The sequence below is a fragment of the Propionivibrio pelophilus DSM 12018 genome (genome assembly GCF_059569095.1).
Window position 1 is genome coordinate 1 of record NZ_JCANUT010000022.1, and the last position, 50,974, is coordinate 50,974.

Here is a 50,974-nt window from a genome sequence, read left to right on the forward strand (position 1 = left end):
CGAGCGCCTTGAGCGCGGAGCCTTTGACGATGGGGATGTCGTCGCCCGGGAATTCGTACTTGGAGAGCAACTCGCGCACTTCCATTTCGACGAGTTCGAGCAGTTCGGCATCGTCAACCATGTCGCACTTGTTCATGTAAACGATGATGTACGGCACACCGACCTGACGGGCCAGCAGGATGTGCTCGCGGGTCTGGGGCATGGGACCGTCGGCCGCTGACACCACCAGAATCGCACCGTCCATCTGCGCTGCGCCGGTAATCATGTTCTTGACGTAGTCGGCGTGACCCGGGCAGTCAACGTGAGCGTAGTGGCGCGTCTCCGTTTCGTATTCAACGTGCGCCGTGTTGATCGTGATCCCGCGCGCCTTTTCTTCCGGCGCCGCGTCGATCTGGTCATAGGCCTTCGCCTCACCACCAAACTTCTTCGACAGGATCGTCGTGATCGCCGCCGTCAGCGTCGTCTTCCCATGGTCAACGTGACCAATCGTGCCAACGTTTACGTGCGGCTTCGTACGCTCAAATTTTGCCTTAGCCATTGCCGGTACCTCAAACGTTAAAGTTAAAAATCCTTGAAACAGTGCGGTGGTGCCCATGGGCAGGATTGAACTGCCGACCTCTCCCTTACCAAGGGAGTGCTCTACCACTGAGCTACATGGGCATCTAGCCTGCGACCCGAAATAATAGCCGAACAACAGACTGGAGCGGGTGAAGGGAATCGAACCCTCGTCTTAAGCTTGGAAGGCTTCAGCTCTACCATTGAGCTACACCCGCGAAACGATAACGCGCAGCACTACCAATCACGACCGCTACAGCAACTTCTTTTTTGGTGGAGGGAGAAGGATTCGAACCTTCGAAGGCAGAGCCGTCAGATTTACAGTCTGATCCCGTTGACCGCTTGGGTATCCCTCCAAGCCAGAACCGCGAATTCTGACACTGAAATTTCACAGCGTCAAGCCCTCACGGCTTGGAACGGGCAATAGTATAACCCAATCTCTCTGAAATTTCCTGCTTTTTTGACTTTTTTGTTGCACCCTGCGAAACTGAATCGCCCCCCTTTCCTTGGCCTGAGAATTTTAGACCCCGACGCATGGCCATCAACCTTACCGATGAAGAGGTCACTCCCTATTGGGTGCACTTCGGGGTGCAGGCGGTAGCTTTTTTAGCTTCAATCTGCTTGGTCTCGGCGTTCGGCGCGATGCTGCCGGCTGCATCGATTTGGGTCACGGCTCCGGTTGTCACCGGCGCAATCGCATTGATACTCTCTTCTGTGCTTGGCCTTCCCTGGTGGTGGAAGGTGATCCACTCGCTTTTCCTCCCTGCCGCACTCTTCGCGCGTTCGGCGACCATACCACCAGAATGGTATCTCTGGTCCTTCATTTTCCTGTTTCTCGTATTCCGCAGCGCGACGATAGGCCGAATTCCGCTCTACTTCTCGGGGAAACACGCAAACCGGGCGCTTCTTGATCTAATCAGAGACAAGCCAAACCTCAGGTTCATTGATCTCGGCGCGGGCATTGGAAGCGTTACGTCTCACCTGGCACGCACCTTACCTCGGTGTGATTTCACTGGGGTTGAGAATTCAGCCATTCCCTGGCTATTCGGACGCCTTAGATCCCTCCAGGTAACCAACCACCACTGGATTTTTGGCGATTTTTGGCGTGCACCATTGGAAAACTATGATGTGGTTTACGCCTTCCTGTCTCCAGCGCCAATGGCAAGACTTTGGGAAAAAGCACAAAAGGAAATGCGCCCCTCCAGTCTTTTCATTACCAATACTTTCAGGTGCCCCGGCACGGAACCGACATTCGTTATCGAAATTGGAGGCCAACGCAAAGCCAAGTTGTACTGTTACGCCATCCCGACCGCATCAACTCAGGCGAATCCCCCTGCGCGCAACAACGACCATCGCTTGGGTCCGACTTGAAACTCCGAGCACTTTGAAGATGGCGGTCAGGTGAATTTTGACCGTCCCTTCGGACAAGCCAAGAATCGTTGCGATATCCCGATTGGACTTCCCCTTGGCCATTAACCCGAGAACCTCAGCCTGACGGCCAGTCAGACCAAAATCGGACGGATCAACCTCCCCGCCCGTCATCGGGGGGTGCGGCTCAGCAGAAAACGAGTTGACCGGTGACAACTCGGGCACCATCACCTTTCCAGCAAGAGCGTCACGCAGCACGGAAAGAAGGCGCTCGCTTGAATACGCTTTGGAAACAAACCCGGAGGCGCCGCACGCCATCGCCTTGCCTACCGTCTGCGCATCGTCGTACGCCGAAAGAATAACCACCGGCATCTCCGGATATCGCTGGCGGAAGGACTTCAGACAGGTAATACCATCAACACCGGGCAGCCCCAAGTCAAGAAGCACCAGGTCGAACGAATGCTCCTTCTCGAGCAGCGCGTTTGCTCCGTCAAAGTCAGCCACATCAAAGACGTCCACCGCCGCCTCGAGTTGTCTCAAGGTCTGAACAAGCCCCTCCCGCACCAGTGCATGATCCTCGATTAATAGCAGCTTAGTCATACCAACGCACCACGATTCATGGTTTTCCAGAAAAGTCAGATTTTACGAACATATGCACAAAATCCAAGACAGTTTTTTTACATCGACTACTTTTATTGCCGTAACACCGTAACGGTCGTGGTGCGGTGAATTGATTTTCGCCCCTCATCCACCCTGACGACATCATTCATTATCGACAGGATTAATGAAAGATCCGCAGGCTTGAGTAATACGCGCCAACGCTCAGACTGAATCACCTTCCTGCGATCCGGTGAGGCCGCGCCCGTCATGAGAATCGCGCGTATCGGACTGGAGGAGCGACTCTGGATATGCTCCAGCAGACTAATGCCGTTATCTCCCGGGAGAACGTAATCCGAGATATAGAAATCCCCCCCCAGCAAGCGAGGCGACGCAACCGCTTGCTCGGCACTGCCAAATACGTCGACATCCATATTCAGCGCCTGCAACGAGAGTTCGATCGACTTCGCCACGACAGGATCATCCTCCACAACGACGACCCTCCAGCCGCTGAAAATCGAGTAATCCACCGGCAAGGCATCTTCCTGCGGCGAGCCAGCAGCAAGATCGATTGACTCGCCCGCCCAGTCCGCGACTTCACACAACGGCAGTGAGATTTCGAACACGGAGCCCCGTCCCTCGCGAGACCGAAAAGCGACATCTCCACCGAGCAGACGAGCCGTCCGGCGAGCAATGGACAATCCGATCCCGATTCCCTTCGCTCGATCGCGTGTGGGATTGCTCACCTGGTAACACTCTTCAAATATCGCCTCTCCAACGCCTTTCGGAATGCCAATGCCGGTGTCCCAGACCTGGATCAGGAACCGACCTTCACGCCGGCGGACTCCGACCAGCACCCCGCCCGTCTCCGTGTATTTGAACGCGTTATCTATCAGATTGCGCAGAATGCCAAGCAAAAGCCCTGGGTCGGTGAACACGACCAACCCCCTGAATGGATAAAAAAACTTGAAACGCAAGTTTCTCTGTTGCGCGATGGAAGAAAAAGCCTCATCAACCGAACGAAAGATTTCCTCGACATCCATCGGACGCTTTTGAGGCTGAACCATACCAGCATCAAGTTTCGAGAAATCGAGCAGCGAATACAGCAGTTCACTCAGAGAATTCACTGATAGGGACAAAAATCGCGCAATACTCTGCTGCTCGCCCGTCAGCCCTGCCCGAATTAACGCATCCTTGAACAAATTTATCGCCTGAATCGGCTGACGCAAGTCGTGGCTCGCGACGGCAAGAAACCGCGCCTTCGCCTTGTTCGCTTGCTCCGCCTCCAGTTTCGCTCTGGAGAGATCTGCTTCCGCCTGCTTCTGCCTTGTAATATCGGTCAGCGCGACGACATATCCATGCACCTCGCCATTGGCACCGCGCTCGACTCTGGATTCGCCAATTACGTGAAAGAGTTCCCCATTTACTCCGTACAGCTGGTACTCGCTCACTCCTGGTACGATGCTTTCACCGCCTGGTTGCCGTCCGTCCTGGCAAGCAAGGTCTGACCACTCGCGCCCAATCAGATCGCCCTTGGCATAGCCAAGGATGTTCAAAAGACAGTCATTGGCAAACACCATTCGCGCGGAAGAGTCGAGGCGACAAATCCCGACTGGAACCACTTTCGCCAGATCGTTGAATTGTGTCTCGCTCACCGCCAATTCGCCAAGAATGCTTGCCTCGCGCCTTCGCATGCGGCGCAACCTTCCGACAAGCACACGGACCAGCACCATGACAAAAAGAAAGACCCCGCAGGAAAAAGACAACCGAACGATCCATCCGCTCAACACGGCATCACGGCTCATTCCAGCCATGACGTAAATCGGATAAACAGATCCACCTTCACGGCTGACCATGCTTCCCTGCTTCACCTCAGCCACATACTCCACAAAGAGGCGCACCGAGTCGCTCGTTTCAGCCTTCGCCACCGTCATGCCCCGATCGGTTGCCCCGAGGACCGTTCCATCCTTTTGCTTCAATGCGATTACAGAGCGCTTCTCTGAATCAACATCCGCCATCTGGCGCTGCAAATCCCCAATATTGAGCGTGGCGAACACCGCCCCCATGAATGCCCCGCTCTCATCGCGCAAGCCACGTGCGATGACCATGACCTCCTCTCCCGAAAATCGGCTCGTCAGCACGCGAGAAAAAACAGGCTGCGACGAAGGGCCATCCCGTAGTTGCCGAAAATAGTTCCGCTCGGCAACACTGTCCGTAGCTTCACCCCCTCCGTACGACGAATACACAACGATTCCATCCGCGTTGCAGATGTGGTAGCTGCCGGCGCCATCGAAACTCAAGATACGCGCGGTGAGACTGTTTTCGGTGCGCCCCTGAATCTGCATCGTAGCGGTCCAGGTCAACGCATTTTTTGAAAGCTCGGACGATAGCGCCTGCAACTCGACATCCACCCGACTGATGCGCCCGCCAAATTGCGAGGCCAGCAGAGTCGCCAATTGCCGCGTGGAGCTTTCGGCCTTACGCAATTGCTCGTGGTAATCGAACCACAGCAAAGCCGCAACGAGAAAAAACAGCATTCCGGTTGCCACCAACAATAAAAGGACAGGTGTTCTGCTCCGCCTTTTCAGGAATTTGGCTGGATTCTCCATGGATCGCTATTGACGCCCTGGCAGCATCAGGATTGAGATTCCTGATCAAGGCCTATCGGCGACAGATCGAGATTCGACTGCCAGCCACTCCGTTCAGGGCTGGAGAAAGCGTATCTTCGCGCTTCCTCGGCAGTCTGTTCCGAAAAAGACTCGATGAGCCTGCGCAACAACCCGATTTGCGGCAACATGGTTCCATAGAATAGAACCAGCCCTCCCCGACGGATCAGAAGCGTCGGAAAATTCTCGATATCGAGATCACCAAGACTGTCGGCACGCTCTTCGATATCCCACCAGGAAAAGCGCACCTCCGGAAACACGTCAGCCAGTTTCCCGAACGCGCTTTCGTACTCTCGACAGGTTCCACACCATTCAGCGCACAAGCACACCACCGACAGCGCATCGTGCGACGGTTTCGATACAACGCATTCTGGTTGATGCATACGATTCAAACAAGCTATCTCAAGAGAACAGGAAAACGGCAAGACGACCACACGTGCTCTTTCCCAGACATCGAATATTTCCGCTTACCCAACGCTCGTCATATTAACGCAAGCAAGCAATGCCCAGAGCCGTTTGGGCGCTACTCAACGAGCATGTTCGTGAACTGCCACGGATCGTCATCGCCCCTGACATCGTCACCGAACAACTCACAGCGATCACGCACAGGCGTCCAGTCACCATAGACACCGACCATCTCCCCGAGATACGGCCTGGCGACAGCCATCAGTTCGCGGAACGGCAAATCATCCGGCTCGACGATTCCCGCGTCAGGATGCTCGATCGCCCAAACCGCGCCGGCAAGAATCCCGGCCGCCGTCTGCAGGCTGGTCGCGTTGTTGAAAGGACAGAGTTGGCGCGCCTTCTCGATCGTCAGGCGGGAACCATACCAATAGGCGTTTCTCGCGTGGCCGAGGAGCAGGACGCCCAGTTCATCCATGCCCGAGACAATGTCATCGGCACCCAGCAACCGCTTTCGCGCCTGTAGTTGCCAGTTCTGCCCGGCAGCTTCATGCAGAGAAAGCACCGTGTCGTCGCACGGGTAATACGCATAGTGCACCGTCGGGCGGTAGCGCACGGCATCGCCTTCGCGCAGCGTAAGATAGTCGGCAATCGACAGGGACTCGCTGTGCGTGATCAGGAAGCCGTGGTAATTCCCTTCGAGCGGCGTCCAGCTGCGAACCCGGGTCGCGCCGCCTGGACGATTCAGCCACACGGCGCCGTTCGCGCCATCAAGCAACCGCCCGCGGGCCGGCAGCCGTCGCTCGTGACTCCCCCACGCCAGCTCGGCTGGCTGGCAGGCCTCGCCATGGAGTCCTTCCACCGACCAGGTATTGACGAATTCACCGATCTGCTTGCGGCGGACAGGCACCTGCGTATCACGTTCGGCAATGTGGATGGCGCGAATGCCGAGGCTCTGCGCGAGCGTGGCCCAACCGCTCTGGTCACGTGGCTCGCCGGCGTCCGGCAAAAGATCCCGCCCGAGGTTGACGAGCGCCTGCTTGACGAAATGAGAGACGAGGCCCGGGTTCACGCCATGCGTGATGACCGCCGTCGGCAATCCGTGTTCTTCACTCCGTAAGCTCAGCGCCGCCTGGCGCAAGGCGTGGTTGGTTCGCGATTCCGGCGGCAGAGAGGCGTCGAGATAGCCGCCTGTCCAGGGCTCGGTACAGGCGTCCAGATACAACACGCCATGCGCCTGACACCAGGCCATGAGTTCGACGCAACTGACGTCAACAGAAAGGTTGAGCAGGAAATCTCCGACCCCGAGCCTTTCCGACAGAGCCAAGGACAAGTTCGAGCGCGTGACGGCGAGCTCTTCCACCAGTACGCCACAGGCCTCGGCAACCGAGAAATCGCATTCCGACGGGGCAAGGACGGTTATCTGCCGAGGATGCATGGCGATGTGGCGCAACAGCAAAGGCAATACGCCTTGAGCGACACAGCCGAAGCCGATCACCAACATACGCCCCTGAAAATGTGTCCACTGCCGTTCCAAACTCGCCGCCATCAGGCATCCCCCTCCCTTTCTGCCCGAAAAATCTAAAAGATCAAGACGCGCCGGGTCAAGGCATGCCCTGTCCGGCGATGAAAAACACGGCGGGACAGCGCCGGTCAGGTGCCGGGCGGAAAATGGCGTGCGGCTAGCTGGGCATAGCCACGGGACGAACCCTGCCGGCGGCCTCTTTGGCGCGCCCCCGAGCCTCGTCGGTGTCGGCGCCGGTGGCCACGACAACCCCCATCCGGCGCCTGGTGAAGCTCTCCGGCTTGCCGAACAGGCGCAGATCGGTTCCGGGAACGCGCAGCGCTTCGGCAACGCCTTCGAAGGCGATGCCCTTCGCGTCTACGCCACCGTAGATCACCGCGGAGGCACCGGGAGCACGCAGGGACACATCGACCGGCAAGCCGAGAATGGCACGGGCATGCAGCTCAAATTCCGAGAAACGTTGCGAAGCGAGCGTGACAAGCCCCGTATCGTGCGGGCGCGGACTGACTTCGGAGAACCACACCTGCTCGCCCTTGACGAAAAGCTCGACGCCGAACAGGCCACGCCCGCCCAAGCTGCCGGTAACGGCCCGGGCAATCGCCTGCGCCTTTTCCAGGGCGACTGTGCTCATCGCCTGCGGCTGCCAGGATTCGACGTAATCGCCGTTTTTCTGGATATGCCCGACCGGCGCGCAGAAGTGCGTTTCGACCTCACCGTCGGCGCCGAGCGCGCGCACGGTGAGCAGCGTGATCTCGTACTCGAAATCGACGAAGCCCTCGACGATCACGCGCGCCTGACTGACGCGACCACCTTGCATCGCGTACTCCCACGCCTTGGCGACATCGTCCGGTCCGCGCAGCAGCGACTGCCCCTTGCCCGACGACGACATGGTCGGCTTGACCAGGCACGGGTAGCCGATCCCCGCGTCGATGGCCGCCTGCAGTGCTTCCAGCGACTCGGCAAAGGCATACGGCGACGTCGGCAGCCCGAGTTCTTCCGCAGCCAGGCGGCGGATACCCTCGCGGTTCATCGTCAGGCGCGTGGCACGCGCGGTCGGTATGACCTCGGCAAGCCCCTCGCGCTCGATGTCGACCAGCATGTCGGTGGCGATGGCCTCGATCTCAGGCACAACGAGGTGCGGACGCTCCAGTTCGATCAGCGCGCGCAGCGCCGGCCCGTCGGTCATCGAAACGACATGCGCGCGATGCGCCACCTGCATCCCCGGCGCATCGGGATAGCGGTCGACGGCGACCGTTTCGACCCCGAGGCGCTGCAGGGCAATGATGACTTCCTTGCCGAGTTCGCCGGCGCCGAGCAGCATGACGCGTGTCGCCGACGGGCTGAGTGGCGTTCCGATGCGGGTCGGCATCGGAGCAAGGGGAGCGGAGGTCGTTCCGGTCATGGCAAGGGTCCTGTAGGCCGTTGAAAACATCGGAATTTTAGCAAGGACCCGGCGAGCGGTAATGAATCAGGTTGTGGAACACAGCCGGCACCGTCCCCCGATTGGCGTAACCGTGCGGCCGGTCGGCGGAAAAACGCACCGCGTCACCGACCGACAGGGGCGTCCAGGCGCCGTCGGTCAGCACCTCCATGATCCCGGCCAGGACGATGACCGTCTCGGTGACACCAGGCGCGTGCGCCTCGGATTCGCGCACATAGCCGGGCGACAGGGTCAGCTCGAACAATTCGTAGCCGTAGCGCGGCTCGTAGGGAAACAGCGGAGCGACCAGCATCCCGTCCGTGCCGGGCTGATGCCGCAGCGCCGCAGCCTGCCGGAAGACCGTCCCAGCCTCCCCTCCGTCGGGCACGGGGCCAAGGAAAGCGGAAAGCGAGACATGGAAGCCGCTGGCGATCTTCCACAAGGTGGCGATCGTCGGGCTCGACTCTCCGCGCTCGATCTGCCCGAGCATCGCCTTGCTCACCCCCGTTTCCTGCGCCGCACGATCGAGGCTCCAGCCCCGCGCCCGGCGCAGCGCGCGCAACGCAGCGGGAAGATAGTGATGTGGTTCTCCGGTGTTTTCGCTCATGGAAACCCGCCTTGTACGTTATAGCGCACAATGTTAGCATGCCGTCCGCCGTGCGCCATAACGCACACCGATCAATGACACCACACGACGCTCCCCGATGAAAGGTTTCTTCAGTCTTCCCTCGATTTCCGCCGGATTCATCGCCGTCCTGGTCGGCTACACTAGCTCGGCCGCGATCGTATTCCAGGCAGCCACGGCAGCCGGTGCCGGCCCGGCGCACCTCAGTTCCTGGCTCCTCGCCCTCGGCCTCGGCATGGGCGCCACCTGCATCGGCCTATCGCTGCGTTTCCGCAGTCCGGTGCTCACCGCCTGGTCAACCCCCGGCGCCGCCCTGCTGGGCACATCGCTCGTCGGACTGCCGATGAGCGAGGCCATCGGCGCCTTTCTCTTCGCTTCGGCACTGATCACCCTGTGCGGCGTCACCGGCTGGGTCGAAACACTGATGAAACACATTCCGAAGACGCTGGCGGCCGGAATGCTCGCGGGCGTCCTGCTGCGCTTCGGCCTCAACGTCTTCACTGCGTTCGGCAGCCAGCCGGCACTGGTCGGCCTGATGCTGGGCACCTACCTCGTCGGCCGCCGCCTGAATTCGCGCTACACCATCCCCCTGACCTTCCTCGCCGGCCTGTCGTGGGCAACGGTCGGCGGCATGATCGAGACGACGGCCCTGACATTGGATGTTGCAAGACCGCTGTTCACCGCGCCGGCCTTCAGCCTGCCCACATTGATCGGCGTCGGCATCCCGTTGTTCATCGTCACCATGTCGTCGCAGAACGTTCCCGGCATGGCCGTACTGCGCGCCAACGGCTACCGGACCCCGGTCTCGCCGCTGATCGGCTGGACCGGTCTCACCGGCGTGCTGCTTGCTCCTTTCGGCGGATTCTCCTTCAACCTGGCGGCAATCACCGCCGCGATCTGCATGAGCCCCGAGGCGCATCCCGACCCGGAGCGGCGCTACCTGGCGTCGGTCTGGGCCGGCGTGTTTTATCTTGTTACCGGAATTCTCGGCGCCACCGTCGCCGGTCTGTTCGCCGCGTTCCCGCAGGAACTGATCGCCGCCATCGCCGGCATCGCCTTGTTCGGCACCATCGGCAGCAGTCTCACGGCTGCGTTGCACGACGACAGCGAGCGCGATGCTGCGCTGGCCACCTTCCTGGTCACCGCATCCGGCCTCGCCCTGCTCGGGGTCGGCAGCGCATTCTGGGGACTGCTCGCGGGACTCGCCGTACGCTACATCACCCGGAAAAAACACTGAGTACGGTCGAAGGAATAATCGTCGGAAACGAAAATCCGCGTCTAGGTATAATCCCCTACGTGGAACTCACTCAAACGCAACCAATACCCCGTACCGGGCTTACCAGCGTCTGGCGCAACTGGCGGGAAAAGACACGTCACTGGACGCCCCTTGACGCGCTGCCGGCCATCCCGGTCATGGCCGAGAACTTCGAGGTACTGGAAAATCCGAGGGCCTACCGCGAGACGCTGCTCCGTCTGATCGGCGCCGCGCAACACCGCATCCTGCTCGCGGCGCTATACCTGCAGGACGACGACGGCGGCCGCGAGATTCTGGAAGCGTTGTATACCGCGAAGGCGGCACGTCCCGAGTTGGAGATTGGCGTCTTCGTCGACTGGCACCGTGCCCAGCGCGGGCTGATCGGCAAGGCCCGGTCCGACGGAAACGCCGCAATGTATCGCGCCATGGCCGACCGTTTCGGGCACGGCGTGAATGTCTACGGCGTTCCGGTTCAGCGCCGCGAGTTCATGGGCGTGATGCACCTGAAGGGGTTCATCATCGACAACACGGTGCTGTACAGCGGCGCCAGCCTCAACGACGTGTACCTGCAACGCCACCAGCGCTACCGCCTCGACCGCTACCACCTGATCCGCAGCCGCGCGCTGGCCGACAGCATGGCCGTCGCACTCGACCGCTCCTTCATACAGAATCCGGCAGTTCGCCTGCTGAACGTGTCCGACGTCCCTCGTACCGCTGAACTGCGCCCGGCGATCATCAAGTTCCGGCGCGAACTGGCGAAGACACGCTACCGCTTTGCCGGCGACCTCGTCCGCCAGGGCGAAATCGGCGTCACGCCGCTGTTCGGGCTGGGCGCCCGGGACAACGAACTGAACCGGACGATCGTCACGCTGATCCGCGAAGCGCGCGAGCGGCTGACCCTGTTCACGCCCTACTTCAACCTGCCCGGTCCGGTCACCCGCGCCATCGACGCCCGTCTGCGCGCAGGATGCCACGTAACCATCGTGATCGGCGACAAGACCGCCAACGACTTCTACATCCCGCCCGACGAGCCGTTCAAGGCCATCGGTGCATTACCGTATCTCTACGAAGCCAACCTGCGGCGCTTCTGCAAGGCCCGCCAGGCGGCCATCGACGAGCAGCGGTTGAATGTTTTTCTGTGGCGCCACGACGACAACACCTTCCACCTGAAAGGCCTGCTCGTCGACGACCGCTATGCCCTGCTGACCGGGAACAACATCAATCCGCGCGCCTGGCGACTCGACCTGGAAAACGGCCTGCTGATCAACGACCCGAACGCCTTGCTGCGCGAAAAACACGCTGCCGAACTCGCACGGATTCTCGCCCACGCGCAACGCCTGGATAGCGCGGACGCACTGGAGCCGGTCGAGAACTATCCGGAAGCCGCCCAGCGGCTGATCAAGCGGCTGGCCCGCGTACGCGCCGATCGCCTGGTCAATCAGGTGCTGTAACCCCTTCGGGGGATGACGGCTCTCCGACAAGCGGCAAACACACGCTGACCCGCAAGCCGCCTTCACGGCGGTTTTCTGCGTCGATCTGCCCGCCATGACTGACGGCGATCTGGCGGGCGATCGCCAACCCGAGGCCGTGCCCCTTGCGTGCCGGCGCCTGACTGCCGCGGAAGAACGGCTCGAACAGCCTTTCGAGGTCGGAACTCAGCGCCCCCGGCCCCCGATCTTCGACGCAGACGCGGACGAATTCGCCTTCACGCTCCGCACGAATGCCCACCCAGCCGCCGTCACTTGCGTAGGCCAGCGCATTGCGCAGCAGGTTATCGAACAGCCGGTGCAGCATCTCGGCGTCACCACGTACCGACAACTCGCCAGCGACGACGAGTTCGACCCGGCACGCGGCCTGCTCGGCCTCCGGCTCCGCATCGGAAACCACGTCGTCCAGCAGCTCCGCCAGATCGACGATCTCGTCGCCCGGCCCGACGATACCCGACTCCAAGCGCGACAAGGTAAGCAGTTCGCTGACCAGCCGATCCATGCGCGCCGATTCATGCTCCAGCAGGTTGAGGCAATCGTCGAGCCGTTCGGGCTGCTGCCGCACCAGCCCGACAATCGCACTCAGACGGGCCAGAGGCGAACGCATTTCGTGCGATACATCGTGCATCAGGCGCCGCTGCCCCTGCATCAGTTGATCGATGTGATTGGCCATGCGGTCGAAATCCCGGCAGAGGTCGGCCAACTCGTCGCGCCGCCCGCCCATCGATTCCGTCAGATCGGTAATCAATTGACCACTGGCGCCGGCCTGTAGCGCCGTACGCAGGCGGCGCACCGGCCGGGCGAAGTACGCGGCCAGCAAGGCGGCAAAAACCAGGCTGGCGAGCGTTCCGGCCAACAGGTGCTTGAGCGGGAAGCGCGGCCCGGACGGCGGCAAAGGGGCCCCATCCGGCGGGTACGGCAAGCCGCTGGAGGCGGATACATCCGGACGCTGCAAGACCGCCGCAGCTTCCGGAGGGGGAGGAGGAAAATTACCGGCACCCTCCGGCAGCGTTGCCCAGATCGCCACCCCGGTTACCACGATGCCGGTCACCTGCGCCAGGAAGAAAAAGACGAAGATCTTCCAGAAAAGTCGACCACGAAGGAAAGGCGGCATCACGTAGCGTCAGAGTGTCAGTCGGTCAGCAGCTGGTAGCCCTTGCGCAGCACAGCCTGGATGCGCGGCCGCCCGTCGGAGAGACGCGGCAACTTGTGCCGGATGCTGCTCAGATGCACGTCGATGCTGCGGTCGTAGCGCTGAAACGGACGGCCCAACCCCTGTTCGGACAAGAGCGTCTTGCTCACCACCTGGCCGGCGTTCTGGATCAGCAGTTCGAGCAGATTGAACTCGGCATTCGTCAACAGCAGATCATCCCCGCCCCACGCGATGCGCCGCTGTGCCGAATACAGCGCCAGCTCGCCGACGCGCAGCGAGTCGGGCGCCGAGGAGCGCAACTGCGTACGGCGCAGGATCGCCCGCAGGCGGGCGCTCAGTTCGCGCGACGTGCAGGGCTTGGCGACGTAGTCGTCGGCACCGAGCTCGAGGCCGAGGATCCGGCTTTCATCGTCACCGCGCGCGGTCAGCATCAGCACCGGCATGCTGCTGCGCGCCCTGATCCGGCGCAGCACCTCGATGCCGCTGAAGCCGGGCATCATTACGTCCACGACCGCGATATCGAACGGCTGCGCGGCGAACTGTCTCAACGCCGACTCGCCCTCGTGAGCAACCGTTACCGCATAACCGTCACTGACGAGGTAATCGCGCAGAAGAGACACCAGATCGACGTCATCGTCGACCAACAGGACGCGCGGAGACACGTCGGACAACTTGCTAGAAATCTCGTGCATGGGCGAAATGATACCGGCGGGAATTACGAATCTGCCCGAGTTTACCGGGATTTACAGCGGCAGGTAGTTCTTGCCGGAACACCGGCAACCGCCACCGTTTCTTCTGTATTCAGCGCAGATTTTTCGCCCGCATCTCCACAAAAATCGCGCCACCTGGCGCCATCCCGCTCGCCAACGCCTCAGCCCTTCACCGACATTTACCCCGCTTTACCCGAAAAGCCGTCGTTCTCCCGTGGTTCTGGCCGATAACTTGCCAGTAAGACTGAGGACCGACGTCTGCCCGCGACGGGCAGGGCGCGGTCATCTCGTTCAACAAACCGGGAGTTCACCATGAGTACCCTGACAAGCATCAGCAGCTACAGCAGCGCGGCGAGCTATCTGTTTTCCAAGATCGACAGCTCGAACAAAGGCCACATCGAGAAAGACGATCTCGTTTCCGCGTTTTCCAGCATCACCACCGGCGAGACCAATGCCGAAGACGTCTTCACCCAGCTCGATGGCGACAGCGACGGCAAGATCACCGAAAGCGAGTTTTCCAGCGCGCTCGAAACACTCGCCGAAACGCTGAACAGCCAATACGACCAGTCGCGGATAAACGGCATGATGCCGCCTCCACCACCCCCTCCGCCGTCAGATAGCGAATCGGGATTCACTGAAGAGGAACTGACCAGTCAGCTCGAAGAGATCGGCGACACGGACTCCGCCCGCTCCTCGCTGATCAGCAGCATTCTCGAAAATATCGACGCCGCCGATACCAATCAGGACGGCGTAGTCAGCAACGCCGAAGCGATGGCTTATGCCCAAACCAACAACATCACGACGGACGAGTCCGCCAGCAGCTCGACAAGCGGTGACGGATCCGACAGCGCACTTTCCGACGCCCAGGTTTACCGGCAAATCATGGAACTGATGCACGCCTACGGTGCCGACAGCGGCAACTCATTCCTGTCCTCGCTGGCATCGTCCATTTCGACAAGCGTATAAGCCCTGCCAGAACCGAGACGGCGGCTGACATGACAACGGCCGGTGCCAAATCAAAAGTCAGCCGTTGCTTCCCAGGTGATGAAGCCGCCCTCCCGGCACGTCAACTCCATCAGTCGGAGCAGCGGCTGCGCACGCTGGGCAAGCGACACCTGCTCCTCGGGAACCGCTTCCATCGTCTCCACGTCCTGTTCTTCCGCTTCGCTGGACGCCTCTTCAGCCGCACGCGCCTCCTCGGCCCGCTGCTTTGTCGCCAGCTTGTCCTGCTCGATGCCCCGACGCAACCGATCAATGGCCGCCGGCAACTGCTCAGTGGTAAACACCCCGTGCGCCGAACCTTCCTTGCCCATCCATTCCCACAGCACGTGAGCATGTTCGGCGAACATGATCATTTCACCGGACGTGCTCGATGTCAGTCGAACCAGCATGAATCCCTCCCGAATAGACTCGCCCTGCGCGACTCGAAACTCACGCGGACAACATCACGTTGTTGCGGAGAACGATTGTACGCCCGCCCGTAAGCAGGTCCTGCGGAGTTAAAATCGGCACTGGAATTCCTCCCGTCCATGCTGGCCATTTTTCCCGCATCCCATGCTCCTCACCCGCGCAACATTCTCCTCCGCCCTGCCGGAATTCCGGCCCGGCATCGCCGCTGGCGGCCCAAGGATCGAATTCATCGCGCACGACACGCCATGCCCCTGATTCGACTCTTTCTGCCCTTCGCCTGCGGCTACTTCCTCTCCTACCTGTTCCGCACGGTCAATGCCGTTGTCGGCCCGATTCTCAGCAAGGAAATGGCGCTCGGCCCCGCCGATCTCGGGATGCTGACGAGCGCCTATTTCATCGCTTTCGGTGCTGTCCAGCTCCCGCTTGGCCTCGCACTCGACCGCTTCGGCCCCCGACGCGTCGAAGCCGCATTGCTGCTGATCGCCGCAGCCGGCGCTGCCGTTTTCGCCGGCGGGGAGACGATCAGTACGCTCGCCATCGGCCGCGGACTGATCGGCCTCGGCGTTTCCGCCTGCCTGATGGCCGCCTTCAAGTCGTTTGCCCAGTGGTTCCCGCTTGAACGACAAGCCTCGCTCACTGGCTGGATCATGACCTCGGGCACGCTCGGCGCGCTCGTCTCCTCGGCGCCGCTCGACGCCGTGCTGCAGTTCGCCACCTGGCGCCAAGTTTTCGCCGGACTCGCGGTGATCACCGCCGGCGTTTCCGTCTGGATCTTCCTGCGCGTGCCGGACAAGCCCGCCAGCGGTCCCGTTCAGACCCTTTCTGAGTTGTTCGATGGCATCCGTCACGTGCTGGTCAGCCGCCACTTCTGGCGTTTCGCGACGATCGCCTTCGCCCAGATCGGCGGTTTCATGGCGGTGCAGAGCCTGTGGTGCAGCGCCTGGCTGATCCACGTCAACGGTTATTCGCGCTCGGAGGCCGCCAGCCACATTGCCGCCATGAGTGCGGGGATGGTCGTCGCCTACTTCCTGATCGGTCTGCTCTCGGCCCGCCTTACCCGGCGCGGCATCGGCACGACCACGCTGCTTGGCGGCGGCCTCTCGCTCGCCCTGCTGACCCTGTTCCTGATCATCGTCCAGGCCTCTGACCAGCACTACCTGCTGTGGATCGCCTACGGGGTCTTCTCCAGTACCGGCACCCTGAACTACGCGGCCACGGCCGCAGGGTTCCCGGTCTCGCTGTCCGGCCGCGCCAACACCATCCTCAACCTGCTCGCTTTTCTCGGCGCCTTCAGCCTGCAATGGGGCATGGGCGCGCTCATCGAGTCGCTGGAAGCCGCAGGACATTCCGCCGCCATCGCCCACCGTGACGCGTTCATCGTGCTGTTCGTGGTGCAGGCCGCATCGCTGATGTGGTTTTTCTTCAGCGGGCGACGGCTCAAGGCGACACCGTAGTTTCCGCATGCTTTCTGCATTTTTCAGCGGAAACTACAGGTAGCAATATTTGAATCACTTCCTAAACTAAAACTTCCGTCACGAAGATCAGAAAAACAGCGAAAGAGGAGGGGTTCCATGGACGAAAACGGCTGCCGCGGCACGACCCGCATCCACGACGCAACGCAACATCCCGCCGGACAAGGCTATGCCGCAGTAAACCAGCACTATCCTGCGAACATTTCAGAAGCGTCGCGCTACGAATTCGAGCATCTGATGACCTCGATGGGATTCCGTGCGAACTACGCCCTCGAGATCCGTACCGGACGCCGCACCCCGTCCTGACTCGTACGCGCTCATACGGCCAGATCGACCTGCTGCATCGTTCCGACGTTACCGTCCTCGCGCAAATAGACGCCGCTGGTGCGAATGTAGCCGCGGCGTGCGTTCTCCGAATCGGTGAGGGCAAACGGGGTTTCGGCGGATCCGAGATAGAGCGCACCGACGTTCGTTTCGCCCAATGCGCGGAGGGAGTCGTTGCCCTCCTCGCCCCGCTGCCACAGGCAAAGCGAAGAAAACGCCGAGTCCGCTTCGTCCACCCAGCCGTTGCCGTCCTCGTCAAGACAGGCCAGGTCGGCGAAGCCGTCACCGGAACGCGTTCCGAACAGTTCGCTGCCGTCATTGATCCGCCCGTCGGCATTGCGGTCGAAGGCGAGCCAGGCGCTGCCGGCGGCAAGGCCCGGGATCTGTTCGTCGCTTCCGTCGGCGTCGAGATCGAAGGCGAAGCGTTGACCGGTGAGTTCGGCCGCGCCGCCGTCGAAATTGAGCACCAGCGGGTCGCGCAGTTCGACGCTGCCGGATTGGCGCAGCGTGCGCTCGCAGGAATAGTCGCGGCACATGGCGAGGCCGAGCGTGAAGTCGATGTTCCGGCCGTCTGCCGTACGCACCGAACCGCTGGCCGAAAAGCCGGTGGCTTCGTGTTCGCGCAGCGACTCGGTCAGCTCGCTGTTCCACTCCATGCGCATCGATCGTCTACCGGCCGACGTACCCGCCTCGGGTTCAGCCACCGCACCATCGCCAAACAGGGCATCAGGAAGACGCGCCGCTGCCTGGTGTGTGCCGGAGATGGCTTCCAGCATCCGGGCGATCAGGTTCTGCAACAACGAGACCAAGCGCAACTGCGCGTCGTCGTTCGCCGCCGGTTGTGACACCTCTTGCGACACCTCGCCCATCACCACGCGAAAGCTGCGGGTGGCGACGATTTCGCTTTCGCGGACATACTCGTGGGTGGCGATCATCGCCACGCTGGACTGCTCGACGATCATGTTCGCCTCCTTGCGTGTTCCGGGAGACGGGACAACGCAAGGGGCGTGCCAGGAAATGGTTTTAACCCGTAGGGTCAGCGACCGAGATAGGCCAGCACCGGCGCGATCTCCTTGAACGGTGGCGCAAAGGTGCGCACGGCGTCCGCCGACGTCCACGGATAGTCGAGGGCCAACAGCCAGTCGAGGATCGGCGGCAACCGTGCCGGCGGCAAGGTTTGCATCGCCTCGATGGTGATCGCCAGACGTTCGACGCGATGCGGCGCTTCCTGCTCGAACACCCAGTCGTAGCGACCACAGCCGACGCGCACATTGCCGCTCGCCTTTTCGGACATGCCGACCAGCCAGTCGCAGGCAAAAACTGCCGGTGGCGTCGCCGCCTCGGCGCGCGGTCGGTCGAGATAGAAGGTGTAGATGTTCTCGTAGGTCTGGTTGAAGCGGCGTACCAGCACGTCGGCAATCGTTGCCGCGCCCTGCGACACGGCAGGAAAGCTGATGCTTTCGGTCTTCACCCGCATTTCCAGGCACGCGTTCGCGGCGAAAACCTGCGGGATCAGGTGCGGCCGGTTTCCATCCTTCGCGCGAATATAGTCTTGCAGCAGCTCAACGACCATGATGCCACCTCCTTGTTTCGACACCGGCCAGGCACTTGCGGATACGCGCCTTGATCGACGGCGGTTCGTCGCGCAGCCCCGCGTCCAGGATCGCCGCGGACTCTTCGGCAAAGCGCGGATGCCGGCGGGCCAGACAGTGGAACCCGGTGTACGCCCAGGCACGCACGAACTTGTTGTCGTCGGCGAGGCAGAGGCGAAGGAAGCGCTCCACGGCATCCACCGCGTCATCCGGCACCGGCAGGTAGGGGAGACACTGGAGGATGTTCAGGCGGCACTCCCAGTTCTCCAGCTTGTCGAACTTCGCATACAGGCTGCGCGCCACGGCATCGGCCTCCGGCACGCTGCCACGTGACTCGAGATGCCGCTTGAGCAGGCGGGTCGCGGCCAGGCGGTGGCGCAGTGCGCCGACCAGTTCGATCATGGTTGGCGCCAGATCGGGATCGCCCCGGTGCTCGTCGTGGATGCGACAGAGGGCTTCGACCGATTGCCCATCCCACGCTTCGATTGCTGATTTGAGAGTCATCTCGCTGCTCCTTGCGTGTTCTTCGCCGCGTTTCAGACCTTTGTTCTGCGTGCGGAAGCGGCGGGTCCAGCCCCGATTATCCGAATCGACGGGAAATACGGCAAGCCAGCCACCGGCCGAGGGATTACAATCCGCCCTTCTCCCGGACTGAACACCCCATGTTTTTTCCCGACTATCCGCTGGCTTTTTTTCCCGTCGCCATCATCGCCATACTTCTGGCAGGAATATCCAAAGGCGGATTCGGCGGCGGCGCCGGTGGTCTTTCCGTCCCGCTGATGTCGATCGTCATCGCACCACCGGAAGCCGCAGGGATCATGCTGCCGATTCTGTGTGCGATGGACATCTTCGGAATAGTCGCCTACCGGGGGCGCTGGTCTACCGAGCACCTGCGCGTACTGCTCCCCGGATCACTGATGGGCATCACGCTGGGCGGGCTCGTCTTCGGATTGCTCTCGGCGAACATGATCCGCTTGATCGTCGGCGTCATCGCGGTCCTGTTTTCACTGAACAAGTGGCTGGACCTGAGCGGCCACCTCGTCCGCCTGCTGGCCCTGCGCCCACGCCCGCCCGGCAAGCTGTTCGGCGGCATCTGCGGCTTTTTCGCCGGGTTCACCAGCACCCTGGCCCACGCGGGCGGGCCGCCCTTCGCCATCTATATCTACTCGCTGAAGCTGGACAAGACGCTGATTGTTGCCACCTCGGTGGCTTTTTTCGGCCTCGGCAACTATCTGAAACTGATCCCCTACTATTTCCTGGGACAACTCAACACATCGAATCTGACCACCGCGCTGCTGTTCTCGCCGCTCGCGCCGCTGGGCGTCTGGCTCGGCATCTGGCTGCACAAGCGGATTTCCGAGGCGGCGTTCTTCCAGGTGAGCTACCTGCTGCTGTTTACCAGTGGCGTGAAACTGATCTACGACGCCCTGCGCTGACCTGGTCGTCTCAGAACTCCAGCGGATCGACTTCGAGGTGCCAGCGTAGCCGCGACGGCGCCTTGATCGCCGCCAACGCCGTGCCCCATTGTGTGAGAAATACCTGCAGGGCCCGGCGCGAAGGCGATTCGGCAAGCAGTTGGGCACGCTCCATATTGGCACGGCGAGCCAACCGCATCGGCACCGGATCGTAGAGCAGCACATCCGGATGTTCCGCTGCCTGCGGCCACGCCCGGGCAGTCGTCAGGAAGGCGATGGCGTCGGCGATCTGCGGCGCTTCGGCGCGCAACATGGCCTGATAGGCATAGGGCGGAAAGCCCGCCTGCTCGCGCTCTTTGAGTTGCGCGGCGGCGAAGGCCGGGTAGTCGTGGCGGACCAGCGCGTCGTACAGCGGATGTTCGGGAAACTGCGTCTGGATCAGTACCTCACCCGGTAGATCAGCTCGCCCGGCTCGTCCGGAGACCTGCATCAGCTGCGCGAACAGTCGCTCCGGCGCCCTCCAGTCGGCGGCGAACAGCGCGGCGTCGGCGCCGAGCACGCCGACCAGCGTCAGTTTCGGAAAATCGTGCCCCTTGGCCAGCATTTGCGTGCCGACGAGGATGTCCGCTTCACCGGAGTGAATCTGTTCAAGCAAAGCCTCCCACTGCTTGCGGCTCCTTGCCGAATCGCGATCGACCCGAAGAACACGCGCCTGGGGGAACCGCTCGGCCAATACCGCTTCGATGCGCTGCGTGCCGCGCCCGAAGGGCTGGAGGTCCTGGTTGCCGCAGGTCGGGCACCCCTTCGGCACCCGGCACTCGAAGCCGCAGTGGTGGCAGCGCAAGCGGCCGTCCGCGAGATGCAGCACCAGATTGGCCGCACAACGTTGGCAGCGCGACACCCAGCCGCACTGGGCGCAGGCGAGTACCGGCGCGTAGCCGCGGCGATTGAGGAAAACAAGACTCTGCTCGCTACGCCCGAGCCGCTTTTCGATGGCTTCCAGCAGCGCACCGGACAGCCCGTCCTGCAGTTTCTCCCGCCGGGTATCGATGCGCTGCACCGCCGGCAGGCGGGCGCTGGCGACGGCCCGCTCGCGCAAGGTCAGCAAGGTGTAACGCGCGGGCGTCCGCGAATCGGTGGCATTCGCCCAGCTTTCCAGCGACGGCGTGGCCGAACCGAGAACGATCGGAATACCACGCTCGTGCGCCCGGAAAACGGCGACGTCGCGTGCCGAATAACGCATCCCGTCCTGCTGCTTGAACGAGGGATCGTGCTCCTCATCGACGACGATCAAGCCGATGTCGGGCATCGGCGTGAACACCGCCAGCCGCGTGCCGAGCACGATGCGCGCGCTACCGTCGAACGCTGCCTTCCAGTGGCGCATACGTGCCGCTTCGGCCAGATCGCTGTGCAGGCTGACCAGTCCGGCGTCGGGGAAACGCGAAGCGACACGGGCTTCGAGTTGTGGCGTCAGATTGATCTCGGGCACCAGCAGCAGGACGGAGCGCCCACTTGCAAGCATCCGCTCGATCAGGCGCAGATAGACCTCGGTCTTGCCGCTGCCCGTAACGCCGTGCAGCAGGTAGGCCTGAAAACCCGCCCCGCCGGCGTCGATCCGGGCCAGGACCTGTTCCTGCTCGATGGTCAACTGCGGTGGTTCGCTCCGAGCGCGCAACTTCGTCGTCCGCCGGGCCGCGCGCGGCTTCGGCGGGTCGACGCGGCGCAGGCCTGCCGGCAGAGCCGAGAGGATCACCTCGCCGAGCGGCACCTGATAGTAGGCCGAACAAAATTCGACGAGACGAAACCAGTCGGGCGGCAAGGAGGGAAGGTCGCGCAGTACCGCATCCAGCGCCTTGAGTTCGCCGCATCCCGCCTCGGCGAGGTCGGGCAGCCCGACGATCACACCGATGCACGGCCGCCGCCCGAGCGTGACCCGCACGCGGAGCCCGATGTCGTCACAAGTGAGACGCTCGGTATCCGGAACACGGTAGTCGAACAAACGATGCAGGGGAACCCCCAGGGCAACGCGGGCGATTTGCATGCGGCGCGACCTACCTCTTCTGTCGCAAAGCAGACAGCGACCTAACTTTCGTCATAGTCCAGTTGGAGCAATCTGCTCGTCTAATTTCTGTAAAGTTCCTGTAACCCATTCATGCAGCAGGCGATTTTCCGTTGTTCACATTTTCTGTGGATAAGTCTGTGGAAGATCCCGTGAAAAACCGGCCAAATCCGTTGCACACAAGGGTTTACCTTGCTCTGCCACAAAAACAGGCAGAAAAAATATTTCAATTAATCAATAGGTTACAAGCAAACCCTTGATTTTCACGGCTTTTCGTGACGATTAGTGACAAACGCCTCATTTCTGTGCATAAGTCGCATCAGGAGTTGACAAGCACTAGTTTTTTTGCCGTTGGCCACGACTGTACTCGTGCACGGTGTCCACCAGCACCGCCACGTGCTCGGGCGGGGTGAATTGCGAGATGCCGTGACCGAGATTGAACACGTGACCGGTACCGGCCGGCCCGAACGCATCGAGAATCGCCCGGGTTTCGCGAACGATCGCTTCGGGCGAGGCAAACAAGACGTTGGGGTCGAGGTTCCCCTGCAGGGCGACGTGTTGCCCCACGCGCCGACGCGCTTCACCAATGTCCAGGGTCCAGTCGATGCCGACCGCGTCGCAACCGCTGCCGGCGATCGCTTCCAGCCAGAGGCCGCCGCCCTTGGTAAACACGATCGACGGCACGCGTTGCCCGTCGCGCTCGAGCACCAGGCCGGCGAGGATGCGCCGCATGTAGTCGAGGGAAAACTCCTGGTAGGCCGCCGCCGAAAGGCATCCGCCCCACGAATCGAAAAGCATCACGGCCTGCGCGCCGGATTCGATCTGCGCGTTGAGGTATTTCGTCACGGCCTCGGCGGTTACCGAGAGAATCCGGTGCATCAGGTCCGGGCGGTCGTAGATCATCGTCTTGACGTGCCGGAACTCGCTGCTCGATCCGCCTTCCACCATGTAGCAGGCCAGCGTGAAGGGACTCCCGGAAAAGCCGATCAATGGCACCGAATTGCCCAGCGCCCGGCGGATCTCGGCGACCGCGTCCATCACATAACGCAAATGGTCGTAGGGATCGGGCACCGCCAGATCGCGAATCGCCCACTCCTCACGCAACGGCCGTTCGAAACGCGGCCCCTCCCCTTCGGTGAAATACAGGCCGAGCCCCATCGCATCCGGCACCGTCAGGATGTCGGAAAACAGGATCGCAGCATCGAGGTCGTAGCGTGCCAGCGGTTGCAAGGTCACCTCACAGGCCAGCGCCGGACTCTTGCACAGTTGCAGGAAGCTGCCGGCGCGCTTGCGCGTCTCGCAATACTCGGGCAGGTACCGTCCGGCCTGGCGCATCAGCCAGACGGGGGTGTAGTCGGTCGGCTGGCGCAACAGGGCGCGCAGGAACGTATCATTGTCAGGTCGGTTCACGGGATGATCCGCAAAAAATAATGAGGCGATTATCCTCCGGACAGGCGCTGCCGCGTCGCCCGCAGAACTACTGCTCGGTCTCGTCGGGACGGCGACCGGGGTTCAGGCCAAGTTGCTTGAGCTTGCGATAGAGGTGCGTGCGTTCCAGACCGGTTTTCTCGGCCACGCGCGTCATGTTGCCGCGTTCGTTCTTCAGATGGTGCTCGAAATAGAGACGCTCGAACGCCTCCCGGGCGTCGCGCAGCGGCTGATCGAACATCGGCAGTAGCGGTACCACGGGACGCGGTGTCGCCGCGTCAGCGTCGCGCTTCAGGATGCCATTCACGTCCTCGGCCGAAATTTCCTCGTCCAGCGCCGAGATCGCCAGATTGCGGATGGCGGCAAGCAACTCGACCCACTCGCCGGGCCAATGGTAGAGGCGCAGTGCGTTCAGTGCAGCGGTGGAAAAACGCCTTGGCGGGACATCATGACGCTCGACCAGATGTGTGAGCACCAGCGGGGCGATTTCCGGCACTTCGTCGGCATGTCCGGAAAGTTGCGGCAGGGCGACGGAAACATCGCCCAGACGGGCAACCAGGCCCGGATCCCACCCGGTTTCTGCCAGCGCGGTCAACGGCCGCGACATCGCGGCGACAAGCATCAGGTTGTATTTCGCCAGCCGCTCCAGCGCAAAAGCGAGGTTCTTCTGCTGCAAACGCCCCATCAGCATCAGGTCGGCAATGAACAGCATGCCGCCGGAGGCGTTCTCCAGCATCTCCTGAGTCAGCGGTACGCTGGAAGACAACAGGTCGAGCCACGGCGTTCTCGGCGCCTGCAGTGTCCGGGCACAAATCTCCGCGATGCTTCCCGCGGCGCTCTTGAGCAGCAGCACGGAGGTATTGGCCGCCGCCTGCTCCAGGCGCTTCTTGAGATCACGCAGCAACGGCGAGCGGGCGAAGGCGTCGAGCGTCACCGGCGGCTTGCTCGGGACGACTTCGTGCTTGAGCGCTTTCTTGACGGTCTGCAACAGCTTCTGCAGGGCAATCGGCTTTTCCAGGAAGTCGACGGCACCAACCCGCGTCGCTTCGACCGCTGAATCGATCGTCCCGTGCCCGGACATCATCACTACCGGCATGGTCAACAGATTCGCCGCGGACCACTCCTTGAGCAGGGAGATGCCATCGGTGTCCGGCATCCAGATATCGAGCAGCACCAGATCCGGGCGCTTCTCGCCACGCACCCTGCGGGCCGCCGCGGCGTTCTCCGCCAGCATTACGGTATGCCCTTCGTCCGAGAGGATCTCGGAGAGCAACTCGCGAATGCCCATTTCGTCATCGACGACCAGTATTTGCGCCATGTTCAGTTCTCTTCCGGTAATGCGTTGCTGTCTTGATGCTGTCTCTGGCGTGGCGCCAACGGCAACAGGATACTGACTTCGGCCCCGCGCGGGGTGCGATTGTTGATGCGGATCTGCCCGCCATGCTCGTCAACGATCTTCTTGACGATCGCCAGGCCGAGGCCGGTCCCCCCAGCCTTGGTGGTCACATACGGCTCGAAGACCCGGGCCATGAGTTCAGGCGGGAAGCCGGGGCCGGCGTCGGCAACGGTGAATTCCGCCATGTCGTCAGTGCGTCGCGTCATCAGCCGGATGGAGGCATCCACCGTGCCCTGCTGGGCATCTTCGGCATTGCGCAGCAGGTTGTGGATGATCTGCCGCAACTGCGTCGCGTCACCGAGAATCGGCGGCAGCGACGGATCTAGATCGAGGGAAATGCCGGCATGGGAGGTCTCGTAAAGCCCCAGCACTTCGCGAGTCAGCGCGTTGAGATCCAGTTCGGCCAGCTCAGGTGCCGGCAGTCGGGCATAGTCGGAAAACTCGTTGACCATCCGCTTCATCGCCTGCACCTGGTTGATGATCGTCTGCGTCGAACGGTTGAGCATTTCGACATCGCCGTTGGCCAGCTTGTCGGCCAGCTTGAACTGCAGCCGCTCGGCGGAAAGCTGGATCGGCGTCAGCGGGTTCTTGATCTCATGCGCCAACCGCCTCGCCACTTCGCCCCACGCAGCGCTGCGCTGTGCGGCGACCAGCCGCGTCACATCGTCGAACACCACCACGAAGCCGGCGCTCCCCCCTTCAGGCAGCGGCGAACCGCGCAGCAAAAGGATTTTCGGCAGGCCGCCGGGCCGGGCCAACTCGAGCTGGGTCTGCCACTCCCTGCGCCCGTGCTCGGCAAAGGCGTTGCGGATGGTCTGGCCGAGTACCCCCTGTCGCGGCCAGCTCTCGACAACCTCGTTGAGCAGGCCGAGGAAGTCGTCCTCGAGGATCGCCTGCGCCCCCTCGTTGATGGTTCTCAGCTTGAACCGGCGGTCGAAGACCAGCACCCCGGCCGACAGGTTGGCCAGAATCGATTCGAGATAGGCGCGCGCGGCTTCGACCTCGGCGCGATGCTTCTCGGTATCCCGGCGCGCTTCGTCGAGTTGCCGGGTCATCTGGTTGAACGACTGGGTCAGCACGCCCAGTTCATCCCGACTGTAGATGGCCTGCCGCGGCGTAAAGTCACCAGCCGCCACTGCCTGTGTTCCTTCCGCAAGGATCGACAACGGCGCCGAGAGACGCCGGGCCAGCACGAAGGCCATGGCAATGGCGGTAAACAGCGCGAGCAGCACCGTCAACGTCAGCGTCATCGCGTAGATGCGGGTGAGTCCCTGGCGGCCGAGCGACAGCTCCTGGTAATCCCGATAGACCGCCTCGACGCGCTCGGCATTGAGCGCCAGGGCACTGGGCACCGGCTGCGTCAACTGCAGCATCCGCGTCTCCATGCCCAGGCCGGAGGGGATGACCGGCACCAGCACTCGCAGCAACAGTTCCTTGTCGGCACTCTCGATCTCGCTGATCCCACGCCCCGCGCGCGCCTGACGCAATTTTTCGGCGGACGGTGGCGCCGGCAGAAAGCCGGTAATGTCGCTGGTCGCCGTCGCCAGCAGCTGCCCCGAGGTGGAAAACAGCGCGATGTACTGCGCACCGCTTTGCTCGCGCAAGCGGGTAAGTGCCGCCCGTCGCTGCGCCTCCGGCTGTTCGCCGAGTTCCAGGGCGATCGCCCGCGCCTTCTCGGACAGATCCTCGAGCAGCGAATCGAGCGCACTGCGCCCGAGGTTGATCCCCGATTCGAGTGCTTTTTCCACCCGGACGTCGAACCACGTCTCGATGCTTTTGGTGACGAACTGCACCGACACAGCATAAATGAGCACCCCCGGGAGGACAGCCATCAATCCGAAGATCAGCATCAGGCGCAGCTTGAGGCGGGAACCGAATACCTTGGCCCGGTACTCCTGCCAGAGCAGGCGTACCTGCCAGACGATCAGGACGAAAAGCGCCAGCGCGACAATGGCGTTCAGGCCGAGCAGCCAGGGATAGTGCCGGGCGAACAGCGCCGTGTTGGCACTCGCCGAAGCCAGCAGGAAGAGCAGGATGCCGCCGAACGACGAGGCGACGATGATCAGCGTCTTCATTTCGCGGCCCCGCCGTCCGCGTTGCCGGATTCTGCAGACTCCGCGGGCACCGCCGGCTCCGGGGCGGAAAAACTCCAGCGCAGCCATTCCGAAGACTGGCTCCATTCCCGGTTCGACAACGCGGTAACCTGGAACGTCTTGGGCATCTGCGTAGGATCCAACCGCAGGCGCGCCGCAGCGGCGTAAACCACACCACCGTCGATTTCGCCCTTCTCGATGACCTGCCAGTGCCGCAAGCGCGACAGCACACGCAAGGCATCGTCCAGTGAGGCGAAGCTCTGGTGCAGTGCGCCGCTCGACAGACGATACTGGCGCGTCAGCGCATGATAGGAAAGCTGATAGGATTTGTTCCGCTGCACGACCTTCTCGTCGAACCAGTACCAGCGTGAGCGCGTCAGCTCGAAATCGGCGGCAAAGTAGAGAACAACCCCCTTGTTGACCGCCGCCTCCAGGCGTGACCCCAGATTGATCGAGAAATTGGCCGAAAGGCTGTAGCCATCGTCGCTCGCCACCATCTGCGCGCTCTGGATGACGACATCCGCCGCACGCGCCGACACGACGACGAAACACATCGCCAGGCAGAAGAAAAACGCTTCAAGCCTTGCGCAGCAACGCATAGTAGAAACCGTCGTTGTTCTCGCCGGGCAGCCACGGTTCCTCGACCAGGCGTTGGGCGTCAGGCTGGCGAACCAGGAAGGCATCGATCTGCGCCGAGTTTTCCTCGACGAAGACCGAACAGGTCGCATACAGCAAGCGCCCGCCGGGCCTGAGCACCGACCAGAGTGTATCCAGAATGGCGGCCTGGGTATGCACGAGGCGCCGGATATCGCTCTCCCTGCGCAATACCTTGATGTCGGGATGCCGCCGCACAACGCCGGACGCGGAACAGGGAACGTCGGCCAGGATGGCATCGAAGGGACACCCATCCCACCACTGCGGCAAGGCGAGACAATCCGCCGCCTTGACTTGGGCCGTGAGGCCGAGGCGCTTGAGGTTGTCCTCGATACGCCGGGTTCTTGCCGGATCGATATCCAGCGCCAGCAAATCGAGATCGGCGGCTTCGAGCAGATGCGCCGTCTTGCCGCCGGGGGCGGCGCAGGCATCGAGCACGCGGCTTCCCACTTCTGGCGCAAGCAATTCTGCGGCGCGCTGCGCTCCGGCGTCCTGAACGGAAACCCATCCATCGAAAAAGCCGGGCAATGCATCGACAGCCACCGGCTTTTCCAGCGTCAAGCCGCAGGGGCCGACAGGTACCGCCGCCATCCCCAGACCCGCCAGCCGTTCACGATAATCTTCCACCGAACAGCGACGTCGATTGACCCGCAAGGTCATCGGCGGGGGCGTGTTTCCCGCTGCCACGATATCCTGCCATCCATCGCGATAAGTTCGCCGCAGGCGGGCCAGCCACCACGGAGGAAACCAGTAGCGCGCCACCTCGTCCTGCTTCGCGGCGGCCAACAGGCTCTCGCGCTGCCGCACAAAATTGCGCAGCACGCCGTTCACCACCCCCTTCAATCCGCCGCCAGCCAATTCGCCCGCCGCGGCAACGGCCTGGTCAACGACCATCGGCGCCGCCTCCGGGCGAGTATCCACGCGATACAGGGCGGCCAGCAGCAAAGCCTGCGTTTCCGCATGCGTCAGCGGCCGTGACATCAACCGTCCGAGAAGAAAGTCGCCCCAACCGTAGCGGCGCAATACGCCGTAAGCAAGATCCTGTGCGGCAGCCCGGGCCGCCGATGGTTCTTCGGCCAGAAGACTCAGGGCGTCATTAAGACTCCTCCCGGCATGAACGGAGGCAAGGACGCGTGCGCCCAGCAGCAGGCTGTAACCGAGGGAATCGCGCGCGAGACGGGAGGTGGCGGCAGTGTCGGCCGGACTGGCGGCCGGCGACCCCCGCCCATCCGGACGCCGGACACGGACGATACGTTTGCCGGAGGCCGGCGACGAAGGAATCGAAGAAGAGGGCAAAAGCGGAACCAAATAATCGTTTGTTTTTCGGAGTTTAGCATGGGCACTCCGGCGACTACCGCAATGACCACGCACCATCCCGAATCCGCTAGAATTTTGTCCGCATCGGTATGTTGTGCTTTGGAGAATGAACTGTGATCGGTAAAACGGTATTGATTACCGGAGCGGCCAAACGGGTCGGCCGTTCGATCGCCCGCGAACTGCACGACGCTGGGGCGAATATTGCGGTGCACTACCGCGCCGCCCGTGAAGCTGCAACCGAGCTGGTCGCCGAATTCAATGACATCCGGCCTGGTTCGGCCTGGTGCCTGCATGCGGATTTGCTCGACACAACTGCGCTGTCGACGCTGGTCGATCAAACGGTAGACCACTTCGGCCGCCTCGATGCGCTGGTCAATAACGCCTCGAGCTTTTTCGCCACGCCCCTCGGAGAAATCGACGAGGCCGCCTGGGCCGACCTGATCGGCAGCAATCTCAAGGCCCCCTTGTTTCTCACGCAAGCCGCCGCGCCCCACTTGCGTCGGGCTCGGGGCGCCGTAGTCAACATCACCGACATCCATGCCGAGAGGCCGCTGGCCGGTTACCCGCTCTACTGTGCAGCCAAGGCCGGCTTGCTCGGCCTGACCCGTGCGCTGGCCATCGAACTGGCGCCGGAGGTTCGCGTCAACGCTGTCGCGCCCGGTCCGATTCTTTGGCCCGAAGACGGCGCCTTCGACAGCGAGGCACGCGCACGGATCGAGGAGCATACATTGCTCGGCCACGCCGGCAGCCCGCAGGATATTGCGCGTACCGTACGTTTCCTGTTCAATGACGCCCCCTACGTCACGGGGCAGGTCATCAATGTCGATGGCGGGCGCACGGCACATCTGTAGCCGCCCGACCAGCCCCATACAACCCTCCAACCCCGCATCACCCCCAACAGAGGTCCGGTGGAAACATCAAAGAACATTCAGCGCCTTAAGCGGCGCCTCGAGAGCGATACCGGCAAGGCCATCGCTGATTACAACATGATCGAGGCCGGCGACACGGTCATGGTCTGCATTTCCGGCGGCAAGGACTCTTTCGCCATGCTGTCGATCCTGATGGCGCTACAGCAGCGCGCGCCCGTCGATTTCCGCCTGATCGCCATGAACCTGGACCAGAAGCAACCCGGTTTTCCCGCCGACGTGCTGCCACGCTATCTGTCCGGTCTTGGAATCGACTATCGCATCGTCGAGCAGGACACCTACTCGATCGTCAAGGAGAAGATCCCCGAGGGGAAAACGACCTGCTCGCTCTGCTCGCGGCTCCGGCGCGGAGTCATTTACCGCACAGCCAAGGAACTCGGTGCCAACAAGATCGCCTTGGGGCATCATCGCGACGACATCGTCCACACCTTGTTGCTCAACATGCTGTTCGGAGGCAAGCTCAAGGCGATGCCGCCCAAGCTGGTCACCGATGACGGCGCGCATATCGTCATCCGCCCGCTGGCCTACTGTAGCGAGGAGGACATCGCACGTTACGCTCGCGGCGTGCAGTTCCCGATCATCCCCTGCAACCTCTGTGGTTCCCAGAACAACCTGCAACGGCAAAAGATCCGCGAAATGATGGCCGGCTGGGATAGTCGTTTTCCGGGCCGGACGGAATCGGTGTTCTCCGCGCTACAAAACATCGTGCCCTCACATCTCGCCGACAATTCATTTTTTGACTTCAAGGGATTGCAACTCGGCCAGGATGTTCCAGACACGGACGGGGGCGATATCGCGTTCGACGAACCGCAACTCGATGCATCCCCGACAAGTCAAACAATTTCAATGGAGTCGCTACGCGGCTAGCGCGGAGCCGATATGCTTTTGCTATGATTCGAAGCAAGGGCATTGCCGGAGCCTTACAAGTCACAACGAATGACAAATGCAACCATCGCTCGACACAGGTAGCTCCAGACAACTGGCGTTATGTTTTTGGCATCCACTAAAAGAATGACAAACGCAAATTCTGCCCCTCCCCTTCGGGTTGTTCTCATTGCCGGTATCTCGTGTAGCGCGCGTCTGTACGAGAAACTGGGCAGCAGCGAGGCGATCCGCGCTGTCGACCGTTGCGTTAAGCGGATCGAGCGGTCGGTAGACGCCTGGAAAGGGCGTATCGTCCAGGCAGACAGCAACGAGGTTCTAGCCGCATTCGATGGGGCAGACGCTGCAATCCAGGCGGCGATCGACATGCAACAAAGAGTCGCTGATCTCCCCCCCGTTTCGGGAGTCAAGGTCGCCATCCGCGTTGGGCTATCAGGAGACAGCACGCCGGCGGAAAGTAGCGCGGCCCCACGCGACCTAGTCAAGGAAGCGGCCATGTTCGCCGGTCTCGCCAAGCCGACACAAATCCTCGCCAGTGAGAAATTCCGCCAGTTCGTGTCCCCATCGCTCGCTGCCCATCTCACAAATGGAGGTCATCTGCCGGAAAGCGAAACGACTGATTCAGTTCTCGAGGTTATCGCGTCGCCCTCTCCGGCAAGAGGAGAATCGGAACACGCTGAAAGAGATCCGGACGAAGACATTGTTAGTGTCGGGAGCGCCAGCCACTCCCTTTCACTGAGGTACCGTGACGACACGATCCTCCTCAATGAAGCCAAACGGATCGTCCATGCCGGTCGGGACGCAGGCAGCGACATTGTCCTTCGGGACCGTCGTGCATCTCGACATCACGCCACAATCGAGCGAAGAGACGACTGCGTCGTCCTCGTCGACCGGAGCACCAACGGTTCCTACGTAACTGTGGGTGGAACCCCCGAAGTATTTGTTCGCCGCAGCGAGTTCATTTTGCATGCCGCGGGACGCATTGCGTTTGCATCTTCTTCGACCGCTCCCGGGGCGGATATCGTCGAATTCCGGTTGACCTGACGGTCAGTTCAAAGGAATACCAAGCGGCGGATCTCCGGGAGCCGAAACGAGGACTCCCGGGATTCTCATCCGCGCAAGGCAGCTTACTTGGCGGCCTTGAGGCACTCGCTCATGAAACTCTTGCGCTCATCACCCTTGAGCGCCTTTTTTCCCGCCTCCGCGTTGCACGCCCCCATCCGGTCCTGCTGCGCGGAGGGCGCAGCCTTGGCTTTGGAGGACAGGCACTCGCTCATGAACTTTTTGCGCTCGTCGCCTTTCAGCGCCTTCTTCCCGGCTTCGGCATTGCAGTTTTTCATCTTTTCCTGCTGAGCCAGTTGGGCTGGTGAGGGCGCTTTCTTGGTTTGTTCCGCAGCAACAACACCGGTTGCCGAAAGCATCAACGCGGTCAGGACAATCATGACTTTCATTATTCACTCCCTGAAAGGATGGTTATTCGAGCCATGACTATTACCCATTTTAGATATTTCCGTCAAGAACAGCCTGCTGCTGACGATTGATGAACTCGCTCATGCTATCGATACCGCGCAGTTGCAGGATGCAATTGCGCACAGCCGCCTCCAGAAGAACGGCCAGATTTCGTCCAGGTGCAACATGGAAGCACACCTTGCGAACCGGAATACCCAAAATTTCCTGCGACTGGGAATCAAGCGGCAATCTCGGGAAGTCCTCGCCCGGTACGTTTCTCTGCAAATGCACGATCAGTTTGAGCTTCATTTTGCGCCGGGCTGCGGTTTCCCCGAAGATCGTGCGGATGTTGAGCAAGCCGAGGCCACGCACTTCCAGATAGTCCTTGAGCATTCCGGGGCAGCGACCTTCGATCGTTGTCGGAGCCGTGCGCGCAAGTTCAACAACATCGTCGGCAACGAGGCCGTGTCCACGCGAAACCAGCTCCAGGGCCAATTCACTCTTTCCGATTCCGGACTCGCCGGTAATCAGCACCCCCATCCCGAAAACATCCATGAACACGCCGTGCGCAGAAACGGTATCGGCAAATCGACGGGCCAGGTAGATATGCAGCAGATCGATGACCGCGGAGCAGGCCTTCGGGCTCTTGAACAAAGGCGTCCCGGTTTTTTCGCAGATCTCAGGCAAACCTGGCATCGGCTCGAGATCGTCAGCGATGATCAAGGCCGGCGGTTCACACGCCATCAAATCGTCGATCTGCCGGTGCCAGCGATCCATGCCGGCACGCCCTGCCCAGTTCTGCTCGGCTTTGCCGATAACCTGCACGCGGTGGCTATAAATCAGATTGAGGTGGCCGACAACGTCCGGCCCATAGGTTTCCATGTCCTTGAGCTCGACATGGCGCTCGACCCCCACGGCGGCGACCCAGGTCAGTTTCAGTTTTTCCAGGTGATCCTGATAAAGCTGGGTAATGCTCAATTTGCGGATGGATAGCATTCTTGGCACCTTCAGGTAGCGAATGTCTGCCGTACCGCTTCCGCATCCGCGGCCGAGGACAAGGCTTCTCGGCAGGAACGATCGGAAAAGCGCTCGGCCAGCTCGGAAAGGATCTGCAGATGCTGCTCGGTTGCTTGTTCGGGAACGAGCAACACAAACAACAACGAAACAGGCTCACCGTCCGGCGAGTCGAAGGGGATCGGCGAGACCAGCCGAATAAACGCCCCACAGGCTTCCTTCAGGCCCTTGATACGTCCATGCGGAATAGCGATGCCCCGCCCGAGGCCAGTCGACCCGAGTTTCTCGCGCGAAAAGAGGCTATCGAACACCGCGCTGCGGGCAATACCCTGATTATTTTCAAAAACAAGCCCCGCGTGTTCGAAAACACGCTTCTTGCTGCTCGCCTCCAAATCCAGAACGATGTTTTCGAGGGGAAGTAACTGGCTGATCTGGCTCATGGTAATGCTGTCGACGCGCCCGAGAAAAAACGGAAGGGCTAGGGGAAAACAATAAAAGGCGGATTTGGCCGCCTCAACGACCAAATCCGCCTGACAAGGGTAACGTTATTCGACGACGCTTTGCTGGCTCAACTTCTCGCCACGATGATGGTCCTGCAACTTCTGCTTATACTTCTGAACCTGACGGTCCAGCTTGTCGGCCAGAATGTCAATGGCAGCGTAAAGATCCTCATCGATCGACTCGACGTAGATGTCCTTGCCGGCCAGATGCACCGTAACCTCGGCTTTCTGCTTCAGCTTTTCCACCGACAAGATCACGCTCACATCGATAACATGATCGAAATGACGTGTAACCCGCTCGAGCTTGCCGGTAACGTAGTCACGCAACGCCGGGGTAATTTCGAGATGGTGTCCACTGATTTGCAGGTTCATGGTGTAGCTCCTTTCAAGAGGATAGCCGCCAGAGCGACTTTCTAAACCCCTCTCGCCAATTTGCGCGAGAGAGACAGGGGTAAGGGTAGCATGTCATCGTCAGACACAGAACAGCGGCCTCGCTAGATCGTCTTGCGCAGTTTAACGGGGGGAATATTCAGCGATTCCCTGTATTTGGCGATCGTCCGCCGGGCAACAACAATCCCCTGCTGCCCGAGAAGGTCGGCGATCTGGCTGTCCGAAAGCGGCTTTTTTGCATCTTCCGCACCGACCAGTTGCTTTATCAGTGCGCGAATGGCCGTCGCCGAGCACGCCCCCCCCGCTTCCGTCGCCACATGACTGCCGAAGAAATACTTCAGTTCGAAGATGCCACGCGGCGTCGCCATGTATTTTTGCGTTGTCACCCGGGATACCGTCGACTCGTGCAAACCGAGTGTCTCGGCGATTTCCCTGAGCACCAGCGGCCGCATGGCAACTTCGCCATGATCGAAAAACTGGCGCTGACGGTCGACGATGGACTGCGCCACGCGCAGAATCGTGTCAAAGCGCTGCTGAACATTCTTGATCAGCCAGCGGGCCTCCTGTAATTGCCCCGACAACCCCGAGCCACGCTGCCGCGAGAGGATCTGGGCATACAGGCTGTTGATGCGCAAGCGCGGATAGGCATCCGAATTGATGTTGACCGTCCATTGGCCACGAACCTTGCGCACGACCACATCCGGGGTGATATAGCGCGCATCGGGCGCGGCGTAGCTAGCCCCGGGACGAGGATTGAGGCTGCGTATCAGGAACTGCGCTTCACGCAGCTGGTCATCATCGCACTCCGTGAGCTTCCTGAGCCGGGCGAAATCCCGTCCGGCAAGGAGGTCGAGATGATTGCGTACGATTGCCAGAGCCAAGCGCTGCGTCTCGTCCACGGGGAGCGCATTCAGTTGCAGCACCAGGCATTCTTGCGCACTTCTCGCGCCTACGCCCGTCGGGTCGAAGTTCTGGAGGTGTTTCAACGCAATCTGCAACTCTTCCGGCTCGATCTCGAGCTCAGGTGGCAGAGCTTCAACCAATTCGTCCAGCGACTGGGTCAGATAGCCATCATCGTCCAGCGCGTCGATCAGGCATTGAACAAGCGTGCGGTCGCGCGCAGGCAAGTTCATCAGGCCCAGTTGCCAGGAGAGGTGCTCACGCAGGGAAGTGGTCGCGGCCTGAACGTCCTGATAGTCACCGTCGTCGTCATCGAAAGATCCCGACGTGCTGGCGTAATTTCCTTCCGCCGCATCACCAAGCCAGCTATCCTCATCTTTCGAATCGGGCATGCTCGGCGTTTCCGGTTCTTCAGCCTTCCTGTCCTCGCTTGCAGCATCTTGACCGGACTCCGGGGGAGCCGCGGAATAGTTTTCGTCCTCGCGCTCGAGTAGGGGATTTTCCTGCAGATACTTCTCGAGTTCCTGTTCAAGCTCAAGCGTCGACAGCTGCAGCAACTTGATCGATTGCTGGAGTTGCGGCGTCAGCGCCAGGTGCTGCGTTAGCTTGAGCTGGAGAGATGGCTTCATGTTGGGAACAGGGCGGCAAGAAACTGCATGCTCGGCACACCGCTATTACAGACAATTTTTTGACGAAACGGTCGAGCCGGTATCAGAGGCGAGATCACAGGCGGAAATTCTCGCCAAGATAGACCTTACGTACGTTTTCATTATAAATGATTTCATCTGGCCGGCCAGCCGCCAGCACCCCGCCCTCGTTGAGGATATAGGCGTGATCGCAAATCCCAAGCGTCTCGCGCACGTTATGGTCGGTGATCAGCACGCCGATGTTGCGTTCCTTGAGGAAGCGGATGATTTTCTGGATATCCAACACGGCGATCGGGTCGACCCCGGCAAACGGCTCGTCGAGCAGAATGAAGCGCGGATCGGTAGACAACGCCCGCGCGATTTCCACCCGCCGCCGCTCGCCGCCGGACAGCGAGGCCGCCGAGCTGTTGCGGATATGGCTGATATGAAGCTCTTCCAGCAACTGCTCGGCGCGATGTTCGACTTCTTCACGTGGCAGCTTGCGTAGTTCAAGCACCGCCTTGATGTTCTCGACGACCGTCAGCTTGCGGAACACCGAGGCTTCCTGGGGAAGATAGGACACCCCGAGCTTGGCACGCTGGTGGATGGGCAAGTGGGTAATCTTTCTATCATTCAGATAAACATCGCCTCCATCGCAGGCCACGAGACCAACCACCATGTAGAAACAGGTCGTTTTCCCCGCACCATTCGGCCCCAGCAATCCGACGACCTCACCGCTACGCACTTCGAGCGAGACATCCTCGACGACGGTCCGCTTCTTGTAGCGTTTCTTGAGGTTACGCGTGGATAGCTTGCTGCTTTCGCCCAAGTTGTTTTCGGACATCAGATTGTTTTCGGACATCTCTTATTGATCGCCTTCGTAATCACCACGCAACAAACGGCGAATGATATCCCCGGAGAATCCGCGGCGCACCATGAAATTAGCCTGGCGCGCGCGTTCGGACGCATCAACGGGAGGCATGTCCGCGCCGAATTTACGCTGCCAGACTTGCCGTGCTCGCGAAAACTCGTCGTCCAACGCCGCCAGGGCCTGATCAACGGCGCCGGCATCGACTCCCGTTGCGCGCAGTTCCTGAATCAGCCTGGCATTGCCATAACGCGCACTGCGCACATTCACCCGCATTTCCGCGTATCGCTCGTCGGAGAGCAAACGGCGGCACTCGAGATCGTCAAGAAGGGCATCGAGCACCTCGGACGACTCCGCGTGCGGAGCAAGCTTACGGGCCAACTCGGCGCGTGCGTATTCACGCCGGGCGAGCAGTCGTAAGGCGCGCTCGCGCAACGTGCCGCTCATTTCTACTTAATCGGCAGCCGCCGTCGCGCGCGGCGAGGGAACGTTCACAGCCAGTCGTATCTTCGCCTCGATCTCTGCGGCGATATCGGGATTGGCGCGCAGAAATTCCCGTGCGTTGTCCTTGCCCTGTCCGATCTTCTCGCCGTTGTAGGCATACCAAGAGCCGGATTTCTCTACGAGCTTGTGCGCCACGCCCAACTCGATGATTTCCCCTTCGCGCGAGATGCCTTCCCCATAGAGAATGTCGAAGATCGCCTCGCGGAACGGCGGCGAAACCTTGTTTTTGACGACCTTTACCTTGGTTTCGTTACCGATCACTTCGTCGCTCTTCTTGATTCCGCCGATACGGCGAATATCCAGACGAACGGAAGCATAGAACTTCAGTGCGTTGCCGCCGGTCGTCGTTTCCGGACTGCCGAACATGACGCCGATCTTCATCCGGATCTGGTTGATGAAGATGACCAGCGTATTGGTCCGGTTGATGTTCCCCGTAAGCTTGCGCAGCGCCTGACTCATCAGGCGGGCATGCAGCCCTGGCAACGAATCGCCCATCTCCCCTTCGATTTCCGCCCGAGGCACCAGCGCTGCAACCGAGTCGATCACCACCACATCAACGCTGCCTGAACGTACCAGCATATCGGCGATTTCCAGCGCCTGCTCACCGGTATCGGGTTGGGAGATGAGCAGATCATCGAGTTTGACGCCAAGCTTCTGGGCGTAGGACGGATCAAGCGCGTGTTCCGCATCGATGAACGCCGCGGTACCGCCAAGCTTCTGCATTTCGGCCACCACCTGAAGTGTGAGCGTGGTCTTGCCGGACGACTCAGGCCCGTAGATCTCGACAACCCGGCCGCGCGGCAGCCCGCCGACCCCGAGGGCGATATCGAGTCCGAGTGATCCGGTAGACACCACCTGCAAATCCTTTTCGACGCTGCCCTCGCCCATTTTCATGATCGAGCCCTTGCCGAACTGCTTCTCGATCTGGGCCAATGCGGCGGCCAGTGCCTTTGCCTTGTTGTCGTCCATTGCGCTTCCTTATGAAATTGCGTGGGATTATCTCATTTTCGGTCGCCGCGAACAGTGACAGGACGGCACCAAATACTGTAATTATATACAGTAGTTCTATCTGACAGTGAACGTCTCAGGCAAGCCGGTTAGCCCAGCCATCCTCACGGAGGCGAGCGAGAAGGCCGGTCAGCGCGTACCGTACCGACTGAGCCCGTACCGCTTCCCGATTTCCCTTGAAATGGCACGTTTCGGTTGCCATGCGTCCGTCGGAACCCGCCCAGGAAAAGCACACGGTCCCGACCGGCTTCGCCACGGAACCACCTGTTGGCCCGGCGACACCGGTAATGGCAAGCGACCACTGGGCACGACTGCGAATCAACGCACCCTGTGCCATCGCCACCGCCACGGGTTCGCTTACCGCACCGTGCTCCGCCAACACCACGCCCGGAACCCCGAGCATTTCCGTCTTGGAGTCGTTGGAATAGGTGACGAAGCCGCGATCGAACCAGTCCGAACTACCCGCGATCGCAGTCATGCACTGGGCGACCCACCCCCCGGTACATGATTCGGCCGTAGAGAGTTTTTCGCCGCTCGCCAGCAGGCGCTCGCCAAGCTGTGCGGCAAGCGCTTCCAGCGATTTTTGATCGACATCCGTCATGCAAGGAACCTCGCCAGCAGAAACTGTCCGGAAAGCAACACGAGAACCGTATAACCAGCGGCGCACAGATCGTCCATCATCACGCCGAATCCGGTCTTGACGTGCTCGTCGAAATAGCGTGCCGGCTGCGGCTTGAAGATATCGAAGAACCGGAAGCCGCCAAATGCCGCCACCTGCCAGAGCCACCCGGCGGGACAGAAGAAAAGCACCAGCCAGAAGGGGACAATCTCGTCCCAGACGATGCTGCCATGATCCACCACACCGAGGTCTTCACCGGTACGCTGAACCACCAGAACCCCGAGAAAGAAACACGCGAGGAGGAAGCCGAGCAACTCGACGCCACCCAGCATGGCTCGCAAAAGCGGAAACGAGAGCCAAGCGAAAAGAGTCCCGACCGTACCGGGCGCAACAGGCGACAGGCCGCTGCCGAATCCGCAGGCAATCAGGTGAGCCGGATGCGAGAAGAGAAATCGCAACGAGGGGGCGCTACGCGGCTTCATCGGCCCCGAAATGATCGAAGCCCATCTTGCCGACCCGGACCGTCCTGCCTGCTTCGTCCAACAGGCGGACCTCGCCTCTGCCCGTTGCCGCACCAATCGTGCCGATGCGCCACAGCGGCAGCCCGATTTCCTCCGCCAGTTCGTGCAGGGCTTCGCGCTTGTCGGCGCCGGCGGTGAACACCAACTCGTAGTCATCGCCCCCCGCCAACTGGCACTGGCGCGCCAGGAGGGTATCGACCCCCTCCGGCAATCCGGGCAGTTGCGCAACATAGACGTTCGCGTCGACGGCCGAGCGTTCGACGATATGCCCCAGATCCGCCAGCAGCCCGTCGGAGACATCGATCGCTGCCTGCGCGAGCCCACTCTGTCGTAACGCCAGGCCCAACTCGACGCGCGGCAGCGGCTGTTGCAGGAGGTTGATACAGGTCTCCGCCAATTCGCCGGACAGCATCGTCCGTTGCTGCAGATGCGCCAACCCCAGTGCCGCCATCCCGGGCCGACCGGAAACCCAGATGTCGTCGCCGGGGCGGGCGAGATCGCGGCGCAAGGCCTCGCCGGAGGGCACCTCACCGATTGCAGTCACGCAAAGGCAAAGCGGTCCGCGCGTCGTGTCGCCGCCGACAAGATCGACGCCGTAACGTCGCGCGCAGTCGAAAAAGCCGTCCGCAAAGGCGGCAATCCAGGCTTCGTCGGCAGCGGGCAGACTACCGGCAAGCAGCGCCCAACGGGGCATCGCCCCCATAGCCGCAAGATCCGATACATTGACGGCAAGAGTCTTCCAGCCCAACTGCCGCGGATCGGTCTCCGCAAAAAAATGCGTACCCGAAACCAGCATGTCGGTGGTTATCGCCAGTTCCATTCCCGGCGACGGGGCCAGCAAGGCGCAGTCGTCGCCGGGCCCGAGCACCGCCTGCGGGGTGGCGCGCGCGAAATGGCGGTCGATCAGTGCGAATTCGGAAGGCATGCGCCAACTACGACGACTGGCGGCAAATCACCGCCGGGGACGCCGGGCCTCGACCTCGACCGAACGCAGTTTCCCTGCCAACTTGTCGAGCACGCCATTGACGTATTTGTGCCCGTCCGCCCCGCCGAAGCCCTTCGCCAGTTCGATGGCTTCGTTGATGATCACCCGGTACGGCGTCTCCGGACAATTGATCAATTCGTAGGCCCCAGCCAGCAGCACGCTCGCCTCGATCGGCGACAACTCGCGAAAAGGACGGTCAAGATGAGCCTGCAGGTGTTCCTGCAATGCTGCCTCCTGGGCCATGACCCCGCGGAAGACCTGGAGGAAGAACTCGCGATCGGCCTTGTCGAAGCCCTCGCCATCCATGAGATGCGCTTCGATCGCTGCCGCATCATGCCCGCCGACGCGCCACTGGTACAAGCTCTGCATCGCGAACTCGCGCGCACGCCGGCGCGGCGACTTGATCGGCTTCTTCACCGCGCTCGCGGCTGCCTTTTCCGGTTGCTTGGTCATTGCGGACGCTCCCCGATTACTCTCAGCAGATTGGCCATCTCGACGGCAGCCTGGGCGCAGTCAGAGCCCTTCTGCTGCATGCGCGCAAGCGCCTGATCGTCATCCTCGCAGGTCAGGATGCCGTTGGCGATCGGGACGCCGGTATCAAGCTGGACATCCATTACCGCGCGACACGAATCGTTGGAAACCACTTCAAAATGGTAGGTTTCACCGCGAATGACCGCACCCAGGGCAATCAAGGCGTCGAACCGGTCGCTCTGCGCCAGGTTCTGCAGAACCAGCGGGATCTCCAGCGCGCCCGGAACCGTGGCGATCTCGACATCGCCTTCGCTGACGCCAAGGCGCGCAAGCTCCGCGACGCAGGCGGACAGCAACCCCTCGCAGATATCCTGGTTGAAGCGGCTCATCACGATCCCGACCGACAATCCGGCACCGTCGAGATCGGACTCATATTCATGGATACGTTCAAAACGAGGCATGGTGTTCTTTCCTGTCATCAAGGTCAGCGGAAGTCAGCCACGCTCGCCCGCCGAAGCGACATAGCCGGTGACCTCAAGATTGAAGCCAGCCACGCTCGGCATGCGCCGCGGGCTGGCCAACAGTTTCATTTTGCGCACGCCGAGATCGCGCAGGATCTGGGCGCCAATGCCGTAGATACGCGGATCCCACTTTGCCGCGGGACGTTGCGTATTTGCTTGCTCCTTGAGCACCGACAGAATGTCTTGACCCGTTTCCGGCCGATGCAGCAGGACGATGACGCCCGAATCGGCCTTGGCCAACGCCTGCATCGCCTCTTCCAGGGAAAAGCTGTGCCGCCCGTTGCCGGAATCGAGGAAGTCGAGGACCGACAACGGTTCGTGCACGCGCACCAGCGCTTCGCGCTCGGGGCTGATCTCGCCACGCGCCAACGCCAGATGCACCTCGTTGGTGGTGAGATCGGTGAACGCATGCAGCATGAATTCGCCATGCACCGACGCGATCGGCTTCGAATAGCTGCGCTCGACCAGCGCTTCGTGCCGGCTGCGATAATGGATGAGATCGGCAATCGTACCGATCTTCAGCCCGTGCTCTTGCGCGAATTCGATCAGATCGGGCAGGCGCGCCATCGATCCGTCGTCTTTCAGGATTTCGCAGATCACCGACGACGGTTCGAGGCCGGCCAATTGCGCCAGGTCGCACCCAGCCTCGGTATGTCCGGCGCGAACCAGAACGCCACCCGGACGCGCGGTAATCGGGAAGATGTGTCCGGGCTGGACGATGTCTTCGGGCTTCGCATTGCGCGCTACCGCCGCCTGCACCGTCCGCGCACGGTCTTGTGCCGAAATTCCGGTCGTCACGCCTTCGGCCGCCTCGATGGACACCGTAAACGCCGTGCTGTAGGGGCTCTTGTTGTCCCTCGCCATCGGCGTCAGGCCGATCTGCTTGGCACGCGCCTCGGTGATCGTCAGGCAGATCAGGCCACGACCGTGTTTGGCCATGAAATTGATCGCCTCCGGGGTCACGTGCTCCGCAGCGAGCACCAGATCCCCCTCGTTCTCCCGATCTTCTTCGTCAACCAGGATGACCATGCGCCCCGCGCGGAGCTCGGCGACAATCTCCTCGACCGACGCGATCGACGACGACATTTCTGCAGGACACATTACACACCCTCCGCTTCGGGATTGAGCATACGTTCGACGTAGCGGGCAATCAGGTCGATTTCCAGATTGACCGGAGCTCCCGTCTGCAACCCACCCAACGTGGTTGCTTCCAGCGTATGTGGAATCAGGTTGATCGAGAACTCGGCGCCTTCGACGGAATTGGTCGTCAGGCTGACACCGTTGACCGTGATCGATCCTTTCCGCGCGATGTACCGCGACAACGCTTCAGGAGCGCGAATGACGAGCAGGCGGTTGTCGCCCACCGGGTCGAAACACACGACCTCGCCCACGCCATCGACGTGCCCGGAAACCAGATGCCCGCCCAGCCGGTCGGCAAGTCGCAGGGCCTTTTCCAGGTTGATCGCTCCGGGGGCGTTCAACCCGACCGTACACGACAACGTTTCGGGCGAGACATCGACGCAAAACCCGCCGGAGGTCTTTTCGACCACGGTCAGACAGACACCGTTACAGGCGATCGAATCGCCAATGGCGACATCGCCAAGATCGAGTCGGCCTGCATCGACGGTCAGGCGAACCGTTGGTGTCCCGTCGTTACGCGGGGCCAGTTGAGTGATCCGCCCGACGGCGGCAATGATTCCGGAAAACATGGCAGGGTCCCATCAAAGGGAGGCAGTGAAAAGAGGGAGAAAGGGTGAAGATTCTATCACGGGGAAACACCGGCCCCGGCGGCGTGCGGACACACTCGCGGTATGCGTTAGCCTGCCCCGGTCACCCGCCGAGGTAATAGAGCAGCAGGTACGCAAAAAGCATCAACATGACCCACAGCGACATGCTGCCCGTGGGCCAGGAACGCAACAGCAAACCGTCAGGAAGACGATGTCTCTCGATCATTCCGGAAAGCGACGAGAGCTTGAACGACAGCAAGGCACTCAGGCAGTCACCGCCGATCTCGAGGATTCGCGCGACTACCTTGATCACCAGGGTTCCCGGCCTCCGCCACAGCCAGTCGACGTCGAGGTTGATTCCCGGCACCGCCAGCGGCAGAAGCCGCCAGCGCACGACGACCGCGAAAACCAGGCCGGCAAACAGCAGCAATTGCAGCTGGGCCAGAACGTGGGAGACGGAATACGGCGCATACGCGACCGGATAGGGAAGCAGGGCGTACAAGCGCCCCGGCATCAGCCCGATGCCGACACAGAAAGCCGCGGCGATGGCCATCGCCACCAGCATGTTGAGCGGCGCCTCCTGGCAGCGTTTGCCGGAATCCCGGCCGAAAAACGCGAAGAAGGGAATCTTGAGGTCCGGCAGGAACATGCATGCCGCGGCGAACATCAAGGCTGACCAGGCGAGCATGTAGCCGCCTTGCGCTGCCGCAGAAACGATCATCGATTTGCTGACGAAGCCGCTGAAGAAAGGCATCCCGGCGATCGACGCGACGCCAACGATGCAGAACACGGTGGTCAGCGGCATCGACTTCCAGAGTCCGCCGAGTTCGGAAGCCTTGACGGTTCCCGCGCGATACAGCACGGCCCCCATCGACATGAACAGCAGCGACTTGTACAGGACATGGGTAAACGCATGCGCCGCGGCCCCGTTCAGGGACATTTCCGTGCCGATGCCGATGCCCACGACCATGAAGCCCAGTTGATTGTTCAGGCTGTAGGCCAGCACGCGACGCAAATCGTTTTCGAGCAAGGCGAAGAAGATCGGGAAGACGACCATCGCCGCGCCGATCGGGATCAACAACTCCGTTCCGGCAAAGCCACGGGCCAAGGCGTAAACCGCGAGTTTGGTGGTGAATGCCGACAGGAACACCGTCCCGACCTCCGAGGCCTCCGGATAGGCGTCAGGCAGCCAGGCATGCAGCAGCGGGAAAGCCGCCTTGATCCCGAAGGCGATGAAAATCAGCCAGCCGCCGATGCCGTCCAGGCCGATCGCTCCGAACTCCAGCGAACCGGTCGTGTTGAACTGGATTGCCGCACCAAAAAACAGCAGGGTACCCGAGATGATCTGCACGATCAGATAACGCATGCCGGCCGCGTAGGCGTTCGGCCCGCGCCCTGCCCACACCAGGAGGACCGAGGTAATGGCCGTAAGCTCCCAGAAAACGAACAGCGTCATCAGGTCGCCCGCGAACACCGCGCCGATGGCGCTTCCGGCGTAGGTCATGCCGGCTGTAAGCTGCAGCGGGGTACGCAGATGCAACGCGTAGATCGCCGAAACGAAGGTGGCAATCATGAAAACCCAGCCGAAGACCATGCTCCAGCGATCCACACGCAGCGTGACCAACTCGTAGCCGAGGAAATCGACAACGCCGTGCGCCCCCGGCACGAGGTGCGACAACTGCACGAGGCCGGCGACCGGCAACAAAAGGAGGAATAGCGCCCGCAACTTCCCGCGCAGGAGCGGTAGCAACAGCCCGCCGGCGACCAGCGTCAGCCCCGGGTTGAACTCAGCGAGCATCATAATAATTCTCGGACCGGGCGATTACACAGCGCAACAGCTTGCCCAGCAGGACCAGAACCACGCAGGCAAGAAGACTGAAAAAGGCGTGAAAGCCGAACCAATGCTCGATCTCCGTCTCGACGTGCTTGTCGATCGGCAATTCCAGCACGAGAAGAAGAACACATGCCAGCAGCAGCAGGAACAGCCTCTTCCGCCCTCTCGTCGGATGGCCGCCCTGCGGCCCGGGCGCTCCGGCTGCAGGCTTTTCGCGCCGATTGCTCATACCCCTCCTCCTGTACCAACTCGTCGCGCCAGCTCGACCAGGACATCAGGGAAAAAGGCCACGGCAAGCGTCCCCGCCGCGGTCAGGCAGACGGCGATCACCATGAACAATGGCGCTTCGCCATGCTCGCCGTGATGGTCGTCATGCGCCGGCGCGCGAAAGAATGCCCGATGCACGATCGGCAGCAGGTACGCGGCATTCAACAGCGTGCTGAGCAGGAAGACCGCGGCAACCGACAACATTCCCGCCGACAACACACCCGACAGGATGTACCACTTGCTGACGAAACCGACGAAAGGCGGGATACCGATGATCGACAGCGAGCCGATGGTAAACGCCGACATCGTCCAGGGCATGCGCCGCCCGATGCCGTCGAACTGGCTGATTTCGGTCTTGTGCGCCGCGGTGTAGATCGCGCCCGCGGTAAAGAACAGCGTGATCTTGCCCAGCGCGTGCGAAACGATGTGCAGCGCGGCGCCGACGGTCGAAAGTGGCGTCAGGACGACCGCCGCCAGCACGATGTAGGACAACTGGCTGACCGTCGAGTACGCCAGTCGGCGCTTGAAGTTATCGGCACGCAGGGCCACGATCGACGCCGCGATGATGGTGAATGCCGCGACCGCGATCAGCCAGCCGGTCTGCCCGGCCAGTACGCCGCTGCCGAAAACATAAGCCACCACCTTGACCACGGAAAACACCCCGGCCTTGACCACGGCCACCGCGTGCAACAGTGCAGAAACGGGCGTCGGCGCCACCATCGCCGCCGGCAACCAGCGGTGGAAGGGCATGAGCGCCGCCTTGCCGATACCGAACATGTAGAGCGCCAGCAGCGCCGTCAGCATTCCCGGGGCCAGCGTCGCCGGCAGGATGCCTCCCGCGCGGAACTCGGTGGTCCCCGCCACATGCCACGTATAGACGATCGCGGGCAGGAGAAAGAGCATCGACGTCCCCATCAGGATCGCCAGATAGACCCGCCCGCCCCGCTTCGCCTTTTCCGTCGCGCAATGTGTCACCAAGGGATACGTGATCAGCGTCAGGATTTCATAGAAGAGGAACAGGGTGAGCAGGTTCGCGGAAAACGCAATGCCCAGCGCCGCGGCGATCGACAGCGCGAAACAGACATAGAAACGTGTCTGGGCATGCTCGCCGTTGGCGCGCATGTAGCCGATCGAATAGATCGAATTGACGATCCACAATCCCGATGCCACCAGCGCGAAAATCATCCCGAGGGGCTCGACGCGAAACGCCACGGGCAAGCCGGAAAACAGTTCGAAGAGCACGACGGCAGGCTGGTTGCCGGCCAACACCGGTTCGACGAGTTGGACGACGCACGCGAACGTCGCTACCGCAGTGGCGATCGTGACGCTTTCGCGCAGATTCGGCCATCGCCCCGAGAGAAAGATGCCTATTGCCCCGAAAATCGGCAGAACGAGGCTTGCGAGAATCAGGTTATCCACGTTCAACCACCGCGATGTACGAGTTGTTGGGCGGCATCGAGCGCGGCCCCTACCGTGAAAGAGGTATCGAAGCCGAACCAGAGCGTCGCCAGGATCAGAAGCCATCCGGGGATGAGCAAAGCCAGCGGTGCCTCCTTGAGCACGTCATGCCCGGCCGGCGGCGCCCGGAAGTACGCCGTTTCGACAAAGCGCCAGACGTAAGCTACGGCCAGCAGGGAACTGACGAGAATCGCGCCGACCAGCCACCACTGCCCCTTCTCGATAGCCGCGAGGACCAGATACCACTTGCTGACGAAACCGGCGGTTCCCGGCACGCCGATCAGGCTCAGTCCGCCGAGAACGATACCGAAACAGGTCAGCGGCATCGTTTTCGACAACCCGGCGATCCGTTCGAAGGTCGGCGCCGGCGGCACCGCTTGCCGCTTCGTCAGGCCTGCCACGGCACCGCCGATGAGCAGGAAGACCGCCCCTTTGGTAACCCCGTGATTGAACAGGTGCATGATCGACGCACCGACACCGTTGACCGAGTCGAACGACAGCCCCAGCGTGATGTAGCCGATCTGGCCGACGCTCGAATAGGCAAACAGGCGCTTCAGGTTGTCCTGGAAGATGGCGATGGCGTTGGCAAATACCATCGCAAACAGCGACAGGATCAACATGAACTCGGGCAATGGCAGTTTGCCAAAGATGAAACTGTCACCAAACACCGTGAAATAGAAACGGATCAGCGCATAGAGCGCGACCTTGGTCGCCGTCGCCGCAAGAAAGGCGGTTACGGACGAAGGGGCATAGGTATAGGCATTCGGCAACCATTGATGCAACGGAAACAGGGCGACCTTCAGCGACACACCGACGCTGATGAACGCCAATGCCACAAGCCCCGGGCGAGTGTTTTCAATCGCCGCGACACGCTGCGCCATATCCGCAAGATTGAGCGTTCCGGTCATCAAATAAAGAACGCCGATACCGATGACGATAAAAGTCGCCCCTATGCTCCCCATGATCAGGTACTGATATGCGGCGGTCAGTGCCCGACGGTCACGCCCCATGGCAATCAGCACATAGGTAGACAGCGCTGAAATCTCCAGAAACACGAACAGGTTGAACGCATCCCCGGTAATCGTGATCCCCAGCAACCCGGCCAGACACAGCCCGAGCATGGCATAGAACATGTAGTGCGATTCTTGCGGAATCTCCCGCGCGATGCTTTCTCGCGCATAGGGCAGGACGACCGCAGCCATGCCGGAAACCAGAATCAGCATGAAGCTGTTGAGCCGATCAAGCCGGTACTCGATTCCCCATGGCGGTTGCCAATTACCCATGGCGTAGGAAATCACGCCGGAAACATCGATCTGCAGGAACAGGGCGATGGCAATGGCGAAAGACAGCCAGGCCGCCGCCGTGACAACGAGGAACGCCGGACCGGCGCGCCGGAAGAGAATCGCCAGCGGCGCCGAAATCAGCGGCAAGATGACCTGCAGGGCCGGGAGGTGTTGCGCCAGAGCCATCAATGCGCCTCCCTGGCTTCTTCGGCTTCCACGGAGTGATCGAGGGCGAGGATCTCATCCTCCTCGATACTGCCGTAAGCCTCGCGAATGCGCACCGTCAGCGCCAACCCCAGAGCAAGCGTCGCCACCCCCACCACGATGGCCGTCAGGATCAGGACATGAGGCAGCGGATTGGAGTAGACGGTATAGGCTGGCGAGAGAATCGGCGCCGTTCCGCCGATCAGCTTGCCCGGCGTGATGTAGAGCAGATAAACGGACGTCTGGAACAACGACAGGCCAACGAGTTTCTTGATCAGGTTGCCGCGGGCGATGATGATGAACAGCCCGGCCACCATCAGGAACACGGTAATGATATTGGTGAAATGCGCCAGCACCGTTAATCCTCCGAACCGCCGCGCGAAGCAAACATGTAATAGATCTTCAGCATCACGCCGCAAACCGTGACGGCCACACCGACCTCGACCCAGAAGATTCCCCGATGCTGCCCGTGGACCGGATCGCTGCCGAGGACCGAATAGTCGAGAAAGTTGCCGCCGAACAGGATGCCGGCCAGCCCGACGCCGGCATAAATCAACACACCGGCGGCGACCATCGTTTCCACGAGCCAGTCCGGCACGACACGCCGGGTCTTCGCCAGCCCATGAATCAACGAATAGAAGATGATCCCGGCCGCGGCCATCACCCCCGCCTGAAAACCGCCACCCGGGCCGAAGTCACCGTGGAACTGGACGTAAAGCGCAAAGAGCAGGACGGCCGGAATCAGCAGGCGACCCACCACGCGCAGGACGAGATCATCCTTCACGCGCCACCCCCTTGTCATCCGGGGTTTTCTTCCGCCGCCGCAGCAAGGCGATGATCCCGGCGCCCGCGGTAAACACCACCGTCGTTTCGCCCAGGGTATCGTAACCACGAAAACTGGCGAGGACGGCGGTCACCACGTTCGGCACCTCCACCTCGTTTTCCAGGTAGCGAGGAACGACGTTGTTGTGGATCGGCGCGTCCGGATCGCCGAAGTCAGGCAAACCGAAAGCGCCATATACCAAGAGCGCGCCGGTCGAGACCGATACAGCCAGCGGCAGCCACGGTTTGTGCATCGGCTTCGCCTCATTGCTCTTGCATAGTCGCAGCGCTCCGAGCAAAAGCACGGTCGACACGCCGGCACCGACAGCGGCCTCGGTCATCGCCACGTCGACCGCGTCGAGAGCCACCAGCGCGGTAGCCATCAGGAAGCTGTAGGCCCCAGAGAGGACAACCACGGAAAACAGATTGCGCGTGAAGGCAATCGCCAGTACCGCGACCGCCATGAACACCAGCAGCACGTTGATGATCAGTGTTTCGATGGCGGCACCTCTTTGCTCGAAAGCTCCTTGCCCAGCAACGGCTTGAGTCCGCTCAGCAGCGCGGCCTTGGCCAGTGCATGACTCGCCGTCGGACTGGCTAGGAAGATAAGCCCTCCGATCATTGCCAGCTTTACGGTCACCAGCGAAAACCCGGCATGCAACATCAACCCAAGCAGCATCAGCCCGGCGCCGAGCGTCTCCGTGACGCTGGCGGCGTGCATTCGCGTATAAAAATCGGGCATGCGAATCAGCCCGATACCGCCGAGCAAACAGAAGAAAGCCCCGCACGCGAGAAAGACCCAACTCAGGGCCGTCGTCAAGATTTCCATGGCTAGCCCTCATCCCCCTGCTTGTCAGCGCTCTTGAATCGACTCTTCTCGGGATGAAAGAATTTCAACACTGCGATAACGCCAATGACGTTAAGCAAGCCATAGGTCAGCGCAAGATCAAGAAATTCCGGACGTTCGTCGAGAAAACCCAGCAGCGCAAGAAGCAGCATCGCGCAGGTTCCGATGGTGCTGCACGATTGCAGGCGATCGAACACGGTTGGCCCCTTGGCGGCACGCAGCAGTGCCAAGGCCACAGTGACCAGAAGCGCCAGGGTTACTGCAGCCAGAACCACTAGACGTCCTCCAGTTCTGCGCAGCGACGGTTCATCTCGCTGCCCGCGAGCGACAAGGCTCCTTCTTCGGTCAACGCGTGCACCAAGAAACGCCCGGGCTCCGCTTCGACACTGATCGTACCCGGCGTCAGGGTGATCGAATTCGCATGGATCGCCAAACCGGCGTCGGTTTTTTGCGAAGGACGGAACTCCACCAGCGTCGGCGAAATCGGCAGGCGCGGATTCAGGATGCGCATCGACACATCCCAGGCGGCCAGAGCGATCTCCTTGATGAGCCAGGGACAGTAGACCGCAAGCCTCCCCCAGACGAGACGAATCGGGGTGCCCTCATCGACAACCAGATTCAAGCGCCCGGAAAGAAAAACGACGGCGATCGCGCACCCCAGGCCCGAAAGAACCAGGAACGGCACAGGCATTCCGGAAAGCAGTAACCAGAATGCGAACAGAGTGACGACGGCAACAAGAAAACGAATCATGTCAAGAATCGCGGGAAAGAACTCGTCAAACAGCGGACAAAAACTGCTCGTTACAGTAACGAAATAGCAATAATATATTTGTATATTGTTGCACAAACCTGTCGACAAGCAAGATCACACCAAGAACACTCACCGAAAACCAAACGAAATCAACCAAGACAAAACGTCGCGAAATAAACGCGACAAAAAGGCACTACCAGCGCCTGGATTTCTAATCCAAGTCTTGTTGAGTTTGTTGTTTTGCCAACCGCCCGATTGGCCTTGAGACACGCCTGAGTTGAAGCATCAGGCCTTTTTTTGGCAGAAATTTACCACGACCGTGCAGATTTTTTCCAAATTCAGAACAAAAATCGAGCGCCACGTTAAGCAAAAAAGAGCGTAATCGACGCAGCTTCGGAGGAAGCTACCCGATCACAACCGGTTCGCGACAGATCAAGTTTCCGCAAAAAAATCCGGCGATGACGCGCTCTTGAACGTCATCGCCGGCGATGGGTCGGACCAATTTTGCGGAGTCCGACTACGGAGGGGGCTTGTTCTACAAAGTCAGCACGGGAACAAATGCGAACAAAAGGGTGGCACCCAGCGCGACGACGTAGAACGGAATCAGTTCGCGCGACGACTTGAGGATCGAGACGTTGGCGATCGAACTGGAGATGAACAGCGTCGTCCCGACC

General features: G+C 61.2%; 55 protein-coding genes and 3 tRNA genes. 10 read left to right on the plus strand and 48 right to left on the minus strand.

Annotation, left to right across the window (positions count from 1 at the left end; genetic code table 11):
- From BO74_RS10705 to BO74_RS10720, 4 genes are all read right to left on the minus strand, one after another.
- On the minus strand, positions 1 to 538 hold a 538-nt coding region (locus tag BO74_RS10705), incomplete at its 3' end, for a GTP-binding protein (RefSeq protein ID WP_496442207.1).
- Positions 539 to 585: 47 nt separating this feature from the next.
- Positions 586 to 660 (minus strand) — tRNA-Thr (locus tag BO74_RS10710).
- Between the two features lie 39 nt (positions 661 to 699).
- Positions 700 to 773: transfer RNA gene (locus tag BO74_RS10715), tRNA-Gly, on the minus strand.
- A gap of 53 nt (positions 774 to 826) precedes the next feature.
- Positions 827 to 911, minus strand: a tRNA-Tyr gene (locus BO74_RS10720).
- 178 nt (positions 912 to 1,089) lie between these two features.
- On the opposite strand from BO74_RS10720, the gene BO74_RS10725 reads away from it, so the two are divergent.
- On the plus strand, positions 1,090 to 1,926 hold the full coding sequence (locus tag BO74_RS10725) for a class I SAM-dependent methyltransferase (protein WP_496442208.1): 837 nt from the start codon (positions 1,090 to 1,092) through the stop codon (positions 1,924 to 1,926).
- On the opposite strand, the gene BO74_RS10730 is transcribed toward BO74_RS10725, so the two are convergent.
- The 6 genes from BO74_RS10730 to BO74_RS10755 form a co-directional block, all read right to left on the minus strand.
- On the minus strand, positions 1,870 to 2,523 hold the full coding sequence (locus BO74_RS10730; RefSeq protein ID WP_496442209.1) for a response regulator: 654 nt from the start codon (positions 2,521 to 2,523) through the stop codon (positions 1,870 to 1,872). The two genes, BO74_RS10725 and BO74_RS10730, sit on opposite strands and share 57 nt — an antisense overlap.
- Positions 2,524 to 2,615: 92 nt before the next feature.
- A complete protein-coding gene (locus tag BO74_RS10735; RefSeq protein WP_496442211.1) occupies positions 2,616 to 5,057 on the minus strand; it encodes an ATP-binding protein in 2,442 nt (813 codons plus the stop codon).
- Between the two features lie 98 nt (positions 5,058 to 5,155).
- The gene (locus BO74_RS10740; protein WP_496442213.1) at positions 5,156 to 5,620 is read right to left on the minus strand and encodes a thioredoxin family protein; all 465 of its coding nucleotides are present in this window, start codon (positions 5,618 to 5,620) and stop codon (positions 5,156 to 5,158) included.
- Between the two features lie 89 nt (positions 5,621 to 5,709).
- Entirely contained in the window at positions 5,710 to 7,137 is a 1,428-nt protein-coding gene (locus BO74_RS10745) for a homospermidine synthase (protein WP_496442222.1), read from the minus strand.
- A gap of 133 nt (positions 7,138 to 7,270) precedes the next feature.
- On the minus strand, positions 7,271 to 8,515 hold the full coding sequence (gene purT, locus BO74_RS10750; RefSeq protein ID WP_496442224.1) for a formate-dependent phosphoribosylglycinamide formyltransferase: 1,245 nt from the start codon (positions 8,513 to 8,515) through the stop codon (positions 7,271 to 7,273).
- A gap of 37 nt (positions 8,516 to 8,552) precedes the next feature.
- The gene (locus BO74_RS10755) at positions 8,553 to 9,140 is read right to left on the minus strand and encodes a helix-turn-helix domain-containing protein (RefSeq protein ID WP_496442226.1); all 588 of its coding nucleotides are present in this window, start codon (positions 9,138 to 9,140) and stop codon (positions 8,553 to 8,555) included.
- Positions 9,141 to 9,237: 97 nt separating this feature from the next.
- Between BO74_RS10755 and BO74_RS10760 the strand changes: the two genes are divergently transcribed.
- Positions 9,238 to 10,395, plus strand: a complete 1,158-nt coding sequence (locus BO74_RS10760; RefSeq protein ID WP_496442228.1) for a benzoate/H(+) symporter BenE family transporter — start codon at positions 9,238 to 9,240, stop codon at positions 10,393 to 10,395.
- Positions 10,396 to 10,454: 59 nt separating this feature from the next.
- Complete coding sequence (pssA, locus tag BO74_RS10765) at positions 10,455 to 11,864, plus strand: CDP-diacylglycerol--serine O-phosphatidyltransferase (protein ID WP_496442229.1); 1,410 nt, start codon at positions 10,455 to 10,457, stop codon at positions 11,862 to 11,864.
- Here pssA and BO74_RS10770 read toward each other — a convergent pair.
- Both BO74_RS10770 and BO74_RS10775 read right to left on the minus strand, forming a co-directional pair.
- Positions 11,848 to 13,014 (minus strand): sensor histidine kinase, encoded by a 1,167-nt coding sequence (locus tag BO74_RS10770; protein ID WP_496442231.1) that lies wholly within the window; start codon positions 13,012 to 13,014, stop codon positions 11,848 to 11,850. The two genes, pssA and BO74_RS10770, sit on opposite strands and share 17 nt — an antisense overlap.
- A gap of 17 nt (positions 13,015 to 13,031) precedes the next feature.
- Positions 13,032 to 13,745 (minus strand): response regulator transcription factor, encoded by a 714-nt coding sequence (locus BO74_RS10775; protein WP_496442233.1) that lies wholly within the window; start codon positions 13,743 to 13,745, stop codon positions 13,032 to 13,034.
- Positions 13,746 to 14,075: 330 nt separating this feature from the next.
- Between BO74_RS10775 and BO74_RS10780 the strand changes: the two genes are divergently transcribed.
- On the plus strand, positions 14,076 to 14,729 hold the full coding sequence (locus BO74_RS10780; RefSeq protein ID WP_496442234.1) for an EF-hand domain-containing protein: 654 nt from the start codon (positions 14,076 to 14,078) through the stop codon (positions 14,727 to 14,729).
- Between the two features lie 50 nt (positions 14,730 to 14,779).
- Here the strand turns inward: BO74_RS10780 and BO74_RS10785 are convergent, their stop codons facing one another.
- The gene (locus BO74_RS10785) at positions 14,780 to 15,154 is read right to left on the minus strand and encodes a DUF1840 domain-containing protein (RefSeq protein ID WP_496442235.1); all 375 of its coding nucleotides are present in this window, start codon (positions 15,152 to 15,154) and stop codon (positions 14,780 to 14,782) included.
- Between the two features lie 264 nt (positions 15,155 to 15,418).
- On the opposite strand from BO74_RS10785, the gene BO74_RS10790 reads away from it, so the two are divergent.
- Together BO74_RS10790 and BO74_RS10795 are read left to right on the plus strand one after the other, a co-directional pair.
- The gene (locus BO74_RS10790) at positions 15,419 to 16,627 is read left to right on the plus strand and encodes an MFS transporter (RefSeq protein WP_496442236.1); all 1,209 of its coding nucleotides are present in this window, start codon (positions 15,419 to 15,421) and stop codon (positions 16,625 to 16,627) included.
- Between the two features lie 117 nt (positions 16,628 to 16,744).
- Entirely contained in the window at positions 16,745 to 16,951 is a 207-nt protein-coding gene (locus BO74_RS10795; RefSeq protein ID WP_496442237.1) for a hypothetical protein, read from the plus strand.
- Between the two features lie 11 nt (positions 16,952 to 16,962).
- Here BO74_RS10795 and BO74_RS10800 read toward each other — a convergent pair whose 3' ends face one another.
- The 3 genes from BO74_RS10800 to BO74_RS10810 form a co-directional block, all read right to left on the minus strand.
- A complete protein-coding gene (locus tag BO74_RS10800) occupies positions 16,963 to 17,931 on the minus strand; it encodes an SPM autocatalytic domain-containing protein (protein ID WP_496442238.1) in 969 nt (322 codons plus the stop codon).
- 74 nt (positions 17,932 to 18,005) lie between these two features.
- On the minus strand, positions 18,006 to 18,542 hold the full coding sequence (locus tag BO74_RS10805) for a hypothetical protein (protein ID WP_496442240.1): 537 nt from the start codon (positions 18,540 to 18,542) through the stop codon (positions 18,006 to 18,008).
- Entirely contained in the window at positions 18,532 to 19,065 is a 534-nt protein-coding gene (locus tag BO74_RS10810) for a hypothetical protein (RefSeq protein WP_496442241.1), read from the minus strand. Before BO74_RS10810 ends, BO74_RS10805 begins: the two co-directional genes overlap by 11 nt.
- 158 nt (positions 19,066 to 19,223) lie before the next feature.
- On the opposite strand from BO74_RS10810, the gene BO74_RS10815 reads away from it, so the two are divergent.
- The gene (locus tag BO74_RS10815; protein ID WP_496442242.1) at positions 19,224 to 19,997 is read left to right on the plus strand and encodes a sulfite exporter TauE/SafE family protein; all 774 of its coding nucleotides are present in this window, start codon (positions 19,224 to 19,226) and stop codon (positions 19,995 to 19,997) included.
- 10 nt (positions 19,998 to 20,007) lie between these two features.
- Here BO74_RS10815 and BO74_RS10820 read toward each other — a convergent pair whose 3' ends face one another.
- From BO74_RS10820 to rsmB, 6 genes are all read right to left on the minus strand, one after another.
- Complete coding sequence (locus BO74_RS10820) at positions 20,008 to 22,017, minus strand: primosomal protein N' (RefSeq protein ID WP_496442244.1); 2,010 nt, start codon at positions 22,015 to 22,017, stop codon at positions 20,008 to 20,010.
- A 354-nt stretch (positions 22,018 to 22,371) separates the two neighbouring features.
- On the minus strand, positions 22,372 to 23,445 hold the full coding sequence (gene hemE / locus BO74_RS10825) for a uroporphyrinogen decarboxylase (protein ID WP_496442246.1): 1,074 nt from the start codon (positions 23,443 to 23,445) through the stop codon (positions 22,372 to 22,374).
- A 67-nt stretch (positions 23,446 to 23,512) separates the two neighbouring features.
- The gene (locus tag BO74_RS10830; protein ID WP_496442248.1) at positions 23,513 to 24,781 is read right to left on the minus strand and encodes a sigma-54-dependent transcriptional regulator; all 1,269 of its coding nucleotides are present in this window, start codon (positions 24,779 to 24,781) and stop codon (positions 23,513 to 23,515) included.
- A gap of 2 nt (positions 24,782 to 24,783) precedes the next feature.
- Positions 24,784 to 26,934, minus strand: a complete 2,151-nt coding sequence (locus tag BO74_RS10835; protein WP_496442250.1) for a sensor histidine kinase — start codon at positions 26,932 to 26,934, stop codon at positions 24,784 to 24,786.
- The gene (locus BO74_RS10840) at positions 26,931 to 27,551 is read right to left on the minus strand and encodes a DUF4390 domain-containing protein (RefSeq protein WP_496442252.1); all 621 of its coding nucleotides are present in this window, start codon (positions 27,549 to 27,551) and stop codon (positions 26,931 to 26,933) included. Before BO74_RS10840 ends, BO74_RS10835 begins: the two co-directional genes overlap by 4 nt.
- A complete protein-coding gene (gene rsmB / locus BO74_RS10845; RefSeq protein ID WP_496442253.1) occupies positions 27,529 to 28,902 on the minus strand; it encodes a 16S rRNA (cytosine(967)-C(5))-methyltransferase RsmB in 1,374 nt (457 codons plus the stop codon). Before rsmB ends, BO74_RS10840 begins: the two co-directional genes overlap by 23 nt.
- A 134-nt stretch (positions 28,903 to 29,036) precedes the next feature.
- On the opposite strand from rsmB, the gene BO74_RS10850 reads away from it, so the two are divergent.
- From BO74_RS10850 to BO74_RS10860, 3 genes are all read left to right on the plus strand, one after another.
- Positions 29,037 to 29,774, plus strand: coding sequence for a pteridine reductase (locus BO74_RS10850; RefSeq protein ID WP_496442254.1), 738 nt, complete (start codon positions 29,037 to 29,039; stop codon positions 29,772 to 29,774).
- Positions 29,775 to 29,831: 57 nt separating this feature from the next.
- Entirely contained in the window at positions 29,832 to 30,716 is an 885-nt protein-coding gene (gene ttcA, locus BO74_RS10855; protein ID WP_496442256.1) for a tRNA 2-thiocytidine(32) synthetase TtcA, read from the plus strand.
- A 510-nt stretch (positions 30,717 to 31,226) separates the two neighbouring features.
- Positions 31,227 to 31,775: an FHA domain-containing protein gene (locus BO74_RS10860; RefSeq protein ID WP_496442258.1), complete on the plus strand. Its 549-nt coding sequence runs from the start codon at positions 31,227 to 31,229 to the stop codon at positions 31,773 to 31,775.
- 83 nt (positions 31,776 to 31,858) lie between these two features.
- On the opposite strand, the gene BO74_RS10865 is transcribed toward BO74_RS10860, so the two are convergent.
- The 26 genes from BO74_RS10865 to BO74_RS10990 form a co-directional block, all read right to left on the minus strand.
- On the minus strand, positions 31,859 to 32,182 hold the full coding sequence (locus BO74_RS10865) for a PsiF family protein (RefSeq protein WP_496442260.1): 324 nt from the start codon (positions 32,180 to 32,182) through the stop codon (positions 31,859 to 31,861).
- 49 nt (positions 32,183 to 32,231) lie between these two features.
- A complete protein-coding gene (hprK, locus tag BO74_RS10870; RefSeq protein WP_496442299.1) occupies positions 32,232 to 33,167 on the minus strand; it encodes an HPr(Ser) kinase/phosphatase in 936 nt (311 codons plus the stop codon).
- A gap of 20 nt (positions 33,168 to 33,187) precedes the next feature.
- Positions 33,188 to 33,634, minus strand: coding sequence for a PTS IIA-like nitrogen regulatory protein PtsN (gene ptsN / locus BO74_RS10875; RefSeq protein ID WP_496442261.1), 447 nt, complete (start codon positions 33,632 to 33,634; stop codon positions 33,188 to 33,190).
- A gap of 105 nt (positions 33,635 to 33,739) precedes the next feature.
- Positions 33,740 to 34,066 (minus strand): ribosome hibernation-promoting factor, HPF/YfiA family, encoded by a 327-nt coding sequence (hpf, locus tag BO74_RS10880; protein WP_496442262.1) that lies wholly within the window; start codon positions 34,064 to 34,066, stop codon positions 33,740 to 33,742.
- A gap of 122 nt (positions 34,067 to 34,188) precedes the next feature.
- Positions 34,189 to 35,613: an RNA polymerase factor sigma-54 gene (locus BO74_RS10885; protein WP_496442264.1), complete on the minus strand. Its 1,425-nt coding sequence runs from the start codon at positions 35,611 to 35,613 to the stop codon at positions 34,189 to 34,191.
- Positions 35,614 to 35,707: 94 nt separating this feature from the next.
- Complete coding sequence (gene lptB / locus BO74_RS10890) at positions 35,708 to 36,454, minus strand: LPS export ABC transporter ATP-binding protein (protein WP_496442266.1); 747 nt, start codon at positions 36,452 to 36,454, stop codon at positions 35,708 to 35,710.
- 21 nt (positions 36,455 to 36,475) lie between these two features.
- Positions 36,476 to 36,925 carry a recombination regulator RecX gene (gene recX, locus BO74_RS10895; RefSeq protein WP_496442268.1) on the minus strand — a complete coding sequence of 150 codons (450 nt, stop codon included), beginning with the start codon at positions 36,923 to 36,925 and terminating at the stop codon, positions 36,476 to 36,478.
- A gap of 6 nt (positions 36,926 to 36,931) precedes the next feature.
- On the minus strand, positions 36,932 to 37,951 hold the full coding sequence (recA, locus tag BO74_RS10900) for a recombinase RecA (protein ID WP_496442269.1): 1,020 nt from the start codon (positions 37,949 to 37,951) through the stop codon (positions 36,932 to 36,934).
- Positions 37,952 to 38,066: 115 nt separating this feature from the next.
- On the minus strand, positions 38,067 to 38,591 hold the full coding sequence (locus tag BO74_RS10905) for a CinA family protein (protein WP_496442270.1): 525 nt from the start codon (positions 38,589 to 38,591) through the stop codon (positions 38,067 to 38,069).
- Complete coding sequence (locus BO74_RS10910) at positions 38,588 to 39,091, minus strand: phosphatidylglycerophosphatase A family protein (RefSeq protein WP_496442272.1); 504 nt, start codon at positions 39,089 to 39,091, stop codon at positions 38,588 to 38,590. The genes BO74_RS10905 and BO74_RS10910 overlap by 4 nt, the downstream gene beginning before the upstream one ends.
- Positions 39,078 to 40,055 (minus strand): thiamine-phosphate kinase, encoded by a 978-nt coding sequence (gene thiL, locus BO74_RS10915; protein WP_496442274.1) that lies wholly within the window; start codon positions 40,053 to 40,055, stop codon positions 39,078 to 39,080. The genes BO74_RS10910 and thiL overlap by 14 nt, the downstream gene beginning before the upstream one ends.
- A gap of 27 nt (positions 40,056 to 40,082) precedes the next feature.
- The gene (nusB, locus tag BO74_RS10920) at positions 40,083 to 40,568 is read right to left on the minus strand and encodes a transcription antitermination factor NusB (protein WP_496442276.1); all 486 of its coding nucleotides are present in this window, start codon (positions 40,566 to 40,568) and stop codon (positions 40,083 to 40,085) included.
- A complete protein-coding gene (gene ribH, locus BO74_RS10925) occupies positions 40,565 to 41,047 on the minus strand; it encodes a 6,7-dimethyl-8-ribityllumazine synthase (RefSeq protein WP_496442278.1) in 483 nt (160 codons plus the stop codon). Before ribH ends, nusB begins: the two co-directional genes overlap by 4 nt.
- Positions 41,048 to 41,080: 33 nt before the next feature.
- On the minus strand, positions 41,081 to 42,208 hold the full coding sequence (gene ribBA, locus BO74_RS10930) for a bifunctional 3,4-dihydroxy-2-butanone-4-phosphate synthase/GTP cyclohydrolase II (RefSeq protein ID WP_496442280.1): 1,128 nt from the start codon (positions 42,206 to 42,208) through the stop codon (positions 41,081 to 41,083).
- The gene (locus tag BO74_RS10935) at positions 42,208 to 42,816 is read right to left on the minus strand and encodes a riboflavin synthase (RefSeq protein ID WP_496442282.1); all 609 of its coding nucleotides are present in this window, start codon (positions 42,814 to 42,816) and stop codon (positions 42,208 to 42,210) included. Before BO74_RS10935 ends, ribBA begins: the two co-directional genes overlap by 1 nt.
- 121 nt (positions 42,817 to 42,937) lie before the next feature.
- On the minus strand, positions 42,938 to 44,635 hold the full coding sequence (locus tag BO74_RS10940; RefSeq protein WP_496442284.1) for a Na(+)/H(+) antiporter subunit D: 1,698 nt from the start codon (positions 44,633 to 44,635) through the stop codon (positions 42,938 to 42,940).
- Positions 44,622 to 44,897 carry a hypothetical protein gene (locus BO74_RS10945; RefSeq protein WP_496442286.1) on the minus strand — a complete coding sequence of 92 codons (276 nt, stop codon included), beginning with the start codon at positions 44,895 to 44,897 and terminating at the stop codon, positions 44,622 to 44,624. Before BO74_RS10945 ends, BO74_RS10940 begins: the two co-directional genes overlap by 14 nt.
- Positions 44,894 to 46,354, minus strand: coding sequence for a monovalent cation/H+ antiporter subunit D family protein (locus tag BO74_RS10950; protein ID WP_496442287.1), 1,461 nt, complete (start codon positions 46,352 to 46,354; stop codon positions 44,894 to 44,896). The genes BO74_RS10945 and BO74_RS10950 overlap by 4 nt, the downstream gene beginning before the upstream one ends.
- A 2-nt stretch (positions 46,355 to 46,356) precedes the next feature.
- Positions 46,357 to 47,862 carry a monovalent cation/H+ antiporter subunit D family protein gene (locus BO74_RS10955; protein WP_496442288.1) on the minus strand — a complete coding sequence of 502 codons (1,506 nt, stop codon included), beginning with the start codon at positions 47,860 to 47,862 and terminating at the stop codon, positions 46,357 to 46,359.
- The gene (locus tag BO74_RS10960) at positions 47,862 to 48,236 is read right to left on the minus strand and encodes a cation:proton antiporter subunit C (protein ID WP_496442290.1); all 375 of its coding nucleotides are present in this window, start codon (positions 48,234 to 48,236) and stop codon (positions 47,862 to 47,864) included. Before BO74_RS10960 ends, BO74_RS10955 begins: the two co-directional genes overlap by 1 nt.
- A gap of 2 nt (positions 48,237 to 48,238) precedes the next feature.
- Positions 48,239 to 48,664: a Na(+)/H(+) antiporter subunit B gene (locus BO74_RS10965; RefSeq protein ID WP_496442291.1), complete on the minus strand. Its 426-nt coding sequence runs from the start codon at positions 48,662 to 48,664 to the stop codon at positions 48,239 to 48,241.
- Positions 48,654 to 49,181, minus strand: coding sequence for a DUF4040 domain-containing protein (locus tag BO74_RS10970; RefSeq protein WP_496442292.1), 528 nt, complete (start codon positions 49,179 to 49,181; stop codon positions 48,654 to 48,656). The genes BO74_RS10965 and BO74_RS10970 overlap by 11 nt, the downstream gene beginning before the upstream one ends.
- Positions 49,182 to 49,189: 8 nt before the next feature.
- Entirely contained in the window at positions 49,190 to 49,531 is a 342-nt protein-coding gene (gene mnhG / locus BO74_RS10975) for a monovalent cation/H(+) antiporter subunit G (RefSeq protein WP_496442294.1), read from the minus strand.
- A gap of 2 nt (positions 49,532 to 49,533) precedes the next feature.
- The gene (locus BO74_RS10980) at positions 49,534 to 49,824 is read right to left on the minus strand and encodes an MrpF/PhaF family protein (protein WP_496442296.1); all 291 of its coding nucleotides are present in this window, start codon (positions 49,822 to 49,824) and stop codon (positions 49,534 to 49,536) included.
- Positions 49,824 to 50,408, minus strand: a complete 585-nt coding sequence (locus BO74_RS10985) for a Na+/H+ antiporter subunit E (protein ID WP_496442297.1) — start codon at positions 50,406 to 50,408, stop codon at positions 49,824 to 49,826. Before BO74_RS10985 ends, BO74_RS10980 begins: the two co-directional genes overlap by 1 nt.
- Before the next feature lie 427 nt (positions 50,409 to 50,835).
- The gene (locus BO74_RS10990) at positions 50,836 to 50,961 is read right to left on the minus strand and encodes a hypothetical protein (RefSeq protein WP_496442301.1); all 126 of its coding nucleotides are present in this window, start codon (positions 50,959 to 50,961) and stop codon (positions 50,836 to 50,838) included.
- Positions 50,962 to 50,974 lie beyond the last annotated feature (13 nt).

Bases quoted from the DNA above. Each gene is read 5' to 3' on its own strand.
- BO74_RS10725 (WP_496442208.1), top strand. From the start codon at position 1,090: ATGGCCATCAACCTTACCGATGAAGAGGTCACTCCCTATTGGGTGCAC.
- BO74_RS10730 (WP_496442209.1), bottom strand. From the start codon at position 2,523: ATGACTAAGCTGCTATTAATCGAGGATCATGCACTGGTGCGGGAGGGG.
- BO74_RS10735 (WP_496442211.1), bottom strand. From the start codon at position 5,057: ATGCTGTTTTTTCTCGTTGCGGCTTTGCTGTGGTTCGATTACCACGAG.
- BO74_RS10745 (WP_496442222.1), bottom strand. From the start codon at position 7,137: ATGGCGGCGAGTTTGGAACGGCAGTGGACACATTTTCAGGGGCGTATG.
- purT (WP_496442224.1), bottom strand. From the start codon at position 8,515: ATGACCGGAACGACCTCCGCTCCCCTTGCTCCGATGCCGACCCGCATC.
- BO74_RS10755 (WP_496442226.1), bottom strand. From the start codon at position 9,140: ATGAGCGAAAACACCGGAGAACCACATCACTATCTTCCCGCTGCGTTG.
- BO74_RS10760 (WP_496442228.1), top strand. From the start codon at position 9,238: ATGAAAGGTTTCTTCAGTCTTCCCTCGATTTCCGCCGGATTCATCGCC.
- BO74_RS10770 (WP_496442231.1), bottom strand. From the start codon at position 13,014: ATGCCGCCTTTCCTTCGTGGTCGACTTTTCTGGAAGATCTTCGTCTTT.
- BO74_RS10775 (WP_496442233.1), bottom strand. From the start codon at position 13,745: ATGCACGAGATTTCTAGCAAGTTGTCCGACGTGTCTCCGCGCGTCCTG.
- BO74_RS10780 (WP_496442234.1), top strand. From the start codon at position 14,076: ATGAGTACCCTGACAAGCATCAGCAGCTACAGCAGCGCGGCGAGCTAT.
- BO74_RS10785 (WP_496442235.1), bottom strand. From the start codon at position 15,154: ATGCTGGTTCGACTGACATCGAGCACGTCCGGTGAAATGATCATGTTC.
- BO74_RS10790 (WP_496442236.1), top strand. From the start codon at position 15,419: ATGCCCCTGATTCGACTCTTTCTGCCCTTCGCCTGCGGCTACTTCCTC.
- BO74_RS10795 (WP_496442237.1), top strand. From the start codon at position 16,745: ATGGACGAAAACGGCTGCCGCGGCACGACCCGCATCCACGACGCAACG.
- BO74_RS10800 (WP_496442238.1), bottom strand. From the start codon at position 17,931: ATGATCGTCGAGCAGTCCAGCGTGGCGATGATCGCCACCCACGAGTAT.
- BO74_RS10805 (WP_496442240.1), bottom strand. From the start codon at position 18,542: ATGGTCGTTGAGCTGCTGCAAGACTATATTCGCGCGAAGGATGGAAAC.
- BO74_RS10810 (WP_496442241.1), bottom strand. From the start codon at position 19,065: ATGACTCTCAAATCAGCAATCGAAGCGTGGGATGGGCAATCGGTCGAA.
- BO74_RS10815 (WP_496442242.1), top strand. From the start codon at position 19,224: ATGTTTTTTCCCGACTATCCGCTGGCTTTTTTTCCCGTCGCCATCATC.
- BO74_RS10820 (WP_496442244.1), bottom strand. From the start codon at position 22,017: ATGCAAATCGCCCGCGTTGCCCTGGGGGTTCCCCTGCATCGTTTGTTC.
- BO74_RS10830 (WP_496442248.1), bottom strand. From the start codon at position 24,781: ATGGCGCAAATACTGGTCGTCGATGACGAAATGGGCATTCGCGAGTTG.
- BO74_RS10835 (WP_496442250.1), bottom strand. From the start codon at position 26,934: ATGAAGACGCTGATCATCGTCGCCTCGTCGTTCGGCGGCATCCTGCTC.
- BO74_RS10840 (WP_496442252.1), bottom strand. From the start codon at position 27,551: ATGCGTTGCTGCGCAAGGCTTGAAGCGTTTTTCTTCTGCCTGGCGATG.
- BO74_RS10860 (WP_496442258.1), top strand. From the start codon at position 31,227: ATGTTCGCCGGTCTCGCCAAGCCGACACAAATCCTCGCCAGTGAGAAA.
- BO74_RS10865 (WP_496442260.1), bottom strand. From the start codon at position 32,182: ATGAAAGTCATGATTGTCCTGACCGCGTTGATGCTTTCGGCAACCGGT.
- ptsN (WP_496442261.1), bottom strand. From the start codon at position 33,634: ATGAGCCAGATCAGCCAGTTACTTCCCCTCGAAAACATCGTTCTGGAT.
- hpf (WP_496442262.1), bottom strand. From the start codon at position 34,066: ATGAACCTGCAAATCAGTGGACACCATCTCGAAATTACCCCGGCGTTG.
- BO74_RS10885 (WP_496442264.1), bottom strand. From the start codon at position 35,613: ATGAAGCCATCTCTCCAGCTCAAGCTAACGCAGCACCTGGCGCTGACG.
- lptB (WP_496442266.1), bottom strand. From the start codon at position 36,454: ATGTCCGAAAACAACTTGGGCGAAAGCAGCAAGCTATCCACGCGTAAC.
- recX (WP_496442268.1), bottom strand. From the start codon at position 36,925: ATGAGCGGCACGTTGCGCGAGCGCGCCTTACGACTGCTCGCCCGGCGT.
- recA (WP_496442269.1), bottom strand. From the start codon at position 37,951: ATGGACGACAACAAGGCAAAGGCACTGGCCGCCGCATTGGCCCAGATC.
- BO74_RS10905 (WP_496442270.1), bottom strand. From the start codon at position 38,591: ATGACGGATGTCGATCAAAAATCGCTGGAAGCGCTTGCCGCACAGCTT.
- BO74_RS10910 (WP_496442272.1), bottom strand. From the start codon at position 39,091: ATGAAGCCGCGTAGCGCCCCCTCGTTGCGATTTCTCTTCTCGCATCCG.
- thiL (WP_496442274.1), bottom strand. From the start codon at position 40,055: ATGCCTTCCGAATTCGCACTGATCGACCGCCATTTCGCGCGCGCCACC.
- nusB (WP_496442276.1), bottom strand. From the start codon at position 40,568: ATGACCAAGCAACCGGAAAAGGCAGCCGCGAGCGCGGTGAAGAAGCCG.
- ribH (WP_496442278.1), bottom strand. From the start codon at position 41,047: ATGCCTCGTTTTGAACGTATCCATGAATATGAGTCCGATCTCGACGGT.
- ribBA (WP_496442280.1), bottom strand. From the start codon at position 42,208: ATGTGTCCTGCAGAAATGTCGTCGTCGATCGCGTCGGTCGAGGAGATT.
- BO74_RS10935 (WP_496442282.1), bottom strand. From the start codon at position 42,816: ATGTTTTCCGGAATCATTGCCGCCGTCGGGCGGATCACTCAACTGGCC.
- BO74_RS10940 (WP_496442284.1), bottom strand. From the start codon at position 44,635: ATGATGCTCGCTGAGTTCAACCCGGGGCTGACGCTGGTCGCCGGCGGG.
- BO74_RS10945 (WP_496442286.1), bottom strand. From the start codon at position 44,897: ATGAGCAATCGGCGCGAAAAGCCTGCAGCCGGAGCGCCCGGGCCGCAG.
- BO74_RS10955 (WP_496442288.1), bottom strand. From the start codon at position 47,862: ATGGCTCTGGCGCAACACCTCCCGGCCCTGCAGGTCATCTTGCCGCTG.
- mnhG (WP_496442294.1), bottom strand. From the start codon at position 49,531: ATGGAAATCTTGACGACGGCCCTGAGTTGGGTCTTTCTCGCGTGCGGG.